Below are 56,569 nucleotides of genomic sequence, written 5' to 3'. Positions count from 1 at the left end.
GAAGATGATCTAGATCAAAATGGAGAGCCATGTAAAAGGGCTTATGAAAAGCTTAGAAAGGATCAAGAAGAGTTTTATAAATCTCGAACTCCTGAAGAAAAAGTGGAGTCACATATGGAGGAAGAGAAAGCATGGGAGAAAAAACTAGAGGAAGCATATAAAGCAGGTTGGGCAGATATGTTACAGTAGTTTTCAGGTAATTGAGGTATAGAAATATCGTAGTTAAGGACATGACATTGCCTTGTCCTTAAGGAAATTATCTAAGGAGCCGATACTTAAATCCAATCGCTAGTAGCACTCTATCTCTAAAATCTAAAACTGGTTCCTAAGAATGCCTTGAGCCTCACTCCATCTACGTTCTAGTTATTAAGTATGACTCTTGTATCCAATTTTGCCGTGTTAGGTCAAGTGTGTTTTACTTCCGGTCTTAGGACGAGTCTTACCTCTACCTCTGTCTTAAAGCTAGACTATTAGGGCTGATGTGTTTGCCAAGATGTTTGATGCACCGTTGCCTGAAAATGGCACCCCACTTCTAAAAGCTAGAGACTCCAATAAAAATTAATTTTGTATCCTGACCTAGCCGTACCAGTTTAGATTTCTAGATTGGGAAATAAGGTGTATATCACTTCTTCTGTTTGCGATAATCACTGGCTTTGACGCTGGCTCCGGGCAACTGCCACACTCCCGGCTTAGTTTTAGGCGCTGGCTCCTAGCTTTTAACATTCCTTCAAGGAGCATCAAAATCAGCGATTTTCCTGTTTCATAAACGCAACGTTTTTCGGTATTCTAATTGGTGTAGTGATGCAATGGATAAGTTAAAATATATGTAGTGACATGGTGAGCCAATTCAATTAAAAAGCTATTAACTCATGGAAGACAATAAGATTTCTCAATTCATTCAAGCGCTTAAATTCTTCGAGCTAGAACTAGAAGAAATGACCGGAAAACCCGGTTATGAAGATAGAAGAGGCAAAGTGATTGCCGTAAGGAAAAAAGGCGATAAGTCACGGATACTGTGCGCTTATTCTAGCTATGACGAGCTGCTTGATTGGGCAAAACAACAATTTCAGAACCCTAGTTAACGCTTTGGTTGAGGATAATTTCACAGTCGTTTATCACCCTTGGAAAGCCGCCACACTTCCTGCTATTGCGATCGCTCTACACAACCTTGGTGTATACCAAACATTGGCGTAAATCAGCTCTTATCTTGCTTGCGATAATGCCAAGGTCTTTCACCACCATTGGGAAGCCGCCACACTCCCCGCCGTGTTGAGCGCCCCATCTCCTCTGCAATATCGAACACATCAGCATTGTGACAGTTGGCACTGAATTGCTTGTAGTGGTACGCCATACCCGCTTTGAGCATTTCCTCTTGCACCGATTGTTCGCCTGACGGAGACTCTAGCAACACTTCAGCGACACTGCGACCGTACTTGTCCCGATCCATCTCAATAACTATAACCTGACCTTTTGCTTGGGCAACTAGGGAACGCAGGTAATTCCGAGACTCAATACCCAGGGGTTGCATTACTTCCGGCGCGTCTATGCCGCACAGCCGAATCTTTTGTTCCTGATTGTCACACTTAACTCGAAAAGTATCGCCGTCGTAAATCGAGTTTTTTACTACCTCGCAGCGTAGAGATTGTGTCTCGCTCGGTGGCTTTGCTAGTTTGGGAGTAGGGTTATCGCTGTTGGGTTGGTGGAAGTGGAACCACATCAAAGCTGCGATGGCTAACAGGGGTAGGGCGTTGAGGAACTTCTGCATTTATTGATTCCCCAACGCTTTTTCTATTGCCAAATGTGCCAATTGTCGGTCAATCCACTTCTGGCAATCTTCAAAAGATTTGGCATCTTTAATCAATACCTTAGCGCCCGATGGAAATTGAATTAAGAAGCCTAAGTCTTGCGGAGTAATGGTACAGTCCCGATAGCTTTTACTTAACATCAATTACCACCTCTAAGTTAATCTGCCTGTCCTTTTGACCCAGGTTTTTGATGCGGCGAACTTGGCCAGCAACGGGAGACTTAATCTGAGTAATTTCTCGCAGTTTCGATTCTATTTGTTGTTTCTGAGCTACCAAACTAGCTACTTGGTACTGCTGCCTCTGCATCTCGGATTGTTGGCGAATCAGGTTGAGTGAATGTTGGTATTGCTGGTGCTGGTGGTCGCTTTGCGCTTTATCTAAGGCAGCAATAGCTTGATTCAATTCGAGCGCTAATTTTGCTTTTGTTTCACTCATCTTAGCTCGCTCCGAGGCTTCAGTTCTGATACCCTCCGCCACTTTATTCATCTTTTCGGGTTCTAGGAGGTTCCTTAAGTTTTCATCCTTAAACCTGAAAAAGGGTGCTGGTGTTGCAGGTAGCGAAGGTTTGCCATCCATCAATTCAATTTCGCTTTTGATGCGGGCAATCGCTGCTTCCTGCACTGCAAAATTAGGGGGAGGGAGTTCGGCTACTTGGCTCATAGAAGCGGATAACTGCTTGATGCTGATGTCTATTTGATTGCGCTGCGCTTCCAAACTTTCGCGCTCTTCGGTGCGATCGCTGATGATTTGTCCGGCTGCTACTTCCGATCCTTCAGCAATCTTTAAATCGTTGAGGGAGATTACCTGCACTTGAATGCGGTGTCTTTTTCCTGGTTTTGTTGATTGCTGTAGCTGAATAACGGGCTGCTTTTGTAAACGGGGTATGGGTGCGGGTGCGGGTGTTGGTGTTAGTGTATTAGGCTGCGGGTTAAGGTTGAGGAAAGGCAAGAATCCGACAAGTCCTGCTCCCAATACAGTTGCTATATATTCTTTCATAGGCTACCTCATAAGTCTGGTGTAGGGCTAAATATCTTGGCTTCTAGGGAACCTGTGATGTATTGTCCGCTCAGTAGTTTGATGGCTGTTTCTAGGGGACAGTAGTTAAAAGTTATTTTATCACCGATTAGTTTCGCTATCTCTAATTGTTTGGGATTAGCGATAATCCTAATTGAATCAGGTTCATCTACCGTTAGCGTACCCGTAACAAAGATGAGAGTATCGGGAATGGGAGCTATGGCAAACTCTGCTTCGTCAAATTCTAGAGTTTGAACCGATGCTGCTGCGGGTTTACCAACTTCGGCGGTCAATCGGCTAGTGATGACATTGGTTCCGGTTTTGAAAATTCCCTGTTTATTAATGACAACAAACTCGTTGCCCTCATTAGCAATCACAAAATACTTGCCGTCGGCTGCTGCTGAATCTGCTGCAAATGTTCCTGTTACATTGGCGTAAATATGATTGCTGGCACTACTTTGCTGATAGGTTTCAATTGCGTTCGATCGCAAGCCTAATGAAGTTCCAACTAAAGCAGTTGGTCCTCCTGTACCGCTTAAATTAATTGCTGCAATTAATACAGCAGCAGCAATTGCTAAAACCCAATATTCACCAGTTCCACCAGTTTGGAGCCTCCGATTAGGATTGCTCACTGATATACACCAAGCTGGATGCGGCCAGAAAAGCTGCACTCCCTGTTTGGTGAATACGTCGGAGAAGCAACTGATCAGATGTCCTAGTGGCAAGCACAACCAGGTTTTCCAATCAATATAAAAATATAGCGGGCTAGCAAGAATTGCGATCGCGACAGTTGCAATCAAACTGTGAGTAATTGATCTGTGAGGATATCGATTCTCAATCCAATTAGAAATCGGAAATATAATTTGACCGATCGTACTGGTACTCGTGTCGAGATCCGGTAGTTGGCTGCCTGCAATCGCCAGTGCTAGATGTATCGGATCGTTGGTGGTGAGTATTAATGAAATTCCTGCAGTTGAAATAATTGCATGAGTTAAAGCCATCATTTCAAAGCTTCTCCAACAGGCATAACTTTTGCTTCATCTATTAGCTCTAAATCGTATTCTGACGAATTTTCTAAATCTACTAAATCTTTTACTTGACAGCAATCATAAAATTCAGCATCGCCTGTTAGTGTGAGTTCATAGATATTTACCCATTGTTCTGGTAGAAGCCTGTTCGCTTCTGTTGCAGGAATAACTTTAATCATTGACCCAACCTCTTCTTAGCTCCTTCGACCCGTCCTAACTGTTTGGCTGCCATTGCCAAAGTTAAGGCAATGCCACCAAATATTTGCCAATTCTTGTTTCCCGTACCCATACCTACATAGCGAACAATGGCGAAGGAAAACAATGCTGACAGAATGATCGGCATCATTACCAAATACTGGCGGTGCTCAACTGGTTGATTGATGCCGAGTTTCTCTTGCTGCACTACTTTCCTCGCCAACATCGGATTCCTCCCCGCTAGCGGTTGCAGTTGGGAAAGCCGAGCTGCTGTGAGATTCAAACCCAACTTTGCAGCTTCATCTTCCATCGCAGATCTAATAGCGCGATCGCTCGGCAATTCTAATTCAGCTTCGATCATCTTGATGAAGATATCGCGGCTGGGGTTCGCCACCGCAAAGCAACAAACCCGACAACCAGCTTCGATTAGATCCTCCAACCAGAATCTAATCCCCGTGGTGAGGCGCTTGGCTTCGGGCAACAGCAATAACGCATCAGTGGGAATATTGAGCGCGATTTCTTCTTTGAGTTGGTCTAAGGTCAATTGTTTCACTTTGCCTTTCTCATCCTCCACTTCGGTAGGAATGTCCAGTTGTTCTGCCAATTGTTGAAAGAACTTCTTGCCGCTTCCCTTGTAGATAGTCGTAGCAATGGAGAACTCCCCCGCCAATTCCAAAGCAACGCCCGCCGCTACATCTTCCAATCCCGTGCCTAATTCCCCGGTGACGATGCAGCAATGACCGCTGCGGAGGATTTCGCAGACTTTGGTTACTTCGTTTCTTGATTTATCTGTTGATTCTTGCCTTGGTTCTGACGGTGCCGCTGCAACAGTTGCTGAGCTTGTGCTGCTGCGGCATTCGGCTTTGGGTTGGCTGCATTCCTGATGGCTTGGAGTTTTGCTCTTTGCTCGTCAAACAGATCCTCCTCGGTCATCTGAGCCGCCAGGTGCAACTTAAGGAGGTCTACCGCAGCTTCTTGTTGGACTTTGAGTTCGCCTGCTTCCCAAATTAATCGGTTTCGCCCCTCCTCATCTTCGTCACTGCCCGGTATCTCCGGCTGTACGGGAATATCTAATTCCGATGCCAAACCAGAACTTTCCGAGATCGCTAGCTGACCGCCACCACCGAATCCCTGCATCTTCCCCGTTGCTTTGATGTGCTCGCTCAAATCCTCCATCAGTTTCATTTGCTCGGCATTGAGATACGGGCCATCGGCATCTTTGCTTGCCTCAATTCCCAGGTGCTTTAATCTGTTGTAATACGTAGACGATCCGATACTTAGCTCTTCACAAACTTGTTCGGGTCGCCATTTGCTGGAAAGTTCTGTTGTCATTGGATTTTTGGTAGTTTTTTAATATCTGATTTACATAATATGTACTATACACCGCACAAAATCCATACATCAACCGGACTATGGAACTGGAATCTACCCTGAGTTTATCTCAGTTATTCCACTGTCAGTAAAGCAGTAATTTTAGTGTATTTTGTTACTTAGCAGCATCAAACAAATCCAATAGGAACAAGAGACAATGCAAACTGACATGGGCAACAGCCAGAGTAGAGCGTGGAACATGGGAACGTTAGCGAAAAGGCGCAAGAATCCCAAAAGCGGGGAAAGCAGGGATATCCTAACTGGTGTGGATTGGAATGAGGGTATTATTTGCAACAACCCCAGCGGAGTTTCGAGTATCTCTGAAAGCATTGGGGGAGACGACATCACCGACTGGGCGAGGTTTCGATTGAAGGTTCCCGTGCAAGTGAATCTAGTAGTGGACAATGCCATCGCCGCCATTGTCAACTCTAATCGCAGCGTAGTTGTGGATTCGAGCGACGGGTATTCGAGCAACTTGACAGTTACTTTGGAGCCGGGAGTCTACTTTCTCCAATTCAGCACCGAGTCTTCAATTGGGTCTTTGTTTACCTCCAAGTTGACCCTAACGGAGGTTTAGCTAATCGGTGCAGATAATGGCATTGGGGCAGTGTTGTTCAATCAGGGAACGGACAACGCTCCACTCACCCCGCCCCCCAGACCATCCAAGTTTGTAGGGCAGGAAAGGAGTTAGTTCCAACTCCAAGGATTTACCGTGGAGTTTGGACAAACAAAGCGCCAAAGCATCGTAATCGGTATAGCGTTTCTTGCTGCCATGTAAGTTTTGACCCGCCATACTGCACACCCAAAGTTCTGGAGTGGAGCTAACCCGAATCATTTGGATCTTGCCTGGAACAAAGCGCTCTCCACCTGCATCGGGGCCACAGAAGCGTTGATACTCCGATTCCACCAACGGCCACTTGGATGCAATTGCTTTGCCCAAACCCGTATGCAGCACACCAGTACAACAAACTTGGTGAGCGATGATGCCCGTTTCGATATCGGGAATGAGTTTGAGTTTAATTTCTAATACCATGTGCTCTATGATACTCGGCTCCAAACAAATCCAAGTTTGCTGAAGTAATGATTTTGTAACAAACTGTAATAACCTGGATTAAAGATTAATTTGGTGCAGCATCAAAGTAACGTTAGAGAGAGCAAATCTTGATTGGCAAGTACACCGAAACACAACCGATAGTTGGGTGTACCAGAAGACCGAAACACAGCGACTATCTCATGCAAGTACACCGAAACACAACGAATATCTTAATATGCGAGTGCACCGAAACAAGCCAATAGCAGGAGTGTACCCCAGCATCAAAACACGACCAATGGCTTAGCGTGCCTGAACTCAAGGGATAGCTAGATATGCGGGAGTACCGAAACACAGCGAATAGTGAGAGTGTACCCAAGCACCGAAACACAGCGAATAATTAGGTGTACCAAAGCATTGAAATAGCGAGGAATATAGGGCAACGGGAGAAGCGAGTAGAATGCAACCGCTGCCCCAACTCTAGTGATTACCAGCGTCCACAGGCTTGATAGTAATCTGATTCCATTTCGTGTTGGAGTTCTAGTTGAGCTAAATAAGGTTCGATGGATTGATCTGGGTCTATGTATTGTGCTAATTCTTGTTGTAAGAACACGGCGATGAATTGCACTAAGCTAATTAAGAGCATGGGAACTAGGGGTGCTTTTTGTAGTTTTACACACCCTGCGATAGCCCTTTTATTGAATTTTTATTGATAATGATGTAGCGTTAATATGTGGTTTTTATTATCCCCAGCAATCCCAAGATTTATGTAACCATGCACATCATATAATTTAGGATTGCTGGGTCATCGATTTCTGTGGATGCACCCAAACACTCAGCGCACTAACTCTGGCTACGCACCGGATGCAGGATTAGATGCAGGGGTTGGATGAGTTGCCCCCACGTCCAGTTCTCATGGAGCCTAGGAGGGTACTTACCACGGTGCAGCGTTCTGCATTTTCTTTCGTTAGATGAATGCGACCCAAGCGTCCGTTACTCACACCGAGCCAGTTGTACTGCATTCGATAGGCTCCATCTTTTTTGTCGTAATAGAAAGTGGCAGTTTTAATAACCACTTTTGGGTCTATGCCCGCATTTTGCCACTGGGGAGGTTCATCAACTCGATTCACTGAATATTCGATGCCCTGGGGAGTTTGTCGAATTAGACACTCCATGATTAATCTTTCCCGTCGAGCTTCCGATTTCGCTTTTTGGAAGCACCAATAAATCCGATCGTTTGCTACACTAACTTGTTGAGAATTCCTGAAGCCAATCCATCCCGGTACTGCGATAGCACAAAGGATGTTGAGGACTACTATGAGAATTAGTTTTTCTGTTAGTGTGAATCCAGAATCGGTAGAATAGCGCATGACAGTTGCCTCATATTGTTTTCATCCATGCGGTAGCTGTTTTCTGAGGTTTTCCTGTTTTATTGACAGCTACAATCGTTGAATAAAAAAAAGCGATCGCACTCGCTTGTAAGTACGACCGCTTGTAAGTTGAGAGTGCGCTTACTCTCGGTCAGCTTCACTAACTCGGCGTTTGGATTGTTTTACGCTCTTGATTCCGAGTTCGGCATCGATGTCGGGTTCCATGCCTAATAAATGGACGTTGCGCTCCATCCATTCGCTAACTTCATCTAGGGTGGCAGCGCGCCGTTTCAAGGGTCTTGGCTGCGGTTGTTGGGGCTTTGGATGCTGGGCTTTGATGCGATTGGCTTGGTTCCGAGCTTCCTCAAACTCTTGCGGGTCAGCATTCTCGGCTGCGTCTATCGCTTCATTGATCCGGCGGGTTGCCTGCTTTTCGGGTGCTTCAACTTGGCGTTGGATGAGCTTGTTCTCGTTGATTTCGAGGAGCCTCGCCTTCACTTGTTGGAGATTGCGCTTGCGGGCTTGGGCTGATTCCAAACCTAGGAAGAAATCAGGTGCTGCGATAAATTCCTTGATGCCGCTATTTACCTTGGCTGCTAGTTCGAGCATTTCACCTAGGAGTTTGGCTGACTTGGATGTGAGCGCCGTGACTCCAGCGGTATCGAAGTAAATCCTTCCCTGCCAGCAAGTATCGCCCCGCATTTGCTCGATCAATACATCTGGGATATTCGAGAAATTGGGTGCAGAAAGAGCGATCGTCCGCTTGTTGGGATTTCGGAAATCAGCTTCAATTCGGATGCCGCCCTGAAGGTCGGTCGTGTAGCGGGGTACTGAATCCAGGGATTCTAAGGATTCATCTTCAATGCGTTCGAGGATGCGGTTTCCCCATTCATCTAGGGCCGCTGAGAGCAATTCTTCGGTGACGGCTAACAAATCCTTGAGTTTGGTCAATTCTTGGATGCGTTCTAACCCAAAGGTATCCTCGAAGTGGGCGCAGAAACGCTCCCAGAGGTATTTATTGAGCGGTTGGTGATCCAATTCATCTTTGGAATAGGAACCATCATCTTGGCGGCAACCTGGTGCGATGATAAATTGCTCTAATTCTCCCTTGGATTTAGCATCCATGAAGCTGGCTCGTTTATCTCGATGCTGCCAAGCGACTTGTCTCAATCCGTAGTAGAGTTTCTTGTATGTAGCGATGGCATCCTTGATAATGGTTTGGGCTTCGGCACCGATTGCCGCTTTTTCTGAAGCCTTGGGTGCGTAGATTCCGAGTTGAGATTTGTTGATGAAGCTCACGGTCTTTGTCTCCTGAGTGGATTTGTGTTTACACCGAGTGCGAAAGCAGTTTTATTTACTTTCTTTTTTCCCTTTTCTCTTCTTGTCTCTGAGCCTTTTTATGCCTTGCTCAGGGCAAGTTTCTAAGGACGATAGCGCACGATTCTTAGAGCCAAGTTGTATTGATTGGCTAGATTAATCATGTGCTGGGTTCCCCGTGACGAGCCATCCCAGAAAACAATGCAGTGAGTGGCATATTGCGCCATTTCCTCATTGCGTCGATAACCCGCTGATTTACCGTATCGATTCCAATCTGCGGGCATTTCCTTGAGTGCCATTCCCCGCGATTGGGCGTAGCGTTTACCGAGGCGATCGGCACCACGCGCTCCTCCAGATACTATTTCTATCTGGTCGGTCGAGTAACGCTGGAGGTACATATCTACCAGGCTTTCGAGTAATTGGTAATCGTTGAAATCTCTGGAACCCGCGATGATTACTTTGAGCATTGTCTTTTCCTCTTGTTGTTAGTACAAAAAAAAGGTAGAGATTTTACTCTCTACCTCATCCCCAATCTCGTTAACTCAGTTGTTGTTTATACTCGCTCCGCATTTTCCAAAAGGTGATGCTGAAACGTTCTTGGCTGTGCCACAATATTGCATGGGGTGATTTGCAGTTAAATTCATAGATATCTCCATCCTGCAAATTAATTACTTCCCGATTGTTGGGTAAACCAATCCCAAACTTGGCTTGTCCGAGGTTTACTCCTCGTGTAATTGGTGTTGCATAGTTGTGATCTCGATGCCAATCAATTTTCCCGTTATAAGTCAACAATGCAATATCGCATCCTGGGAAAACTCGTTGAGCAAATTTCTGGATTCGATTATCCGTATACGCTGGATAAACTCTGGCATTGGTTCGCAAATCACATTCGGCAAATATCCACATTCTCATTCTGCCTGGAGCATAACGGGATACATCTTGGCTCATGTCCTGGATGCGTTCTCTGCACCAATTCCTCAAATCCTCGATTGAATTCGGCTCTACTTTGTTGATGAACTTAATGGTCATTGTCTTTTCCTCCGTTAATTAGTTAATACAAAAGCGAGGTCTTTCGACCCCGCCCGAAAACCCTTACAGGTCATTCTTATTCATCCATTCCAAACAATTGACAATCACATCTCCGTGACACAACTCCGAATCTTTACACCAACAAGTCAACTCCAGAGAATCAAAATCCCATTTGTTCATCAGTTTTTTGGCACTGGTTTGTAAATACTTCAACTCATTCCACGCTGCATTGGGTTTCCCCGCCATACCTTCTTTTACTTGTTCCCAAAGCCATTGTCGATAGAGCGCAACTACCTGCTCGCGAGAACCGTGTTTGCCAATTACAAATGGATTGGCTAGAGGGCTTGGCTTTAATTGATAGGCTTTGTTTCCCCGTCCGATGTAGACTCGATGTAGGGCATTGAATCCGAATACACCATCTTTTCCAGATGTTCGTTCAAACATTTGTCTTTTCCTCAGTCACTACACTTTTAGGAGACAGGGGTGCGAGGAAAAGTTAGATTTTGTTAGGCTTGCGCGAGCGTCAACTACTTCTTAGCTAATCCGGTAGTTGCGACCGTTTTGTTGGCTTCTCGCCCTGTGTTTAGTAGCAGTTGGCGAGTCTTCGAGCCTTACTGCTACTTGATACGGGGCGAGAAGCTTACAAAACTGCCAGCTACCCGATTAGCTTAGAAGTTGTCCGCGAACCAAGTCTTACAAAATCTTGCTTAGGTCAAGGCTTAGAGTTTGCTCTTGAGAAGAGGTTAGAATTGGCAAGATTTCAGACGCCGACAACACGCCAAAATAAATAGAATAATTCGTTGTCGGCGTTTGAAATCTTAGCCAATTGTTAGCGAGTCGAAAGATTGCAAACTGTTACTTGCTCTCGGACGCTTACGGAGACTTAGCAAATACGGTTCGCTTACAAACTGCAAATTTTCACGGACTCACTTGGCGAATACGGTTTGGTTAGTGTCAGTTAGCGAGTCTTCGAGCTTACTGACACTTAGTAAACCCTATTCGATTAGTGAGACAGTGAAAATTCCTTGCAGTTTGTTAGCGAAGCCTATTTGGTTAGTCGGAGTTAGCGTGCGTGAGGCCTTGCACATTTTTCCGACCGCCTCTGTATACTGCCCAATGTAGTGACGGCCCAGCGGCCTGAGCGGCCCCAAATAAATAAAAGCGAAGCAACTGCTTTTGCGAGGAAGTTCGGGGGAGCAATTTCGCATTCATGCAAGAAATCCTCCCCCGAACTTCCGAGGAGTGTCTCCCCCCGAGGGGGCAGGGGGGGGCAACGAAACCAACGCGCAGCAACCTTTTGAACTTCAAGTGCAATCGATAATGCGGGTAGTGAAGTGTTCCCCGAATGTTTGGATTGGAGCGGGCGATCGTGTAGGACAATCGCTTCGTAGTCAAAAGTGCGCTTCATCCCAAAACCATGATGGCAATAACACCACGGGCGATCGTTGATGCAGGCACACTCTTAAAGTAAGGCGCGGACACAGGCAATATTCACCGCTGCTTTGGCTATAATTGTCCTAAAATAACGCCATTTTCCTGCAAATAGTGAACTTCTAGGAACTAAATAAAGGACAATCTACACTTTACAAAACGCTTATTGTGATTGAAAACGAGCTTTTTTCTTCTGTGTTCAAAACTTTCGATAACTACCACATAGGAAATAACATCGGTGAGGTTTAGTTTTGACGGTTAGCAGCAAGTAGTGGGCGAGCAGGGGAGCATCAATACACTTAGTTTTGACGGTTTGCAGCAAGTAGTGGGCGAGTAGGGGAGCATCAATGAAGTTGGTTTTCACGGTTTGCAGCAACTTGTAGAGCGGGTTAGCAAAGGAAGAGCAAACGAACAATGTTACATCCAAAGCCAGAATCACTTTCGAGCGATCGTACTGAAGCGGGGAAGTTACAAAGGAAGCTGCTGCGGGCGGGGGGTTTGGTATTCCCTGCCGATGATTGGGATGTACCCATGCTGATGCCCGAATGGCAAGCAACGGGTCTGGAACTTCCCCTGGACGCTTGGGGTAGCAAAGCTAAGAAGCGGGGAACTACGGGAACGTTCCACTTTTACCAGGATGATTACAAATTTACGCAACTGCTCTCCAATCCGATGGCATTACCGGTTCTTTATCCCAAGGCAGCCTGCGAGTTGAATTTCAGCACCGACTTGAATACGCCCCTGGCTTACCTGATGGGATTGATTTATGCTAAGCGGTGGACGAGTCGGGTTTGGCAATCAGAAGCAGCGATTCGGATTTGGGTGGATGTTAACTTTGCTGCTGAACAAGCTCCTTGGCAACTATTGGGAGTACCCAAAGGATGGAGGGCTTACTCGACTAGGGGATGCGGCGATAACTTCCAGTACAACCTAGACCAGTGGGAAATGGCGTGTGAACGGGCCGAGACGAAGGAAATCGTGTTCTTGGTAGTGGGAGGCGGCAAGAAAATCAAGGAACAGTGTACCAAGCGCCATTGGATATGGGCTCCCAGCTTTTGGGAAAGGGCAACGGGTAAATTTGAGGGAGAAGGGCAAGGGGGAAGTAAGGATGGGCGGCAGGAGTAGCGGGGGATGGGGCAATAAATTTGAGGAAGCGCTTCAGAGGTTAGCGATGTTGGAAGATAACCCGAATACTAAGGGAAAGTACGGCATCAAGCAAGTTAGACCAGGGCGGTGGTCTGTCCTTCCTATTAGTTGGCGGGGGGTGACAAATCCATTTGCGCCATAGAAAAGTGAGCCATGAAACCTGGTTTAGGAGCCACTGTAACTTTAGTCGCGGTGGGTGCCGGTTCTTTAAGAACTTGGTGGATGTAATCAATTCGGGAGGTAAGGAAATCCAATTGTTCTCGGCGCTGCAATGCTTTAGCTGCTTCCTTGAATTCGGGAGACTCAAGCGTTCCCAGATGCACTACAAAGCTCTTGCCCTTTTTACCCGGCAAATCTCGATTGGGAGAGCGCAATCGGTAATAAGTTTGATTGCTGTTGCTGGGTGAATAATCCTCAATGTAAGCACCTTGGGGCAGTAAGGTTTTACACTCCAATCGATAGCGCTGTTTCTTATAATTGACGAGCAAGCGCTGAAGTTCGGAAGGTGGAGTATTGTAAGCTGTGAGAACTTTTGATGGAACCTTGGGGATAGCCCAAATGCAGTTTTCTAGACGCACTAAATCGCATCCCAATATTGCTTGCAGGTAAGCTTTTCCCGAAGTGGCACAGTAGTGTTTTTCAAAGGTACTCCACTTGGTGATGATGCCGTCGTTGAAGCGATATGCCGACTCTTTAGCCTTACCCGACAGCAATCCCACGATGAGATATTTCTGAGCTAAGTTCCAGGCAGCAACCAACACTTGTTCGCGTTCTGCTGGGTCTTCGATTACCGAAAGTACGAAGTTGAGCATTACTGCATCAGCGGGCAATGGGCTCGAATCGGGGAAATAGTACGGGTCGTAACGGCTGATTACGGGATATCCCATAGCGCTCAACCGTTCTGCATCTTGCCCGTAACCGCAACCGTAATCGGTGATGGTAGTTTCTGGGGTGATGAATCCAAAGTCAATTGCCCTTTGGCAAGGTCGGCTTAATTTATGGCGGTTGATAGCTGCTTTGTGGCGGTGTAGCATTTTGTTTGGCGTTGGGTGCGCTGGTTCAACTAATAAGATTGTACCTCCCAGGACTAGCCTGGGAGTGCGATTCAATTATTCAATTAGAAGGGAATATCGTCGGTTGCCCAAGTATCTGTTACCCGGTTGCTAACATCCCAAGAGCTAACATTTCTGAGAGTTGTGGGTGTTTTCGCCGGGGCGGGGACTACCGATACCTTGATTTCAACATTCCGCCTTTCCCAAGAACGGCGGTTGTATGCTTTGAGTTGTTCCAAGTCCATGCCCCACTTTTGCTGAGCGTAACTCACCAGTTGTTCCAGAGTAAAGCGCTTATCCTGGAGCGTTCCGAATACTTCTGCAAACTTAGCTTTGTAGGCATCCCAGGAGAACGTATCGCCTTGAGCTAATTTAGATTTCCTGAGCGCTTTTCCTTGCAGTTCTCGGATGGCATAGTAGGCGCTTGCCCATTCTTTTTCGGAGTAGTCCTTGACGGTAAAGCCATCGCCGAAGGCAGCATCAAAGTTAGGGAGTTGGGGTTGTTTGGCAGTTGTGCGAGCCATAGTGTACCTCTGATTCGTTGTTTTCAACCGTTGCGATAGCCGTTTTGTTGTGGTTTCTTCTGTGCTTTTAAATTGTTTGAGTTCTGGGGAATCGAAGTTACTCAATTCCCCAGACGTGAATTAGCTTTCAGATAAGGCTAAGGGTGGAGATGATGAAAATTGGAGTGCGGGGATGGTCAAAGGGCGTTCTGGTTCCAAGGCTTCCCAAGTCCATTGTTTGGTGGATTGGTCATAACCTAGGAAGTGCTGCTTCCAAGTTTCTAGGGTAGGCTTTGTATGCGAGCTAACGTAACAGCAGGGTGATTTCTTTTTCTCTCCAACTAACTGGCGCTCTACCTCGAACTCGAATACGCACAAGCTCTTGAAAGCAGCATTCTTGGGTTTGGCGGCAATGCCGTTTTCGATGGCATGGCACGCTGTAATCTCGGTGCAGAATTGCTGCCAATGTTGACTGAAACTCGCTTGATTCGCTCCTTTGGCTTTGTAGCTCAAAGGAATTGAATGCAGGGGTTGATTGTCCGAATTGACCAAGAATACCTGGAACAACTGGATGTTGCTAATGCGCTCGTTTTCCTTTGCCGCGCGATCGTACAAGCCCAGGATTACCGTTTGCTGTAGTTTTTCACTTTCATCTCGGTCAAAGGCAAGCACCGGTGTTTTTGGACAAACAATCATCCGGGGTTTGCGGAGAAGGATTCCTTGCTCGGTTTCTCCTGAATTAAAGGTGTACTCGATTAGTTGGGATTCATCGAAATTTAGCCAACCGGCTTGTGCCATCTGATCGGCAGTTACGAAGTAGCCACAGTGTTCTAAATTCGATTCTCCCCGCACTGCTTGAATGCGCGGTAGACGAGCTTCGGGGTCTACGAAATCGGGACTGGCAAACTCGTCACGTTCGATGGTAGCTTCTACCATTTCGGGAGCGGGCATTACTTCGGATTGGATAGCTGCATCGAATTGAACATTTGTATCGGATTTCTTAGCCATGATAAAGCCTCCTATTTTTCACCCCAGCGAAAGCCTTTTACTTTCACTTTCATTGATTGTTAGTTATTGATACTTGATGTTAAAGAACCCCAAATAAACTTAATTACTTGGGGCTGTTCTCTCCCTCTATCTCTGGCTATTGCAGGTGTACTGGATTCACCACAAGCGCTCCATATTCTTCGCCTTCTGGGATGAAGTCTTCAACTAAAGCGCCGTTTACTTTAACTGTGGCTACAGCTTTGTGATTGCTTGTAACTTTGTGATACTCGGAACGCACAGCTTCTCTTGCTTTGTCTTGTAAAATTTCGATGCAGCAATCTTCATCTTCTTCGGGGTCTATTTGCGCCCATAACGAACAGGATAAGTCAACTGAATTAAATCCACCCAAGTTAAATTTACGGGTGTAGCCTACGGCAATGGTTCTGATGTTCATGGGTTTATTTTTCCTAGTGTTGCACCCCAAGCGTTAGCAATTACTTGGGAGTTTTGTTGATTATTAATGCTGTTAGAAATGGTTTGATTCAAAATCATAAGCTTGGGGATTTGGGGTGATCTCGTCCTCGGTCAGCCACTTAGTTTCTCCTTGTCCCATCAAAGCTTTGACTCCGTAGTACCAAACGGGTTGAGCCATCAAAGAGCCGTGCTGCCACCTGGGGGCGTAGAGTTCGATGCCAAAGATGCGCTTTTCTTCCCAATCATCAATGGGTAAATCTGGGGTAATCAGCCACACTTTTTGACCGATGGAGTATGCCGGTGTCGGGACAAGCCACTCATCGGAATCGGCTGCAACTTCGAGACAACACCGCAACTCGATGGTTTGAGTAGTTAATGGAATGCGGTAAGGCTTGGGTAATTGAATGGATTTATTGGGTTGAATTAACATGAGAATTATTGGCTAGTTTTACCCCAAGCGATAGCCATTACTTTTAGGTTTTATGATTTATTTAAATTAGGTCTGATCAATAACTTAATTCACTTCAATAAAAGAGCTAACGCTTTGGTTGCAAACAAGATTAATCAAAGCCATGAACCCGAATCAACCCGGTTGTTATTTGATACACTGGCAACCCGCAATCGGTAATTTAACTAATCCCAGAGCCACGGCATCCCATTATTTAGGCAGCACCAATAAACCCGTGGGCGATCGCTTGAGGGAACACCAAACTAAAGTGGGAGCCAGAATCACCAAAGCTGCGGTGGAACAGGGGCGGGAGTTGGTGTTGGTGAGGACTTGGCGCGGGGGGTGGCATCGGGAACGGGAACTTAAGAAGCTTCACAACAACCGATTGCTCTGTCCTATCTGCAATCCCCGCTGCGATCGCAAACACCCTAAATCGAGAACGCACAAGAGCTGTGGAGTAGCAGGGAAAGACTAGCGATCGCGCAAGCGCGTATTAGATGAAGGAACTACGCTGCGTTTCTGAATCTAATACTCCTTACTCTTTAAAATAAACTGAGTTGACCCTCGCTTACAGGGCATTTGCGAGGGCGCCTTGGGAGTCCGCTACGCCACCCCAGATAGGTTTTTGCTGGCCATCCCGTGCTAATGAAATGGGGAATCTTGGCAACTTCTTGGAGCCAGGTTCTGTAGGGAGTGTATTTCCTGAATCCGAAGGGAAAACGCTCTCTGGATACCCATTTCTTCGCTGCTTTTCCTTCTATTGCTTCTCCCATTAACAAGCATTGAGCTTCGTACTCTAGAAGAGCATCGGCAATGCTATCAATTGCTTTATCTCTCCAAGTCACTCGCTTCATTGCCTAACTCCCCTTTCGCTACACTATGGATGTTTTATACCCACGCCGAGGCTGTAATATTGATAATTCCTCGGCATCGATAATTTAATTGCTCTCTAATTGCTGTTGGTGTTCCTTAGCTTCTGAGATTCTACGCTTCAGGGTGTCTAATGCCATTATTGCTGTCCAATTACCCCGGTTAGCTAGTTGGATATATTGCTGTATCAATTCTTCAGTGATTTGTTGGTCTAGCCACTGCACTAACTCTGCGGTTTGTTGGCGCGCTTGGGGATTGGTGCTGCCGAACATCTCGAACATTCCCAACTTCTGCATTTGCTCTAAGGTCATATTCTTTACCGCTTTTACGGCTTCTTCAAACTCTTGCTCTGAGAAGGTTGGTGACTCTTTGGGATGCTGGTGTAACAGGAAGTAATCGATTTCTTTGTACGCGCCGACATACATTTTATGGCTAACTGTGTCACATAAAATAGCGTGTTCGGGCATTTCATCATCGGAGCCTAAATTGTAAGGATCTAAGTGAATAGCTAAGGCTATGTGTTCGACCAGGGGTGCATACGCTGCGTAGTAACTGAATGTAGCCATTGCTCTGCCGTTACTCCACGTGGCTTTGCTTCCTTGGTAGTAAAGAGCAAAGTATTGACTGTTGCTGACTCCCACCATTTCAGGTAACATGGGTGGCATGGATACGGGTAATTCGATAAAGTGCGTTCCTATCATTGTTTTGGCTCCTGGTTTAGTTCAATAGAAAGAAAACAGCCTTCAGCTTTATGGGGTAAGGCTTTAACCCCATTCATACCTTGGGTTTTCAAAACTTGATCTGCTTCATCTAACAACTCAAACGAGTTAAAGTAAACTTGGATTAGGGCTGCATTTTTATGATGCTTTAAGGTGTAGCCCCGTTCGTGGTGGCAAGGGTTACGACATTTCACAAAACAAGCTTTTCTGAGTAAATTGTGAATTTTTCTGGTCATTTTCCTGTGTTCTGTTATTCAAAGAGAATGAGAGCGCTGCTTTCTTGGCTTTTCCCGTACTCCGGGTCTACCTGCTTTCTCAAATACTCAAACTCATCAAATAAGTCACTGCGGACGTACTTGGTGTTGTTTCTAGAGCTTAGTTTGTAATAGGCGTGTTGCCACTCTGTAAACGCATTCAAGGAGGCAGTGTGGTACAATAACCAATCGCAGTTGTTGAGGTGCTTAAATCCCCATTGTTCATTTGTCCATTCGGTATTCACATCCCTGCTATGCCAACAAAGATACACCGCTCCTGGTAATCCTTTGAGCAGCACTATGTCGTATAAACTCCAGGCTTTTGTGTATTCATGACATAGTTCTTCATTGATGCACTCTCCGCATTCATCCAAGCCCATTTGAGCGCAATCTAACCCTAAGTTGCAGTGCATGATGTACCTCTAACTTACTATATTTTCTACACTAGCGATAGCCATTTTATTAAAGTTACTTTCTCTTTTTATTTTAACATTTAGCCTGAAACCCTCACTTTTATTCATGATTGTTTCAGGCTTGCTGGGAATCTAGCGAACTCTCAAATGAGTTTCACGTTCTCCGAATTGTGCAACTCGTTGAGCTTCGATATCTCCCGCTTCTAAGGCTTGTCGGATAGCTCCATTATCGGGTGATACTTCAATGCGCTGAAATTGGGGAGGAAGTTCTGCTACTTCACAAGAGAGTTTGAGGGGCAAGACTCCACCGTTGTTGCTGATAGTTAAATTGAATCGGTGTAGACTTAGCTTCTTGACACCTTGAGCTTCGAGACACTTCTTGAGTTGTGCTTTCATCCAATCAACTCGTTGGCTGTCGCTAGCTGCTAGTTTACTCAGGCGTTCTGCTTCAGCTTTGCGTTGTTTGCTCAGAGCATGGCGGTTGGTAATGGCAGCGCAGTAATTGTCTATTTTGATGAGCCATTGGTCGTAGGTGTCACCCCGTTGTTCGAGTAGTTGTTGTACCGCTGCTTCTATTTCGGGTGTGATTTCTTCACCTTCGATGCTGTCGATTAGTTCATCCAAATCTTCCAATTGAACAGTGAGTTGGTGCAATGATTTACCGCGCACTCGTTCTTTTTCTCGGTGCGCTTCACAACGACTGGAGATAAGAGCGCGTTGGTCTGGATTCATGTGCTGCCACGCTTGCTGCACGATGGAGTCGGATTCAGGAGTAGCGGGAGTGTCGTGCTGTGCGACTAATTGAGCTTTGAGGGTGCTTAGTGCTTCCATTCCCTGCTCGGATGCTGCTAGTAATTGAGGGACAATGCCATCCAACAAGGAAGTATTGGGCATAGATTCAATCAATGCAGGGGAGATAGAAGATTCTAGGGATACGGTTGATTGTGTCTTCTTTCTGGGCATGATGTGTTTCCTATTGTTCTAATTGTTTTCACAAGAAAGCGAGAGCCATTTTGTTTTCCTTTTGTTACCTATTCTTTATGGGTGATTGGGTAACTTTTAAATGGTGGAGTTGCCCCAAGTAAAAGAACTTGAGGCAGCCTTGGTTAGGCAAAAACTACCACAGTCAGATTAGCGGCGACTAATTGAAACTGAGCTTCGGTTAACCCTATGGTTTCACCCGCTTCTGTAGATGCAGCAGCAATTACTTGACCGCGTAGCGCAATACTTTGGGAGGTAATGCAGGTTAAGGGCAATTGTTTGTCTAAGAATTCCTCGTCGCAGATTAAGTCGATGTTGGGGTCAGGAAATTGATGGCGCACGTATTCTATGTACGCATCCTCACCTTCAACGCCTACTCGGTTTTGCAGGTCGGCAAGTTCCCACTTCTCTGCTACTTCTAGTCTGTGGATTCCTGTGTTGTTAATCAAAGCGTAGAGCATAGGTAATTCCCTATTATTTACACCCTAGCGCTAGCCATTTTATTGAAATTATTTGTATATCTGTATTAATATTAATTAGATGCTCCCATGACACAAACAAACTTGGAAAATGTCATAATACCCAGACACAAAGCTGCTCTCAAGCGCCATGAATTGAGCTTACCGATGGCTGCTGCTGTTGATGGGGGAATTCTGTTACCCCATCACACGCACTTAGATTATGGATGCGGTCGCGGGGATGATGTGCGCTTCCTTCAAGCAATGGGTTTTCGTTCCCGTGGTTACGACCCTTACTACTTTCCCCGTACTCTCAAAAGAGCGGTTGATGTTGTTACCCTGCTTTATGTTCTGAGCACTATTGAAGTTCCAGCACTTCGGTGTGAAGTGCTCTATCACGCTTACCAACTCGCTCGTCAAACTCTGGTGGTTAGCGCTATTACCGGGCGATCGACTAATCATGCGGGTGTTGCTTACAACGATGGCGTAATTACGAGATGGGGTACGTTTGAGAAGTGCTATTCGCACATCGAACTCAAACACTTAATTGAAGATACCCTGGGTGTACCTGCCCGCTACCTGGCTCACAATACCTACACTGTTTCTCACAACTCTCGCGCTCTTCCCCTGATTATCCACAGTAGCGATCGCACTTACTTGGAAAAGTGCCGCTTTCTACTTCATTGCCAGCAGCAGGAATTAGGAAGTGCTTGGATTCCTCCCGCTGATGCTATCATTGAAAAGCATTCCTCCCTTCAGAAGGGTAAGCGCTATTACTATTTCCGGTTGAAGTCTCGTTCTCGGTCTCTCCCCAACGGTAAGCTAACCATGCACTTAGGAACTGCTCAAAGTGAATGCTACCTGAATGCTGTAGGAGCGATGGAACGCAGGGACTTACTTTGCATCAGCGAACGAAGGTTGATTCGGATTGAAGCTATACTTAGTGGGATGAGCGAATGAGTGGAGGATGCAGTCGTGACTAAAGTTATTTCGATGAAAGATTGGGTTCCCAGTCGGGTCAGGGATTCTTACACAACCAACGAAGAAATTGACGCATTAAATGAGGAATACGAACAATATCAATCTTTGGCTAGGGCTTCTTACCTGACTGCCGAAGAAATTGATGCCTTGAATCAGGAATACGAGCAATCTACATCTCGCTGTTTAAATACTACGAGTGCTTCCGTTAACCACAATACTTTAGCTCCTAACAACGAGAAACTTATCACGCCTGGGTAGTCATGCACAGTAAGGATATCGTTTTCTTCTGGATAAATTATAGTGATGTACAAAGTTACAAATTGCCACTACGCGGAAATTTATGTTGAGTTAATATTAAACCATTACTGTGCATCACTACCAAAGCATTTAACTACTGGCGGGACGTATTAGTAGAGCAAGGATTCCTCGCTCTACTAACAGCCTTAAAGCAGAGTAATTGCAGTGGATGCCGGAGTGCCAATCGAACCTGAACCAAAGCCCAAATTCACCACCCCACCAGTCAAGCCGGGTAGATTGTTAATCGTCAGACTAACGCTAGTTTGACCCGCATTAAAGTTCACCGTGCCGGAGGAAGGATTTACAGCAAATGGACTAATGGTGTAGTCTAGGTTGTTCACGGGTTGACCATTACCAGGGGCAACAATCAAATAGTCCACCGAAGCCGAAACCGAAGTATCGCCAGTCCGATTAATCGTAACAACTGCCGAACCACCATCAATAATAGGATCGGGAGATGAACCGTAATAGAAGAAAGTCGGAGGCACAGCAGTAGTATCAACATTAGAAATCCCTTGATATTCAAGGTTCCGCACTAGGTAGTCGGAGCCATCGTTTTTGAAGGAGGTGGCGGCGTAGGCAGCGGTGGGGCTATCGTAGGCTTTGGTGGAGAACCGCAGTTCGTCAAAAGTAGCGCCGCCCGAAGAGTCTCCTACTATCTGGAATTTGAAACTACCATCGGTGCGATCGCCAATGAAAGTCACTCCCTCTGAAGACACACTAATGGGTTGGGGAGCGATCGGAGCGTTGAGGCGAGTGATCGTAAAATTGGTGGCCGGTACCCGAACCCCATTATTAAAGATTTGCAGGAAACCCACTTCATTGCCTTGATCGCCCACTCCAGGAGCTGTTTTGGGACTCAATGCACTGAGGTCGATCGTTGTGCTAGTAATGTCTTGGTTATCTGCCCATTTCACCTTCAGGGTCTGAGATTGATTGGTGTTCGGGTTATGGTTGATTTCCGCCCGAATTTTCTTAGCGTCGGTGAACCAACCATCATAAGAGGATGGAACACCAATACCACCAGGACTGCCGTAGCTCAACCAGCTTTTAGGGTTTTCGTTTGTTGCTAAGGTGAGGTTGCTGATGACACTAGGGTTAAGGTAGTTCGTTTCAAACCCATCAAAAGCTATCCCAGAGAGTTGGATGCCTTGATTCTGGGCAGCAGTAGGCCATTGTGTAATTAGGTCATTGACACCGCTGTAATTATTGATTTGACCCAAAGAACCCATAAGAAGAGTCGGCGTAACTGTAGGGTTAAATTCATAAGCGCCAATATCAACGATCGCATTTCCGTTATTATCACCATCTTGAGGGCGACTCACACCGCGCTGATCAGTAGCCGGCGCGCCCACACCAGTACCAGTATCAATTGCCGGACTTCCTACTAGCAGTGGCAGCACGAAAGCGCCGTTAATATTTTGCAAAGGGCCGAGTAAGGGGTCTGCGATCGTCACATTCGCCGTAACATTACTATCATTAGGATCTCCGGTCGTCAGTTTAGCGGGAAATTGAAGGTTGTTGCCCCCATCGATGAGCTCCCGTCCAGTGTGCTGCCTAGTTTTAAAAGAGTTACTTGCCGTATTCCTATCAAAAATCGAATTCTTGACAGTAATTGGCGATTTCACAGGGTCGTTAAAAGTAGCAATACCTCCCGAAAATTCAGCGGTATTCTTAGCAAAAGTCGAATTGACGATGTTCGTCGAAAAGGAATCTCTGTTAGCGACAACCATTCCTCCGCCCTGCTTAGCAGCGCTGTTGCCGGAAAAGGTACTGTTGACAACGCTGATATTTCCATTCCCTCCTGCCCACAAACCGCCCCCATTATCTTCAGCTTGGTTATTAGCAAAAGTGGAGTTTGTGACAGTAAGATCCACATTTCCGTGACGAATTGCGCCTCCGGAACCTCCAACTCCGGCTAGATCCTTAACAGCTTTATTGTTAACAAAAGTGCTATTTTCCAACACTATCTTATCTTGAAGATAGCCAAATAAAAATCCCGCTCCTCCTTCTCTCGCTCCGATATTGCCATCAAAAACGCTGTTGCGGATAGCAATAGTTCCGGCAACGGGGCCGGGGGTTGCATTCAGCCCGGAAGCATTAGCGCCATCGACGTAAACTGCGCCACCAACGCCTTTCTCTGTGCGGTTGCCGATGAATTTAGAGTTTTCGATCGTCATGCTGCCCAACAGGTTATTAACAGCTCCGCCGTAGCTGCCTTTGTTGTTGGTAAATTCGCTATCTCTGATAGTCAGAACACCGCCGCTTTTAGTTGCAATCGCACCGCCACCACGTTCGGTATTATCCGCTAGTGAACCATCATTGCCGCTAAACTTGGTGTTAATTACAGTCGTCGTGCTGCGGAAACCCGTGTAAATGCCGCCACCAAAACCAGCAACATTATTATTGACTTGGCTATTTTCTAAAGTTAAAGTGCTGCTACTTCCTGTTTGAATGCCACCACCAGCGCTAGTTGCCTCATTATTCTGATCGGTTCCAGAAACTTTGCCGTTGGCAATAATTAGGTTTTTTAGAGTCACATTGGTCGAACTTCCAGTGCGGATTACCCGCGAAGCATTGTTGCCACTGATAGTTACACCGGGTGCTGCTGCACCGTCAATGGTAATGTTTCTGCCAACGGGAATATCGAGTTGACCACTGGTGAGGGTAATGGTTTGGGCGGCTAAACCTGGAGCGAAGGTAATGATATCCCCTGCAACAGCGCTGGCGATAGCATTTCTCAATGAACCCGGCCCGCTATCGCTATTGTTAGTAACGGTAATCGTCGCTAAAGTCCCTTGGTAATCCGCCATTGCTTCTGGAGCCAAGGCTAAGGGAGATTCAATTTGACCCCTAGCAAATTCTAAATTCCAGTCACCACCACTACCGGTTTTGTTGGTGGATGCCGCAACGTCAGCCCCGGTTAATTGACTAAATCGATCGACGAAATTAGCACCTGTACCGCCTGCTACATCACAGCCGTAGAGCATGATGTCTGCTTGTGGGGCTAGTGAATTTTGCCACTTTTCCAACTCGTTTTCGTATTGCTCTATGTTATCTGAACCCAGTGCGGTGTTGCCTAATTGTAGGCTGCCAGAACTGCCGTGAGAAATAATGTGAACCGAGTCTATCGCTCCGTTAGTAGAGGCGAAGTGTTCGATTTCAGAGCTGATTTGTTCGATGCCGTTTTTGGTGCGATCGAGTATTACTACCTGCTGTTTCGGCAGAACTCCCGCTGCCATTGACTCGTAATCTTTCACGCCGGAGTCAATGAAGACTAAGGAGCGCAGCGGTCGTTTTTCAAAAGCAGATTGTGAGTTAACTTGAGCGAATTTAGAACTCATATTGAATACTCCACTAAGGGCATTATTGGTAGATACGCCCCGGAGCAATCTCATCAAAATTCTTTGATAACTATGCGATTTTAGCAGTTAGCTTTTGTATGAATCGAGGTAATCTGAACTGAGGATAACAGAGCCTAATTGCAGTTAGTCCGAGCGACTGTCAGAAGTTGTGCGAACTTTGTCCCTCTCTCTACGGATAGAGGCATATTTTTGAAGGATCGAAGTAATTTTCTCGATGCAGTCAGATTCCCCAGATAATTATGGAAACCAAATATTCACCATCATTGATGCTAGAGTCCTTGAGTAAAAAGCTTTTGGATGGGGCGCTAGTCGTTTCCTTAAAGAAGCCCCATCTTGCGTCCTCCAAGAGTGAGTTTAGGGGTAGATACAGCCTTGGATTCAAAGCTTCGGAAACTGTCAGCGACCTTGTTTATTTTGCTCATTTTATTTAACCTATCTATCAGTTTCCCCTATTTCAGCAGCACTGCCATCCGCAATCGCACGGAATTTACAGCACTTTTCTATGTGATGAGGCACATTAGCAGCCCTTTGGTTTGGCAAACTAATGAGAGAGTTACTATCAGTTTTAATTTGAGCGCTATGGTATACACCAAGGCTTTTGAGAAAGTTTGGTGTATACTGCTTGTTTGCTAAGTAACAAAAGAGTTGCTATCACTTTCATTTTTCATAACACGGCACATACCCAGCATTCCTGCTGCCATCCATTCAAGACGAGTCATTCACGCTTCAATATTGCCCTTGCCTTGAAAGTAGCCATTTTGGAATCCTGTTAAGCCACCACACGTCCTTCCGTTCTCCTGGTCACTCCAGCACATCCTCCCAGCTTCACTATCCACAGACTCATGATTAGCCGATCAAGCTAGAACAAGGGGCTAAACCCCTCATTGCACCCTGATCGTTATGGGATTTCTATGCTCTGTATGGGTTTGAGCAGAAACCATATCAGCAATCAAGGTGATCAGGGCAAAGTAGAGGGTCTTACCCCTTATTGTGCCTTGATCGCCTTCCGATTCCCTTGTGGTATAGGAGTTTGGGTAAAAGCGATCAAGGTGATCAGGGCGATCGGCAACTCCTTACCTTTTTTATTAAGGGGTGTTTTTGTTGTTGCCAGGAAATAGCCCCCCCTCTCTATTTTTAAGAAGTAGTACCCTGATCACCCTGATCACCCTGATCACTTTCTTTAAACCTTTGATATTGCGTTGTATTTCTAGTGATCAGGGCAGAATGAGGGGTAAGACCCTCTACTTTGCCTTGATCACCCTTATACGGCTCAAAGTATTGATATTGCGTAATGTGTTAGATGATCAGGGTAAAACAAGGGGTGAGACCCCCCATTATGCCCTGATCACTCAGTCAATAAAAATGAGGGGTAAGACCCCTGATTAGTTTGTGAGAGATGGGATGCAGGAATGGACTCTACATCAACGATGGAGTGAAGCGGATGGATAGTCAATGAGTTGTAGAGCCATCAAAAAACTAAGAGAGTCCAAAGAAAGGGCTACCGCATTGTTTGAAAAAGAGAGGGCAATCAATTACAAGTTTCTCTTCAATACTTCAACCACTATCGCAGCTACACTCAACTTATTAGCAATAGCTTCTTTTACTTTAGGAAGTTTACCAACCGGAATATAGACACTCTTTACCTGCCACTTGCCGTTGTTTTTAACTTTGTAACGGTAGTGATTGACTATGCTTTCACCCTTCCAAAAGCTGTACACCAACCCGCTACCTCCCTGAATTACAGGCGTTTGGTGTATACTATCTGTTTCTGAAGTAATGGGAGAGGTGCTGTCAGTTGTGCTGGCAGAGTTATCACATAAACTAAACTTGAATAATTGAGCTTGGTGTATACTCTGGTCTGACAAAGTAATGGCAGCATTGCTACTAGCTTCAATTGTAGAGTCAGAGTATACACCAAGAGGTTTGGGAGTCTGGGTTGATGCTACTTGCTCCAATGGCACAAATTCAAACCGAATCACCCACACTTTTTGGTTGGTGTCGCCTTTAAAGTAGCGTGTGATGAACTCTGGGACTGAGGAACACATTCCCCCCTCAGCCTGCAAATCAGCATCGGGCATGGCTCCAAGTTGCTCTTTGTAGGGAGCGCCAAGCAAGCGACACCAAGCGATTTGTTTACCTCCATAGCGGATATCTTTATCGAGGGCTTTGATTAGTTTATTCTGCTCAAAAGCATGGATAAACTTCTGGGCGTGGCTGTCTTTCCAAGCACGGCGTGTCACCGTTTTGTGGGTAAGATACGGCAACGTTTTACCGAAACTAATACCCAAACCCGATAATGCAAACTCTGGGTTATCCTCAATCGATGATTCCGAAAGCTTGAGCAAGATGCTGCACTCGTTTGAGGGCAATGTAAGCAAGTCCTGGCATGACTGTTTTGGCAAAGAGATATCTGGCTCTGATTCTACCTTTAGTTCTGCTCTTGACTCCAAAGTGGGAGAGAGTGATGCTTTGGTAGCAAGGCAATCCATCCAGCCCAGGGGGAACCCGAATATCAACTCCATCCCCGTCGCGGATAAATAATGCGATGGGGAAATGATGCCGAGCTTCCTGAGCGATTGTTGGCACTTCGTCAGCCCCGCTGGTTTGGAATTGGTGCTCGTATTGCTGCTGTGCAAAGTCCTGAAGGAAAGCGACGATAAAGACTCGGTTTCGTTGATGGCTCGCTCCGATTTCCTTTGCCGATACGAGGAGCGGGTCTTCGATACAATATCCTGCCATTCGTAAAGAGGCAACGACTTCTCTACCGCCTCGGACGAGCAAGCCTTCTGGATTCTCGACAACCACAAAGCTGGGTCTAGCTTCGAGGATAACTCGGAGCATTTGCCACCACAAACTGGATTCTGGATGAGCCAATCCTCCCCGCTTTCCGGCATTACTCGTCCCGGTGCAGGGGAATCCTCCCCAGATGCAATCATATTGTCCTGTTGTCGCGCTAAAAGTTCGGATGTCGCTGTGAATTGGGATGTGGGGATAGTGCTGTCGGAGTACATATTGAGCATTCTCATCGATTTCTACCAACTGTTCGACTGTGAAACAATTTAGGGCGGTGGCTGCTAACTCAAAACCGCCTATGCCGCTGAAAAGTGAAAGCGTTCGCATCATCCTTGCTCCTCCTTTTTCGGAATCACAACAGGGTTGATTAAAGGGGTGACTCAATGGGTGCTACTAATCCCTTAGCATCCCTAATTCCGGCTTCTAAAGCTAATCCTGGTGTATCAAATTCACCCTTTAAATCACCGAATAGCGAAGCACTATAAGCCAACCGATAAGCGAACTTCTGGTGATTGGTTAACGAGCGCCATACTTCGACATAGTGCCAGCCTTTCAATGGTGTGCTGAGCCAGAACTTATCTCGAAGAATTGGAGCTAAAACTTGCTTTGCTTGCCATCGGTGGTTGCAGTTGTCGCAACATATCTCTAAACTCTGGGGATGGCGGCGGTAAATATCAGGAGAAGCGCAATTCGGGCATTGTTTATTCATAATTAAAACCAATCCTCCGATTGTGGTGAAAATCTGCTTTGATGCTCGGAAGGCGGTTGAGCATCTGGTAATAAATTGAGTTGCTTGGGTTCAGAATTGGTGATTTCTAGCTCGGTATTTGTTACTTCCAAATCCACCACAACCTCAGATTTCTCACTACCTAATTCCAGGGCTTGGGCGTACACCGATGCTCCTAAGTCAAATAATCCAGATTTATTGATTCTTTCCACCCAGTCACCGATACCCAACAAACACTGGCTCCACAAGTCAAATTGTTGCCATTGATGGTTCAGTGCATCTGCATCCAACACCGACCAAGTTTTTATGGCATTCCTCCACTTCTCAACATCTTGAGGAATCCGCCTCTCGAACTCTTCCCTCAATCCTTTGAGCCGGTCTTTTACCGAGGGTGTCAGTGCAGCAAAGATTTCAGGGCGCTGGTGATTCGGTACGCCCAATCCCTTCACCACTTCATAGGTTGTTCCATCTCTGTTGGCTACTTCAGAGAGCTTGGCTACCCATTCATCTATGCTGAGTGAACGAGTGGCGTAGATCGAGGTAGATGGCAACTCCTCATCTATTTGCTGAGGGGGGGTGTCTGGTTGATTCGGAACCTCGCCCACCCTTTCATTTGTTAGGGAAGTAGTACCCTGATCACCCTGATCACCCTGATCACCCTGATCACCCTGATCACCCTGATCACCCTGATCACTTCCTTCAAACCCTTGAGTTTGCGTGATGTTTTTGCTGATCAAGGTAGACTGTGTGGTGACATCCCCCTTTATGCCCTGATCACCTTGTTGATTCAAATCAGGTGCAAGGCTCCCCATCTTTTGTTGTTCGTTCCATTCTTCAAAAGCCAGCAACCCACCTTCAGAACAACGGAATTTGGCACACCGCCATTCAGGTTCGGGATGTGGTTGGTTTGGTTTACCTTGATAGCCGTTAGAAGCATCCTCAGCGAGTGAAACATCGACCATGACACCCGGTAATAGAGTCATGTGAGTCCAGTGAGCGGGTTGTAACTCGCCATCTTGGCGGTGTCGGGGTATGTGGTGTTGGGGGATTACTGTTTTCAAGTGAGCGATGAACTTGCTCATCCCCCGGTTATCCGAGTAGCCGTGTGCCTTGCAGTAAGCGATAAACCAACTGTGGAGTTCGTGGTTTTGGATTGGTGAGGCACTTTCAGTCGGTCGGAAGCAAAGGTCTATGAAGCTGCGTACTGGGTCGCCGTAGGTAGCGGCATCGAGTTTAGCAAGGCGGATGCGGTTGTTCTTGGAAGGTTGCAGCAGTATGGCATCGCGTTCACTTCGGGGCATTGCCAACGCCCAAGATACGATATCCGCCTTCACGGCAGAGAGTTTATGGCGCAAATAGGGATCTTCCAATCCTTCTCGCCCTTTTGAGAGTAGTGGCAAACACCGCCTATCCCAGCCATCACCAGCATTCTCAATTTGCAGGTGGTCAACAGAAGCTGCAACAAAGCGGCAATTCCATTCTTTCGTGTACCCGCAGGATGAATAAAGACTCCGACCCGAAAGTTGGCCGTTGTCCACCAATTCATAAAAAGGTCGAACCCCCGTGATGTAGCCCCCGGTGTCGGGAATGGTGTACAAAGATTTACCGGTTAAGTGTTGATGCCGAGATTCTGGATTGCTCAATTCTGTGAAGTCTCCAGAATGGGAATCCTCCAACCCGAAGATTTCACCCCAGAGCCTGAGTAGAGTTCCCTTACCCGAACCCGAAGGCCCGATGATGTGCACGAACTTGCCATAGGGTGCAGTCGGGTCAATCAGCATTGAAGTGTAAGCTCTCACCGCATCTAGTTGGTCTTCACCAAAAGCGGAGATGATGAAGTCGAGGAAAACTTGGGGGCAGGGGCGATCTCGCACGTAATCCGCTTCAATGACCGAAGTGAGATAGTGAGCGGGGTCGTGGGGCAAGAGTTCTCCCGTTCTCATATCCACGGTGCCGTTCTGGAATGCTCTAAAGTGTCGATTGGGGGGAGGTTCTAAGTACAGGCGCTTCATAGCGTACTTGAGTGCAGATTTAGCGCAGGTGTCACTAGAAAAGGGAAACGTTTCCTCCCATTCCCACTTGCTTACTTGATGGAGTTTGAACACCTTCTCGCTGCACACCGCAATCATGTGTTCGCACCGCTTCTCATCCTGGCGCTGCCACCACCCCGCCCCGGTGTACTGATACATGGCGCTGTTGATGGCTTTGTAATGCGTTCCGAAGAGCTTCCTCACCGCAAAGTCATCAAAGGTTCGCCCCCTAGTGTAGTAATTAAAGTCCAGACCCAATTTGTCGCAGAGATTTCGATAAAACGCATCTCGCTTGCGGTCGGGACATTTGGTAACTTCCTTGCTTGCTGAATTATCCTGATTGCCCGCACCCAATTCTTTACCAAACTCCAGCAACCAAGGTGGTGGTGAATTTCCCAGAGTTTCACCAATGGTCGGCCAATAGAAGATGTTGAGCGCTGCTGCATCCTTAATATTAGTGGCCCATTTGGTTGCTTCTAAGAGCACTGCTTGCTTATCCGCATCGGTGTTGCCCTTAAAGCGAGCTATTTGTTGCGCTTTCCACCTCAACCCGTGCTGAGCTTTTTCTAAGTGGGTATGTTGCAACCAAGCATCGATGCCGTTGCGGATAATGAACTTATCCGGGTCGCCATCGCCATCTTCACCCACCGGCAATCGGGGAGCTACATAAGGAACGATGCCTGCCAACAACAAAGATTTGATGCAGCTTTCAATTCCCTTATCCCCCGCGCTATCGGGGTCGAGGCAAATAATCACTCTCTCAATCCCAGAACGCCGTAGGGATTGCACCTGTTCTCCTGACAAGCTAGCAGCGACACAAGCTACAACGCGGGTATCTCCTAGTGCTTGAGCCACCGCTGCATCGGTAACGCCTTCGACTACCACTACTTCTTTGTGACCCGCCGCCAAAGCCCTGTCGAAGTAAAGCGGCGATTCCTTCGTTGTCAGCCATGCCCCCTCCTCATCCTTGGGATTCCAGCAAGCGTATTTCTTCGGGATGGTCGGTTCGAGCCAAGGTTGCTCTGCCTTCTGAGCTTCCGAAAGTTTCCCCCAACCCCGATAAGCTGCATCTCTCTCGCCCTTCCACCCCCGGTGATGCTTTTTGAGTGGCAAAGGTTTTGTCGGACAGTGACCGTACACCGTGAGCGGTTGACCCAATGCCGTGTGCCAAGGAAAAGTAACGTATCCTTCCCACTTGCGGGTCAACACGCCCACTTCTTCCGCAATCTCTAAGCTGTAATCTTGTGCTTTGAGCGCTGCTGCAACTTCATCTTTGCTCAGGTAGTAGCCCAATCCCAACTGAGCGATCGCTTCCCGGCTCATGCCCCTCTCTGCAATCAAGTGGTTGAGAGCACCGCTTCCTACTTCGCTCCACAGCCAATCCCGGCACTGAGCATACACCGCAGCCAATATCCCCCGGCGCGCTTCCCACTTCGCCGCTACTTCAATTTCCCTGGGAGTGTGTTCGCGTTCGGGCAGCGTGACTCCCACCCTGGATGCTGCTTCTCGCAGCGCTTCTACCCAATCAAGACCCTTGGGATGCTGCCAGCGATTCACCTTAATGCTGTGGATGTAAGCAATGGGGTCGCCTGCAAACTCACACCCGGCATCATAGAAGCGGAGAGAGTCGGGCCACACGGCAAACGAAGTTCCAGATTTACTTTTGCGAAACGGACTACCTCCCCGCCACTTCTGGGCGCTGCGCTGGAATTGATGCGATGGATGGTCGTACACCAAGTCGGCAGTGAGTCGAGGCAGCACCTCCTGTTCCCAAAACCTCAACAAACTGACATCTTTAGCCGGGGGGTTGCAGTTTTCTGAAAAATCTGTCATGATAAAAATCCTTATTAATAATTTTTGAGCCCTCTTCCTTTCAAAGAGGGTTTATTTTTTTGGCGAGTGTTTTTTTCTGCTCTACCGATGTGTTAACTTTGAGTTATCTTACGAGTCAATCGATTCGCCAATCATTGACCAATTATCCCCTCTGTCACCCATAAGCGACAGATATGTAATAAATATTTACAATGACTGAACCCGTATCACCTTTATTGAGGTGGCTTTGTGAAGAACAGGCGGACATTCACGGCACAGAATTAGCTGAACTAAGCGGTATTGCGCGGCAGACTTGGAGCAAAGTGCGGCAGGGAAAGCAAGATCTCAGCAGCGACTTGCTGTGGCGGTGTATGGAGGTGATTGCCCGGTTGCGCCCGCGCAGCGAGTGCGCTCAGGTGGTTCGTATTGTCACCTCTCAAAATGACTTGGAGAGGAAGAAAAGGGAGAGAGAAGAGCACCCGCTCTTGAGGATTGAACGCGCCTTGTCCGAACTCAAAGACGAGACTGAAGAAAACCAAGCCATGCTATTAATGGCAAGGCGCTTGAGGGAATCGCAAAATAAGGTTACTTTGATTAATTTTTAGGAAAGTCAACTTTAAGCGATGCGTTGCGACACCGAAAATGGTGACGCTGGGTGAGTATCGCCACCTTGATGAAGCGGTTATTTTCATCAGGCGCTTCCTACCTTCTTGCTGCCACCAATTCAATAAGCGAAGGTGGTTCCTGATTGCCCTGCTCGGCGGTACACCAAGAATCCAGCATCCGCCCGTACAGCACGCTAGTCTCGTAAGCAATGCGGCTGTACTCTTTTCCCTGTGCTGAATCTTCATCACATTGCGGGATGAGGTCAATGCCCATTGCTAAATGTTCTTGGTCGATTTCCCGGTGCACCGTCCAATAGCGATTCGTTTTGAGTCCCAGGCGCGTGAACACGGGGATGACCGCTGAAAAGAAATCGTAGCTCACGCCCTCAGAAATGAGATTCATGGCAATGACTTGATGCTCGTAGGATTCTCGTAACACGGAGCGGAAACAATAGGCGCTCACCAACTGCGTTTCTAGGGTGGCGGTGATGGAAGTTGGGTTTTCTTCAGGGTGCAGGAACTCGTGCTTGTGCATCCAATCAAGCAGCATTGATGCGTGGTCTACCTCTTCGGTAGCGTGGTGGGCGAAGCATTCTTGATACCGAAAGTTTCGGCACATAGAGTAGCGCATGGCGAGTGCGGCAGTAAAATCACTCGATTGATAGTAGAGTTGCCTGACCCAACCCCGAACATCATCGAAATGCTGGGCAGCAGCTAAGTGCTTATAAAAAGACCCAGCCAGTAGATCCTGGCGGTACTTGGCTCCCAAATCCAATAACCACTTCATTTTGGTATCCCCTCTTTACAAATTATGACAATAAATATGTGTGTTCTATAGTACACCAGTATTATAATATGAGTCAATCAGTATTTTTGCGGTACACCCCTATCAAAGGTGTGATAGAATGCGCTAAGCTAATTCAAAAGGTAGACTCCTGGATTTCTAACAATGGGGAGCGAAAAAAGTAAAGATTTGTGAGTTGAGAATTTCTGATGCTGTCAATTTCAGATCGACTACATAATCAAGAGAATGCGGGTATATTAATTGTCAACCACCACCGCCAAATGGTAGGAGTCACGCCCAACTTATTGAGGATTTGGCAACTACCCGAACTCATTGTGCGGTCATTATCCGACCAACTCGCATTAGAGTTTGTATCCGAGCAGTTTGATAATCCGCAATTGTTCCTCAAGGATATGACAGAAATCTACGAACAAACGCACCTAGAGATTAGGGAAAAAGTGCAGCTCAGGGACGGTCGCATCATCGAGCGCCATTCCCACCCCTTATGGTTTACTGGAGTTTATGTCGGTAGATTGTGGATGTTTCAAGTAAATTAGTGTAATAGATAACAGAGAATTCTTAGCGCCACTCTGTCTTTTAGTAGTGGCTTTCACTGGGTAAAGTATGAATCAATAATATGAGAAAGAATTATGCCAACTTGTATGACAGACCCGGTTTTACCGTTTATTGTTGTAGATACTGCTTCGCCCGTCACCATTGGCGCTCAAATCACCGAACAAATTAAGTTATTGATTGCGCGCGGTAATCTCAAACCGAATCAACCTTTGCCGTCGATTATCCAGTTAGCTAAACACTTAGGAGTGAATCACACCACTGTGGCGCAGGTGTACAACGAACTGATTGCTTTGGGATATTTCGTAGGCAACCGAGGTAAAAGAACGGTGGTTGCCGATTCTTCTTTCATCAGACAGATGGTTGCTCGCAAAAGCTTCTACGACTTGCTCAGTCAAGCTTTTCATTCAGCATCTCAATACGGGTTAACCGCATCCGAGTTTTCAGCAGCAGCTTACGCTCAAGCAGTCATGGTCGAGCGCCATCAAATAAATGTAGCTTTCGTGAACTTCTACCCGGATAGTATCGATATCAGTGCGCGTTTAGAAGCAGCAACAGGATTAGCTTTCGTATCGATACCTTGGACGCATTTACACACAAAAGAACCGGGCGCGTTGGAACAATTATTGTCGGCAGATTTAATCGTCACTACCATCAAAAACCTGTGGGATGTAGCTCAGATAGCTGACCCCAATAAGGAAGTAATCGGAATTGAAGTGCAACCTGATATGCCGTTATTGAGCCATATCTCATCGCTACCCCGCAATGCCAAGGTGTTGTTTGTGTGTCAAGAACAAAGCAGCAGCGAAGCAATGAAGCAAATTATCGACTATAACGTGCATCACGTAGAATCCCAAGCCGTTACCTTAGAATTTGTACAAAATAATGTGGCAGAACTCCCAGGATTTGATTTAGTGGTATGTTCGAGCCAAGTTGAGAATCAATTGAACAGGTACATTCCCCCAACTGGGAAATTAATGACCTTCAGCATCGGCATCGACCCGGTGAATTTGCTCGTACTCCAAGCTCGTTTAATTGCGGTAGAGATGGAAAAAGTAATGTAACATTGGTTGCATTAACTATCCTCTTTATCACAACATTAATCCTCAACAATCCTTTGAATTCGTGCCACACCAACTAGAACTTTTTCCTGAATTTCAACCAAAATATTCTGTTAAATTGCCTCAATTAACGATGAGTTCCGAGAGGCTGCATTCTTGGAAACAGCGCATCCTCGAACATCAACAATTTGCTGCTTCCGAACAACCGCAACAAGGAACATTGTTCGAGCTCGCACCCAGTGCCTGTGACTCCAACAGCATTGACCCGTTTATTTTGGAACTGCACAATCTCTCCTTTTGTGAGAAACCCGATTGGGGCGATCGCACTTGCCTCTACTTCGTTATCGACAACGCGCTTCCATTGTTGCTGTATGTAGGAGAAACAGAGCGCACTCCCAAGCAAAGATGGATAAGCCACGATTGCCACAGCTACATTGCCAACTACATCGAACTGCATCGTCGCTACTCCCTGAATGTGAGTGTAGCCATAGCTTTTTGGTATGGAGCGCCGAGCAACCGAAAACAACGGCTCCAGTTAGAATTGGAGCTTATCTATAAGTGGAAGTCGCCATTTAACAAAGAATGCTGGCAGTGGTGGGGACAACCGTTTGGTAAGTGAATTGCTCAAATTCCCCCGCAGTAAGAAAAAGTGAAAGCGATCGATAGCTTACTTGAGAACCTGCTGACAAAATTGCTGTTTTAACCTTTGTTGTCCATTATTGAATTTTATTATGAACTAAAACCACATTCGGAGCTAGCTTTCTCATAAAAATAGCTTTGAATCTGTTAAGAAATAAAACAATATAAAATAGAGTATTGTAGTTTGGGTTACAAATATAAGGGATAACATCTAACCTACTTTCATTTCTCTCTTCATTCAGAGGTCTTGCTATGGCGATTGAACTGTCAAATCTAACATTTACCAATCGGGCGGATATTGTCCCCGCGTCGGGGGTCGAGGAAATACTCAATACAGGTGTTGCTAATCCTCTTGGTGGCAACGACATAATTACTGGTACGGGGAAAATTGTTACCGGAGTCTACAGCAACAATTTTTTCTTTGTTAATATTAGCGGATTCTATAACAACGGCACACTTAATACCGCCCACGGTAACGACATAATCACGGGCACCGTCAATGGCGATGACGTATTCCTTTACGATTCCCATGCTGGTATTTTAAACAACTATGGGATTATTCATACCGATGATGGTAACGACATAATCACAGGAATTCTCCAAACTCCCGGCTCCTATAACTCTCCTACTGCTGGTATTTATAACCACTATGCTACCATAAATACCGGGGATGGTAATGACATAATTACTGGCACTGTTGAGGGAATAATCACTGGTATTAGCCAGGTCGGTGTGGGAATTCAAAGCGACTATGGCACTATCTATACTGGTGATGGTAATGACACAATTACGGGTACTGGTAGCCAGGATTTAGGTATATTTATTAATTACGGTGGCACCCTCGATACTGGAAAAGGGAATGATGTAATCACGGGTATTGGCAGGAGTGGCATCAACAACTTTATGGCCACCTTTAATACTGGGGACGGTAACGATATAATAACTGGCACTACCAACGAATTATATGGCTGGGGGATCCGCAACTCTGGATCTATGGATACTGGCAATGGCAATGACGTAATCACTGGCACTAACATTATCGGTGGTGGTGTCGGTATTTGGAACGAGGAAGGCGGCAACATCGATACTGGTGATGGTAACGACATAATCACTGCCATTAGCCAGGCAGGTCTTTACAACTTTGGTAGCATTAATACTGGTAATGGTACCGACTCCATCATTCTTGAGGGATATAATCAGATTGGTAGCGTATTTTTAGGAGATGGTAAAGACTATTTTAAGGGCTTTGGTAGTGGTGTTTTAAATGGTGGAAACGGTAAGGACATACTGGAATTAACGTCGGGGTCGAGAAGTTATACCGTCGGTATATCGGGAACAACGGTGAAGTTCACTCAGCTTAATGACGTTGGGATAAATGACATTTTGATAACTTCCGAGTTTGAAGAACTCATAGCTGGTAGCACAAAGTATGACTTCAGCCGTCTAACCAACGGTCAAACAATTAATGTGGTTTAGCAGTCTGTTTGAGAATTAGGGAACAGCTAGTTAACAGAAAAGTTGGGCTGTCCTAAAAGGTCTTTAATTCTTTATTGATAACGCTTTTCGGCAATTTCCTAAAAGAATGGGAGTTTTGGTTGTGGGGATGGGTTCTGGTTGTTGGTTTATACTTGAGAGCTAACTTACCTCCGTTCCCCTTTCCCGTTTATTGAAATCCACGTCACCCTTGAAAAATTAGTCAGTTAATCAACTCTAAACCAGACCTGATGTGTAAGCGGTCAATGCTTTCAGAAAGCCCCAGCAAACTACCGGAGCTTAACACACAATTACTTCAGCTTCAAAGCCCTTGATTGCACCTGAATGAGTAACCTTTCAGCAGTCTGTTGAATCGCATCATCAGGTGCATATCCTGAATACCAATCAGTCGGATAGGGGTATCTTGCACTATGCCTACAAATACTGCAACGTTAAGCAGGCAACCCTAACCCCTTCAGAATCATGGGTAATAACTTGGTACACGCCTCTACAATGCTGGCAGTCTGGGGCAAACTGCTCAATGTTGCCTCAAACATCTTCCTCGCTTTCCGTGTCAGCCCTTGTTTTTTAGCAGGTTCCTCTGTTTGCTTAGCTTCTGCTAAAGCTTGCACCTGCTCTAATAAATCCACTTTGTCGGGGTCGGATAGATCGGAATCACTTTCGATGGCTTGTTGGAGTTGTGCCAGGAGTTCTTTGATGTTGGGTTCCGAAGGTTCCGAGGAATCGGGCAACTGATTGAGAGTGTTGGTCACGCTGCCGCTAATCGTGCCCAAATTAACGACTCCATCACCGCCAACTAACCCGCTGATGTCGCCAATGCTGCCACCCCCTGAATGAATGTTGATTCCTTTGTTTTGAGTCATTACTAATTCTCCTTTAATGATTTGAATTGTTTCTGCGTGAATCTTAGATTGATGCGTACCTGTTTCGATAAACTGCTCAATCGTATCCTTAAGTGTACGAATTTCACCATCTTGTTCGGCCAGTTTTAGCTGAACGGCAAGCGGCAATTCTTTCTTGATTCGAGCGTAATCTCTAAAATACTGATGGCTTAACTCTGATTTGTCGGCTCCTGGCGCAGTTGTAAACCTGAGATTCAAGCCATTGTTGCCCCGCCGTTCGATAGCCACAAACCGCAGCTCTTGCTCTGGATGGTTGGTGGATAAGTTTTTAAGTGCAATGGAGATAGCGCGGGGGTCAATATCCTGACTGTGGTACAAATCTAGAGTATCCACGTAAGGCTTGATGAAATCAGCAAACTCACCCTGAGCAAAAGTTTCCCCCCAGTTATCCGGTTTCCGCAATCGGTTGGGATTATCTTTGGTTTCCAGGCGCATGAATACATAGTCGCATTGCACGTCCTCTAGCTTGGTGCTACCTGTAATCCCCCAATCTTCGATACAAGCTCCCGTGAGAATTGCTCCCGTCATATTTGTACCATCGAGTTGTGCTTGCTTCAGGATGGCTCTGGACAAATTAGCATTCCGCAAATTAGCGTTGTTGAGGTTTGTTCCAATAAAACTGGCATCTTGTAGATTTGCACCTTGTAGGTTCACTCCTTCCAAATTCAAACCATCAAAGTTTTGAGCCTGTCCGTTAAGTGTGACGACCAGTTGCCGAATTTGCGGATTGGCAAGGTAGGTATTGTCTAGACGAGCATAATTAAGTGCTTTAACTTCATAGAAACGAGTACAAGTAAGACTAGCCTCTCGGAAGTCGCAAAACTTAAGCGTTGCACCAGTAAAGTCTACATCAGTTAAGTTGGCTCCCTTAAAGGAATTTCCTCCTCTTGTCACTATTGCTATTACTGCTTGCAGCCTCCATAATCCACCCAAACTGCAAGTGAGTGCTTTCTGGCTAAGATGCCAGGAAATTGCAATAGTTACAATTACGATCGGCATTACTTTGGTTAGGGGTACACTTATAATAGTTACTGCAAGCATTGGGATAAATGTACTTACAGTAGCTATCACAATAGAGCCTAGTGAAACTCTCAATAAAATTAGCGATAAAGTGGCTAGTTCTATACTTATTGAAACTAACACTATGGCTCCAGATCCTAAAAAAAAAGGAACACTTACGTCAAGGCTATTCGTTGGGGAAGGCAGAGTGATCGATAATAATAGAAGTGGCAGTAAGGCTCCTATACCTATAATAGTTCCCAGAACAAAGTTTTTTCGTATACTACTAAATAATGTGATACTTAAAGAAAGTAAAACTGAAACCCCATAAGGGAATGAAGATTTTGTCAATAATCCCGTTGCTAGTAAGCTTCCTGCTCCTAGGAAACAACCAGCTAAGCTAGCTAACAGTAGTGTTGCAAAAAGCAGGAAAACTTGCCAGCTCCATTTAATTCCAAAATTAACATTATGGAACTTTGATTTTTCAAGGTTTACCTTAGTAAAATCTATTCCTTGTAAAACAGCAAAATCAAAACAGGTTTCTGCCCACCCTACATCATGCGGTCGTTGCATTTCTTAAATAATGATAAGCTACTGAATTATCAGCCTACTTCACTACACCTTTTGTCACAGTCAGCATGACCGTTTCTCCAGCAATTAACTAGGCATACTAATTGAGGAATAGCGTCAGGGGGGCGGTCTGGTATATCAAATACTCCTGGTGGAATAATTCTTTTAATATTAATTCCTTCCGACGTACTTGAAGAGTCTACCACCTCAAACTGAAAATTTTTGATGGCATTATCTATTGGATTTAAGGAGTTATCTGAAGACTCGTCGAAAAGAGAATCAGATAATTGAACCGTAGTTATTCTGAAGCTGATGAGTGACTTAATCCATTCTGTTGCAAGCTCTTTTTGCTCCTTAGAGAGATTGTCCCATCCCGGACATAAAATCTTTGCTGTCATACTGCTAGCTCCCCTAATTTTTAGGTTAAAGAATAATAGGAGTAAATCAGATGCTTTATCAGCCCTGAAGTTACTGCACTCGCAACTGGTGAACGAACTGACGACTTCCACTTTCTTTGAGGCTATCCGCCGTTCGCACTACCTCGTCAAACGCCACCTGAGCCATCGCATCATCGTGCTTCGACAAGTCTGGTAAAACTCCAGCATACATCCAAGCTTGACCAATTCTACTCACTTACTAGAGCCTGGTTGCCACATCAGGACGGTTTTAGAATTGCTGGGAGACCAAAACCTACAGACAGCGATGGTTTACACTTGTGGAAGATTATCCAGCCAGCGTTGATGGATGCGTTTGCCCCAATTCTTCATCCCTAAAGGTTCTAACTTGCCTTATTTTTAGCTAACTAACAGCCACTATGACCGACTCGATCGCCACCCAACTCAAACAAGCTTCCGAGGGCTTACTCTTCGGAAGCGAAACCGATGCCCCTTTTGAGGTCATTCATTGGCCGGCACAGGGAGAACTCACTCCAGCGAAGTTGCTGCAATTGACGAACCATCCACCCGATGCTCCCGTAAAATTAGTGAGCGTTGATAAGTTCTTTGCGATCTCCACTCAAGAAGAAGATTGGCACGATGAAGAGGAAGAGGAAACGGCGAAGCGCTTTCAGAACTTAGTGAGCGTGTTGAAGCAAAACCTATCGCAATTGCAAGTTTACCGAGTTGGCAGCATTGAGATTGATGTCTACATCGTCGGGGAGACGGACGGTGGCGGATTGGCGGGGCTGTCTACGAAATTGGTCGAGACTTGATTGCAACAGACAGGATGAACTATGATTGTTTGTTAATCATTGAGTTACATAGCAACCATAATTAGAGTCAGGAAGAGAAGTTGTAATATGAACAAACCCGGCAAAGTATTTAGTTGGCTTGCTTCTCTTTACAGTTTTGGTATGCTAGGGATTTTATTATTCCTCTCTTACACAGAGAACAAGCCATACCAGATGGGTATTATAGCTTCCTTTCTTATGCTGCTAATTGTTTTTCCTCCCCTCTGGTCGTTCCTTGATCGAGAATATAATGTCAGAATTTACTGGCTAATCAAGTTTATTTTATGGATTGGTTGTTACGGATTCGTAATGGCAAATATTAATGCAGTTGGTTAAAATTATCAAGCAAAAAAGTATACTTGATAAAAGTTGTATCCCTTCTTTACTGACTGTCCACTTTGCTTTCAATCACCTGCTGAACCTGGGGAGACACATTCGATAAGAAGTTCAGCCCTGTTTCCTTCTCAACTTTTGCCACGGAAACTCGAAAGCTTTTCCATCCCGAACCTTTGACGCTGGCATCGTTGGGCATCATCACAGCGATCGTCCTAGTGTCGGCTCTAATTCCCTGCATCCCTAATCCTTGTCTATCCATCACCACGATAACTTTCCAATTCCTTGCCGGCACCGCAATCTTTTCTTTTTTGCCAATGCTGCCTTTTCTCCCCACTGGCCCTGCAATGATGTAAAGTTCCTTGCCCTGCTGCACGAGTGAGCGGCAATACTCTTCCAAATCACCCCAAACACCTCGGTTGAGTTCTGGCACTTGGGGCATCATATTGGTCATCAGGAAAGTAGCGCTGTTGTCTGCTTCATTGCGGGTACGGTCGGCACTGGGTGTAATGTGTCCCCGGTCGTAGCCGCTTCCGGTGTAATCTGTTGGTCGCACTTTGTACCAAGTATCCGGGAGTGCATCATCAGGCCGGAAGTTGTCTTGGCGATCGGCTGTTCCCATCCAAGAGCGGTTCAGTTGCCACGAAACCCAATTGGCGGTTTTAGTTTTGCTGTTGTAGGAAAGCACAAACTGCGGCTTCACCATCAGGTAGTTGTCGATGTTGGCAACACTCGAAGCTGCATTGCTGGGATTGCCCAGGAGTAAGTTGCGGTTGTTGATGGCTGAGCTGATGGGTTCTCTGGTTCCTGGTTTGGGCGTTGGACGTTGAACGCTTGGTTTTTCGCGACCAATTTGAGGAAGTCGAGAGGGTGGTGATGGCTCAGTCAGGTTGCAGCCGCTAAGAATCCCTACCAACATCAGAGCAATCGCCCATCCTTGATAACCTTGCCTCATTGCCACTACTCCTGCACTTGCTTGTTTCCCCTACTCTGCAAGCTTACAGCGTCATGACACTGGTGCTTCTGGCTCATTACTCATTACCATTCCTACTTTATCTATTCAGTATCTCAGTAATGCAGTAATGAATGCAGTAAGTAGTTAATGTGTGAAGCTAGCAGGTTGTAGAAGTGCGTTAACAGCAGAACTACCCAGAAGAGTCAGATTGGTTCCCATAGCTCAGTAACCTTGTTTTGATAGCAAATGCCAATACAAGTGCTAAACTACTGTAGCAAGTATTTCAGTAATGCAGTAAATAATGCAGTAAATGATGCAAAAAGGAATTATGGCAGCAATTGTAGCTTTCGTAAATCAGAAAGGTGGATGCGCCAAAAGCACGACAGCCGTACATTACGCCCATTGGCTTGTACAGCAGGGCAAGAGCGTGTTGGTAGTGGATGCCGATGCTCAGCGGTCTAGTTCTCAGTGGTGTAGCAAGATGGATTCACCAATTCCGTGTCAAGTAATCCAAAGTCCCGATGACTTGTTGGAGCAATTGGGTGAGTTAGCAGCAACGGTGGATTATGTAGTAGTGGATGGCCCTGCTGGGTTGAGTGAAGCGACCAGGGCAATCTTGATGAGAGCTGACTTAGCGGTGGTTCCAGTGCAACCGAGCGGTATCGACGTACAATCAGCCGCCGATGCGGTGAGACTCATCAAACAAGCTCAATCAGTGAGGCAAGGCCCGCCCAAAGCGGTCATGTTTCTCAGCCGTGCGGTGAAGGGAACGAAGCTCAAAACCGAAGCAATGGAGTTGTTAGGGAAACTTGCACCCACCATCAAAGTGCTCAAATCAGTGATTCACCAAAAACAAGTGATTGCTGATTCTTCGGGTCAAGCAGCTACGGTGTGGGATTTGGGCGGTCAACCTGCTAAAGATTCCGGGAAAGAGTACGGTCGATTGTTCAAGGAAATCATGGGAGTGTTGAAATGAGTACCAAGAAACGTAAACCCTTGGACAGCGCTCTCGAAGCGTTTGTCTTCGGCAGTCAAGAAGCTGCATCAACACCAACATCACCAGAAGCTGCACCGCCCGCACTAACACCCGCAGCATCACTAATAAGGGAAACACCGCCAACACTCGAAGCTGCATTGCCCGCTCTAACACCACCGAAGCCAGAAGCATCAGCAGCAGAATCAGTCCCCGCTCAATCAAAGGAGAGCAGTCTGACTCACCGACTCCAAGTACCCGATAAAGAAGCGACGGTCAGGTTTACTGTGGATATGTCGGAATCCCTGCACCGTAAACTGTCGATGCTGGCCGCCAGGACGGGGCGCAAGAAAGTGGATATTGTGCGGATGCTGCTGGAGGATGGATTGAAAGAAGTGGAGGGATAAAAGCGATTGTTCTAGCTCACATCAAGGTGCTCAAGAACTTCTTCCAACCATCAAATCTTGTAGCGGGCTGGTGACATAGTAGCCGGCCTACTAACCATCCGGCCAATCAGGGATTGAACCCTCCACACCAGGGCAAGCAGAATTTGTTAGTTTGTGTGGAAGGGTGTTCGTCCCTATCCAGCTCGCGATCGCATGGATGCGCCTTCAATCTATTAATACTGCGGACTGTTTCTGGAACGATACTACAAGCTTTACAGAGCAAGGATTGTAAAAAACTCGAATTAAATGCCGCGTCAGGGGGGGAGCTAACGTTGATTTAATGTTTCACAGTGGCTCAAAGTCCCAGAGAGTAAGCCATTGGGCTATATAGCAACTGTCCTGACTTTTGGGTAAGTTAGGTGGACAATTATCGGTGAGGCTCTCTGAAAAAAATATTTAGCAAACAATCTGGTGAATCATCCGGGCCAACAAAATGAGGAATGTATCTCTTGACTAATGTAGATATTGCTCAGCTCAGGAGAACTAACAGTGAAAACCAAGACACAATCCCAGAAACAAGTCACGACCCAGCTACAGGTACATCTACCTATTGTCGCTTTGACTGAAAAAGATATGTCTTCTGTCAACGGCGGCGCACAAATTAATGCGATTTAGAGGTTGAGAAACCTCTAAGGTTGCTCGTAAGACGGGCTAAGGAAATGAAGCATTAAACTCTAGTCCTGAAAGAATTAGTTTTTTAATACTTCCCTTCCGTTTCAATTGGTTAAAAGTTACTCAAACACCGAGGATTCTACAATGCACAATAAAAAGCTAAGTCAAAAACAAGCCAAAACATTGCCTTTGACACAACTACCTATTGTTACCCTGACTGACAAAGATATGTCTTCCGTCAATGGTGGTGGGCAACTTAATACGATTTAGAGGTTGAGCAACCTCTAAGGTTATTGGCTGATAGGAAGGGCTAAAGTAACGAGGACGTTAATCCGAGTTCTAAAAATAAGGAGAAACCAACGGATTCTTTCCCTTCCAACTTGTTACACTTCATTTTAATTTGGAGGATTCTACAATGGACAATCAAAAGCAATCTCAGAAACAACCCAAAACATTACCTTTGGCAAAATTGCCAATTGTTACCCTGACCGAAAAAGATATGTCTTCGGTCAACGGAGGGCGGATCGGTATGCCCGGTGGCGACTAGAAAAAGTGTGTGACCGAAAAAGATATGTCTCCTGTCAGTGGCAGTAGACAAATCAACCCAATTTAGAGGAAAGGAACCTCTAAGTTGGTTAGTCTGAGGGCTAAGGTAACGAATAATTTAATCCGAGTTCGGAAAACAATTACTTTCTTGATACTTATCTTTCCCTCCAATTTCTTACAATTCACTCAAACGCCGAGGATTCTACAATGGACACTAAAAAGCAATCTCAGAAACAAGCCAAAACATTACCTACGACACAACTGCCAATCGTCACCCTGACCGAAAAAGATATGTCTTCCGTCAACGGCGGCAGCGGTTACGCATGGACAAGTTAATCAACCTCTAAGGCAACTTTAGGAGGGAGTAAGGTAACGAGGGTTTAAACCCTCGTTATGAAAAGAAGGAGTAAAAAACCACTTTTTTTACCCTCCACTTTGTTACAATTCACTCAAGAACCGAGGATTTTATAATGAACACGAAAAAGCAATCCCAGAAACAAGGCAAAACCTTACCTTTGACAAATTTGCCAATTGTTACCCTGACAGAAAAAGATATGTCTTCCGTTAACGGCGGAGGTTACAATTCATGGGCTGGTTAATCAACCTCTAAGGTGAGTGGTAGAAGGGGCTAAGTAAACGAGGGATTCACCCCAAGTTCTGAAAAGTAGGGAAGTAGTGAAAACTACTAATCTTCCCCTCCAATTTGTTAAAGTTAACTAAAAAATGGAGGATTCTAGAATGGACAATAAGAAGCAATCCCATAAATTAGGCAAAACCTTACCTTTGACCAATTTGCCAATAGTGACCCTGACCGACAAAGATATGTCTTCCGTTAACGGCGGAACTCAAAGAGTATGGAGCGGTTGATGGATAGCAACTGATCAAGTAAAGATTGGCGCTACCTAGTAGCTGTTCAAAAGTCTAAAAAGTTAACCCGGAGAGGATTGCTCTAGTAACAAAAGAGCAATATTTCTATTTCCTCTCTGGGTTATTTGTTTATTAGCCAGCATCCTGGTGCTCTACCCTTGTAAGTATGTTTAGTGATTCCAACCCAGACCTGCTCCGCCCAGCCAAAAGCGATGAATTTCTGCCTTCCATAAGTCTTTGGACAACCCTAGGCGGTATATTGCTGATGGGAAGCGTTGGTGCAGCGCTCACCCTCACCGCCGTTACGAAATACAGCATCACCGTCAAAGCTACCGCCACCGTTCGGCCTGTTGGAGAAGTTCAGATAGTACAAGCAGCCACAGAAGGCAGGGTCGAAAGTATTCCGGTGAAAGAGAACATGGCGGTAAAACAGGGAGAGATGATCGCAGTTATCGACTCGTCCCAATCTTTGACTAAAAAAAGTCAATTACAAGGAAATATCCAGCAAAATCAACTGCAACTGCGTCAAATTTCGGCTCAAGTTACCGCTACAGAGGAGCGAATCGCAGCAGAAAATTGGGGGATGGAACGCGCAATTGCTTCCGCCGAAGCCGATTTAAGCCGCAACCAACAGGAATATCGAGAACGAAAACTGACCACAGTTGCCGAAGTTGAAGCAGCCGCAGCTAATTTTCAATTAGCCCAACTGGAAAGGCAAAAAGCCCAAGAAGAATTGCAAAAAGAACAGGCTTATTTACTGAAAATAGCGGCGAATTTAAAAGCAGCAGAGGCAAGTTTTAAAGCAGCCGTTTCTAAGCAAAATCGCTATCAACCGTTGCGAGAATCTGGAGCAATTTCCCTCGACTTACTAGAAGAAACCCAACGAGTTGTTGAACAGCAAGAACAAGCCGTTGCTGGGGAACAAGCAGCGGTGGCAACGCAACGACAAGCCATTGAAAGCCAAAGAAGAACCGTTGAGAAACAACAGCAAGCCGTTGAAGTAGCTGCCGCTAAATTAAAAGTCGTTCAAGCTGCCCTTAATCCTAGCGCCGCACCTGTAGCAATCGCTTCTGAACGAATTGCCCAAGAAAAATCTAAGGGCGAAGCAGGTTTGGCGATGTTAAAAAAAGAACGAGAAGCGCTAATTCAAAGCCGCCATGAAATCCAAAATCGAATCAACCGGGATCTGCAAGAACTCCAACAAATTGGTATCGAACTCAAAAAAACGGTAATTACCGCCCCCGCCGACGGTACTATCCTCAAACTGGAACTGCGAAATTCGGGTCAGGTGGTACGCCCTGGAGAATCCATTGCCCGCATTGCTCCAAGTAATGCCTCCCTTGTCATTAAAGCTCGTGTGGCAGTTCAAGATATTGGCCACGTTCGAGTCTGCAAAGAAGAAAAAGTCTCAGACTGTACGCAGGGCAAAGCTCAATTGCAAGTTTCTGCTTATCCTTATCCCGATTATGGCACACTCAAAGGTGCGGTAAGGGCGATCGCTCCCGATGCAATTACACCTGATAGCCAGGATGCGGGTGCAGCTACTCCCTACTACGAAGTGACCCTTCAACCTGAAAAACTTTATCTAGAGAAGAGCGGCCATCGCTATCCCATCCAATCGGGAATGGAAGTTACATCAGATATTATCTCCACAGAAGAGACGGTACTTACGTTTATTCTCACCAAAGCAAGACTGCTGACAAATTTATAATTAAAAAGCCTAACTAATCCTCAAATTAATGGAGTTTTGTTGCTTGTTCTAAAATATAATTTGCGTACCAACATTCACAACTTTATCTACTGTAGTTTAGACTAACCAAAGATGAGAACGGTGGCAAAAGTAGAACTTGAGCCACCGCGCCGGGAGAGAATGAGGGTGAAAAACAAAACCTATCCACTCCCTCAATGAACAATGAACGATTAAAAGACTTTCCTGGGAGCAGCATACGAATTATTGGTGCAAGCCAAGGATGCCACTTTCGAGCTCATGGATGCAGTGATGACCACTCCGAATGCGTCGTGTTTAGCGGAATTTTCACTCAATCCATTATTCAAGCGTCAATGGGCAAGCATCTATGAAGCATTACAAGACACAAGGCCAGACCGGAAAAAACTGATGGAGTTGTATCTCGAGCAATTACAGAAAGAAGCACCCCCAACCGAACACATATTAGTAGCAATCGACCACACTGCATGGGGGAGACGAGATGCCAAAACATTAAAAGACAGAACCCATGAATATCAGAGAGGCTCCATTGTGGGTCAGGGATACAGTACCATTGCGTGGATACCTGAAGCTCTGCGTAAGTTGGGCATTACCCCTGCTCCATGAAAGAATTAGTAGTGGGTCTTCACCCATACTTCAAGCAGCTTCCCAACTCAAACTTGTCTGTGAACAGAGCGTCAACCCAGTTTTAGCAGTTTTGGATCGAGAATATGGGAATGCTTGTTGGGTACTGGCGCTAACGCAAGCTTCCATCCCTGCTGATTGTTTAATGAGAGTCCGAAAAAATGCCTGCTTGTGGTCAGCACCACCAGCATATAGTGGTCGCGGTAGACCGCGAAAACACGGGCAAAAAATGAGGCTGAATGACCCAACCACATGGCTTCAAGAGGATACTTCGATTGAAATTGACGAACATCCAGATTTGGGAAAAGTCCGAGTCAGACAATGGCTTAACTTGCATTTTTATCGTGCGGCCGAACATCCAATCAATTTAATTCTGATCGAAAGAATGAAGCCCATGTCAAATGGTCAGCCATTTCCACCCTTATGGTTGGCTTGGGTTGGAGAACGAACTCTACCATTAGAAACTGTTTGGTTTAAATATTTACGACGCTTTGGAGTCGATCATTGGTAACGGGAAAGCTAAGCAAAGATTGCATTGGACATTGCCTAATTTGAGAACTCCCGAACAATCCGAGCGTTGGAGTGATTTAATGCCATTGATGAGTTGGCAACTCTGGGACGGCTAGGGATTTAGTGGTTGAGAATGTATTACTGCAGGCAATCTGAAGCGTATCAGTTTAACTCCTGGACGTGTTGCCCAATCAATGTTTTCGCTTTTAGTTGACATTGGGACTCCTACAAAAATGCCTAAACAGAGGGGAAAATCCCCCGGCTGGGAAAAAGGAAGGGTACGGACGGTAGCACCGCGATATCCCACTGTGAAAAAACGGGTCTCTCGACGTAAAAAGTCTTCAAAATTAGTTATTTAATCTGATACCTCTTGAGTTTTTGAGTAACAGCTTGCCGGATATTCAAAGGCGGCTACTTTTGGCTGCAATCATTTTTTAGTCTAAACTACAGTTATCTAAGCCGCTGACATTATCTCAGTCCCTATTTTAGCAGTTGATTGAAGCCGATGCTTGTGACAAGAAACTAAGTGTCACTAACTTCATCCAAAAGTTATAAAGACATAATGAAAATAATGAATCAATGTTGGCATATTCTGTTGGATCTGAAATAAGAATGCTTAGACTGGCTAAATATCCTTGTGTTTTACAGCTTGCTGAATCTGACTGTGGGGCAGCTTGCTTCGCTACCGTTGCTAAACATTACGGGCGTACCTTAGCAATCAGCCATATTCGGGAACTGGTAGGCACGGGGCAGCAGGGAACCACGCTGCTAGGGCTGAAGCGGGGGGCGGAGGAGCTAGGTTTCAATGCTCAAGGAGTCAAAGCCTCACCAGAGATTATTGACCAAATCGACGCTCTCCCCCTGCCGGCAATTATTCACTGGCTGGGATACCACTGGGTAGTTTTGTACGGGCGACAGGGCAAGAAATACGTCATCGCTGACCCGGCTGTCGGTATCCGTTATTTATCCCGCCATCAGCTAACCGAAGGCTGGCAAAATTACATCATGCTCTTGCTCGAAGCAGACCCAACTCGCTTTGCGGAGCAACCAAACGATCGAATTAACATTCTGGGACAATTTTGGCAGCGCATCTGGCCTTACCGAGCCATTTTATCGGAAGCATTGCTGCTCAATCTTTTCTTGGGTTTGATTACTCTGGCTTTCCCGTTCTTGATCCAAATTCTCACTGATGATGTGCTGGTGCGGGGAGATACCAAGCTGCTCAACGGTGTCATTATTGCCACTCTAGTCATGAGTTTAATCGGTAGCGGACTGAGATTGGTGCAATCAAATTTGATCGCCCATTTTGCTCAACGGCTGGAGTTGGGGCTGATTCTCGAATTTATTCGAGCAATCCTGCGTTTGCCTCTCACTTATTATGAAACTCATCGCAGCGGTGAAATCATTAGTCGATTGCGAGATATTCAACGCATTAGAAGTATAATTTCTCAGCTTTTAGTTACTTTACCCAGCGAGTTTTTTATTGCTGCGGCTTCTTTGGGTTTCTTATGGTTTTATAGCTGGAAACTAATGCTGCTTGCCACCTCAATTGCAGCAGTGATGACGCTATCAACGCTGGTGTTTCTGCCAACTCTCCGGCAAAAAACGCGAACAGTATTAGCCGAAGACGGTGAAAACCAAGCAATTCTGGTAGAAACCTTTAAAGGAGGACTCACGCTCAAAACAACCTCTGCCGCACCTCAACTGTGGGAACAACTTCAGAGTCGCTCTGGCAAGGTAGCCAATCTGACATTTCGCACTATCCAGATTATGGTTGTTAACCGCACCTTTTCGGATGTAGTCTCTAATCTCGGTAGTGTGGGTATGCTTTGGTTCGGCAGCCAACTGGTGATTGCTAAGGAAATCAGCATCGGTCAACTCGTGGCTTCCTATACCCTGGCGCAAAATGTAATTCGCTTAATGGCTGATTTGATTGTCATCATCAATGAATCTATCTGGATTAGAACCGCTGTGGAACGCCTGACCGAGGTTACTGATGCCCAACCAGAAATGCAACCGGGTGATGTCAAAAAGCCTTTTGTAAAACTTTCTGAAAACGCTGATATTGTTTGCACCAACCTTAACTTTAACTATCCCGGTCAAGTGGATTTAGTCGAGGATTTTTCTGTGACGGTTCCCGGCGGTAAAGTCGTTGCTTTAATTGGAGAATCTGGTTGCGGTAAAAGTACCTTAGTCAAGCTAATTGCGGGCTTGTATCCCTTGCAATCGGGTAATATTCGCCTGGGAATTTATAACAGTCAAGACCTAGCTCTTGATTGTCTGCGCCAACAGATTATTCTAATTCCTCAAGAACCTCACTTTTGGAGTCGATCGATTCTCGCCAACTTTCGTTTGGGTTCCCCTCACGCTACTTTTGAGGAAATCGTTACCGCCTGTCAGCTAGCCAAGATTGATGAATTTATCAGCAAACTACCTGATAAATATCAAACTGTTTTAGGTGAGTTTGGGGCCAATATTTCTGGAGGACAGCGACAGCGGCTCGCCATAGCCCGAGCAATTGTTACCAACCCACCAATCCTGATTTTAGATGAATCAACAGCGAACCTCGATCCAGTGAGTGAAGCCCAAGTCCTAGATGGGCTCTTGTCTCACCGCCAAGGTAAAACTACGATTTTGATTAGTCACCGCCCTAGAGTCATCATGCGGGCTGATTGGATTGTGTTACTGGAACAGGGTAGAGTAAAACGGCAAGGTTCTTTTGATGAATTGCAAAAGCAGGCTGGCAACCATTTAGACTTCTTAACTCCTTGAAAACTATGGAGCCTATGGCTAATTAGGACTTGCTGAATAAGTGATAAACGGTAACGGGTGATGGTGATTCGATGGCGCGAGCAACACAAGTGTGCAGGATAAATAGGAGGTAAAAAAGGTAAACGAAGATTTGGTCTAAATCGGGTCACGGTCAAACTTGACAATACCTCACAAACAGCCGTTGCGATTTTTCTGCTAGTTGTAAATTTCTGGGTGGCAGGGGATATTTCGTTACAGTGCTTGGCATCGTGTCCTGTGCAAGTCCGTATTCCGGCTTTATACTTACAATGGGGGTAGCCGCGAATTTCTGGTGCTGTTGGGTAAGTTCTGGTTGCCTGGGGTGTGCCAGAATACGGAAGTTAATAATAGTCCTTTCTTTTTGGCATGATGAGCGTCAACTATGACCCTAAAGACCACAAGAACGTAGAAGCCTCGTTCCGAAAAGCTGTGGAGGTTAATCCCAACGAACCAGAAGCTTACATTAACTTGGGAATTGTTCTCTACGATTGTGGCAAGCTAGAAGAGGCGATCGCTCAGTACCAACAAGCCATTCAACTCGACCCCAATCGCTCTAACGCTCACTATCATTTGGGAATAGTTTTTGCCGAACAAGGTAATTTAGAGTCGGCAATGACTTGTTACGAACAAGCAATTCGGATTAATCCTGACGATGCACAGCCTTATGTTGGCATAGCCGCAGTTTTCAGCCAACAAAGCGATCGTTCTGCAGCTATTACCAAACTTCAAGAAGCCATTCGCCTTAACCCTAACCTCGTCCATACTCATACAAACTCCATACTAGCTCTCAAAACACCAGACCAATTAGAATCTGAAATTTCCCAACTTCAGAAAACTATCAGCCTTCATCCTAACGATGTGGAGGCTCATCTGAATTTAGGGAACGCACTAGGACAACTTGGGTTGACCAAAGAAGCGATCACAGCTTATCGGCAAGTAATTCGGTTTGATGAGAATAATGCGATAGCTTACTGTAAATTAAGTACAGTATTGATTAAGCAACGCCAGTTTAAGGAAGCGTTCACCGCCTGTCGCCGAGCCATTCAACTGGATGCCACACTCGCGATTGCCCATAATAATTTGGGAATTATCCTCGATCTCCAACGAAAAACCAACGAGGCGATCGCAGCCTACACCGAAGCCCTACAGCTCGATCCGAATTTAGCGCCAGCTCACCATAATATTGGAGCTATCTTACTCCAGCAGCGCCAACTAGATCTCGCTAGTATTAAGTTCAGGCAAGCAATTCGATTTGCTCCAAATCTTGTCTTTGCTCACTATAGCTTAGGATGCGTTTTTTTTCAACAAGCCAAAAACGCTCAAGCTCAAGCTAAATTTCAGCAAGCACTTTGCTTTCATCCTAATCTAAAAATCGCTAAACAGGGTTTGTGGCTAGCGCAGTTGCAGCAAAACAAAATAGCCAACGCTGTTTTTATCGGAGTAGGAATTATTGCTTTAAGTGTGTTGATTGGGTCACTACCGGGGGTTATTTCTCCATACGATGCCAATATTGCTCGTTTTGTTCTTTCGTTTAATCCTAATGATGCTAACCTTCATGTTTACTTAGGATTGACTTTGCAGGAGAAAGGTAAGCTAGAAGAGGCAATGGTTCACTACCAAGAAGCTATTCGGCTCAATCCTAACGCTCCCTTGGCTCACTTCCACTTGGGGTTGGCTTTACACAATCAAGGTCAATCTCAGCAAGCTATTTTCCACTATAAAGAGGCAATTCGTATTAATCCTCAGTTTATAGAAGCTTATAATAATTTAGGAAATATTTTATATAAACAAGGTCAAGTCGAAGAATTGATCGCCCTACTTAAGGTAGTAGTTTCGCTCAATCCTCGCGATGCAGTTATCCGCAAAAATTTAGCAGTTCTTTCCTATAACGCAGGCATTGATTTACAGAAGCAAGGAAAGGCGCAGGATGCTATTGCTGCATATCGTGAAGCGATTCGTCTGACTCCTAACTATACACCCCCCTACAATACTTTGGCGTTAATTCTCGCATCTCAGGGTAAAAGCGATGAGGCAATTTTACTATATAAACAGGCAGTTAAAATTAACCCTGACCTGTGGGGGACTCAAATTAACTTAGGAAATACTCTCTGGCGTCAAGGTCAATTAGACGAAGCGATCGATCACTATCGAGAAGCTATTCGCAGCAATCCCGACTATGTTAAGGCTTACTATGGCTTAAGCTATGTTCTGTCTCAAAAAGGTCAACAAGCAGAAGCGAAGGCCCTTAAACAAAAAGCACGAGATTTGGAGAAAAAGACTCAAAACGTTCCCAATAATCCACCATATTGAAAGACAGAATTCAATCTATGGGTTCAACGAATATAGGGTAAAAAGTAGCTAAGTTGGTAGTATTATTTGTCTAATTATATTTCTTCAAGCGGCTGTATAACATTTGCAGCACTTCTAATTTGTGGGATTATACCAATTTAATATGAAGTTGTATAGAATAGGGCTTCAAGAATAAACTTGTAAGATGACAAGGAACTAATTTGTGAGCGGGGTGATTTTTCCAAGAACTTGTTTCAATCGCTCTCGCAATTGCTCCAGTGTTGTAAAAACTTCTCCAACAAGTTGCTGTTTGATATATTCCCAGACCCTTTCAATTGGATTAAGTTCTGGATTCTGTGAGGGTTGACCGACAGGAATTAAATTTTCTGGCCAGGAAAGTTCATTAGAGTTGGTTTAGCAACCGCAAAGATCTGGAATATATTAGGTATTGTTTGAAAATAGCCCGTCAGGACATTCGTGTTAATGTTTTAGAGGCAATTGTCTGTCATGAGGGAACAGAAATCAGAAATTGCTAATGTCAATTACGATGAAGTTGAGAAATTAAGCCATTCTTGCATCCAAGTTTGGTGTGAAAAACACAATGCAAAATGGGAAGAGGTCGAACGGATTTGTACACTAAGCCAGAAAAAGCAGGAGATAGTTTGGCAGATTTATTGATTTGACTTTCCAGTTCCCCGCTAAGAATTCCCAGTTGCCTTTCTTGGCATCAAATTTTACAGGCTTTAAGCTGTGCCATCCATTCCCCAAATCCCACACGGCGAAAGCGAGTAGGCTCCGTCTTAGTAGGTTCCAGGACTTGCCAAGAGTGCCAGGGAAAATGACCGATTGGAAGAACACTGCTATTGGAAGCGGACTGTTTAGTGGTTAAATCCTTAAATTTGAGCCAGGTTCCGTTTTGCTTCCATCCCACAACTTCTCCAAACTTCGTGTAATCTCGATTCACTTGAGGACTTTCCCAAATTTGGCGCTGGATACCGAACCCAAAACGTGAGCCGCTTGCTTGTCGCCAAAGTTGATCTAGAGTTTTGAGATGTTTACAGGGCATCGAGCGGATTTGTTCGGGTGTAATCTCGTCTACAGTTTGTTTAAGTGCCAAGGCATCCGTTGAAATCACCGCCTCTTTAAATAGATCGCTGATTGCCGAATCCATCCATCGCCAATCCCCAGCTTGTGCTGCTTTCTTCAAATCGTATGAAGGCCAAAAGCAACCCTGCTTAGAAATTGCGCCATTTGTCATGGTGGCGTTGCAAAGCCGTGTATCGCGAAAACTCGTAATACCCGTATCGGTCAAATCCGCTCGATCGAGATAAGCCGGATCATGTTTGAGTTCGCTGAAGTCAGCGCCTACCAGTTTTGCCCCAATCATAATCGCTCCCTGCAAATTGGCCTCTCTAAAACGCGCACCATTCAGGCTAGCGTTGCTTAAGTCTGCCTCTTGGAGGATGGCATTAGAGAAATTGGCTCTGGTAGCCTGAGTATAGGAGAGCAAAGCATTGGTTAAATTTGCTCCGCGCAAGTCGGTGTCAATCAGGCGGGTAGCGGCACCAGAGAAGTCTGTCCCTTGGAGGTTTGCCCGTCGTAGGTTCGCCTCTGATAAATCTGCCTCTCGGAAAACTTGCCGAGAAAAATCGGCACCGGCTAAGTTTTTACCGCTCCATTGCACGGCCCTCAATTCAAGAATCTTCTCATACCTACGCAGACGGTGCCAGTGGGAAAATTTGGCTAGGGCAAAGATAGCGATCGCACTTCCTCCCAATCCTCCCAAGATCCACCAAACACTCTTTTTGTGCCACATCCTGAATTACCCGCACTAAGAATTTTGCCAGCTTATTCTAAGCCAAAATTGAGAAAATTCTGTCGATCGGCTTTCAAATTTGCCGTTGGCTTGCATTATAAGTACCTTCGTGCAAATACCTGAGCAATATCAAATGCCAGCTTGTAAATTCATCTAGCCCATTTAGAAACATTCTTGGAATATCTGCCTCCGGTGCATTGGGTAGCCCCGTATTTAAAACTGTATTTCTCAGCGCTTCTAATTATTGTTTTTGGTGCTGGCGCATTGCGATGCCAAGGGCGGGGGAAGCTCCCACTCCCCGCGTTCCTCAGCACAAAAAGCCAGGTTTTACTGCAATCATGGCGTTGCTTAATCAGGGTATGAAAAAAATAACTTGAAAATCCCGAAGTTTTGTGGATACTGGTTTCTCTGACTTGCATATTGAGCCCTTCATACCCTAAATCAGCAACGCCCTTTACCTTTCGCTTCAAATCAATTCTACAGTTTCACGCTTGCATCGCCCACTACCTCGGTCTATACCTGTGCTGACATAACGCATCTCAAGAGCTAATCTCAAAGTTAGTTCTTTACCGCAATTGCTCATGGGTAGCCAATCTACAGCCAAAACTATCTTTCTGGTCGCCTCTATGGTGGGCTGGCTTATCGTTGGTGCATCTTTGATGTATCTTTTTCCGGTCGTCGCAGATTGGTTAATATCCTCCGATCTCACCCATCTATGGATGCAGACCCTCAGCCTTAGCGGTTACAATCCTATGCTGGCTTGGGTAGGAGGAGGCATCACTCTGGTTATTACCGTGTCGGGGTATATCATCTGGCATCAGAGGTTTGAAGGCAAGATTTAGAGCGATCGAGTTCTGAGTTCTTTGAAGTGTGCGAGGCTTTTGCGGTGAGGCGTAAAAAAAGCCTCCCAAGACGACTATCAGAATTTTAGATATTTATAAGTGCTGGTTTGATATACAGTGCTTACTTTTTGGAAAACAGCGAGTGCTATATTTCTGAAAGTTTGGGCTGCTGTAAAGCAAGATAGTATTAATGAATCTGAATTGACAACACTTAGTAAATTCTCAGTGATTTAGTCTTTAAGTTTCTGCTAGATTGCCTTTAGCTCTTAATAAGAGCATGGATAGTAGAGATTGAAAACTTAACTTTTATTTACAATATGCTTTCTATTTTATCTACTTTACGTCAAGTCTCTTCTCATTTGCTTCATAGCTTGATTCAAGCCCTCGCTGTGAATCCAGCCTACGAAACCACCGTAAATCATTTTGCCATCGGGATCGGCTAAAAAAATGTGGTCAACGCCGAGGGGGTTTTTCCAAGCCCTAAC

At 45.7% G+C, this 56,569-nt stretch carries 62 protein-coding genes (1 of these 62 cut by a window edge); 26 read left to right on the top strand and 36 right to left on the bottom strand.

Annotation, left to right across the window (positions count from 1 at the left end; translation table 11 throughout):
• Positions 1–189, top strand: partial view of a hypothetical protein gene (locus tag QUA90_RS18625; RefSeq protein ID WP_333326945.1) — the 3' end only. It extends 228 nt beyond the left edge of the window; 189 of the gene's 417 nt are visible here — the last part of the coding sequence; the start codon falls outside the window, past its left edge; the stop codon is at positions 187–189.
• Positions 190–869: 680 nt separating this feature from the next.
• Positions 870–1,082, top strand: a complete 213-nt coding sequence (locus QUA90_RS18620) for a hypothetical protein (protein ID WP_333326947.1) — start codon at positions 870–872, stop codon at positions 1,080–1,082.
• Positions 1,083–1,195: 113 nt separating this feature from the next.
• Here QUA90_RS18620 and QUA90_RS18615 read toward each other — a convergent pair whose 3' ends face one another.
• The 7 genes from QUA90_RS18615 to QUA90_RS18585 all read right to left on the bottom strand — a co-directional run bounded on the left by QUA90_RS18615 (position 1,196) and on the right by QUA90_RS18585 (position 5,374).
• Positions 1,196–1,765 carry a thermonuclease family protein gene (locus QUA90_RS18615; protein ID WP_333326949.1) on the bottom strand — a complete coding sequence of 190 codons (570 nt, stop codon included), beginning with the start codon at positions 1,763–1,765 and terminating at the stop codon, positions 1,196–1,198.
• Positions 1,766–1,945 carry a hypothetical protein gene (locus QUA90_RS18610; protein WP_333326951.1) on the bottom strand — a complete coding sequence of 60 codons (180 nt, stop codon included), beginning with the start codon at positions 1,943–1,945 and terminating at the stop codon, positions 1,766–1,768.
• Entirely contained in the window at positions 1,935–2,801 is an 867-nt protein-coding gene (locus tag QUA90_RS18605) for a hypothetical protein (RefSeq protein WP_333447017.1), read from the bottom strand. Before QUA90_RS18605 ends, QUA90_RS18610 begins: the two co-directional genes overlap by 11 nt.
• Positions 2,802–2,809: 8 nt before the next feature.
• Positions 2,810–3,823 carry a metal-dependent hydrolase gene (locus tag QUA90_RS18600; protein WP_333447015.1) on the bottom strand — a complete coding sequence of 338 codons (1,014 nt, stop codon included), beginning with the start codon at positions 3,821–3,823 and terminating at the stop codon, positions 2,810–2,812.
• Entirely contained in the window at positions 3,820–4,026 is a 207-nt protein-coding gene (locus QUA90_RS18595; protein ID WP_333326956.1) for a hypothetical protein, read from the bottom strand. Before QUA90_RS18595 ends, QUA90_RS18600 begins: the two co-directional genes overlap by 4 nt.
• Positions 4,023–4,745: a hypothetical protein gene (locus QUA90_RS18590; protein WP_333326959.1), complete on the bottom strand. Its 723-nt coding sequence runs from the start codon at positions 4,743–4,745 to the stop codon at positions 4,023–4,025. The genes QUA90_RS18595 and QUA90_RS18590 overlap by 4 nt, the downstream gene beginning before the upstream one ends.
• A gap of 65 nt (positions 4,746–4,810) precedes the next feature.
• Positions 4,811–5,374 carry a hypothetical protein gene (locus tag QUA90_RS18585; protein WP_333447013.1) on the bottom strand — a complete coding sequence of 188 codons (564 nt, stop codon included), beginning with the start codon at positions 5,372–5,374 and terminating at the stop codon, positions 4,811–4,813.
• 196 nt (positions 5,375–5,570) lie between these two features.
• Here QUA90_RS18585 and QUA90_RS18580 point away from each other — a divergent pair, with 196 nt between their 5' ends.
• Positions 5,571–5,990: a hypothetical protein gene (locus QUA90_RS18580; protein WP_333212397.1), complete on the top strand. Its 420-nt coding sequence runs from the start codon at positions 5,571–5,573 to the stop codon at positions 5,988–5,990.
• Here the strand turns inward: QUA90_RS18580 and QUA90_RS18575 are convergent, their stop codons facing one another.
• From QUA90_RS18575 to QUA90_RS18545, 7 genes are all read right to left on the bottom strand, one after another.
• Positions 5,991–6,446 (bottom strand): hypothetical protein, encoded by a 456-nt coding sequence (locus QUA90_RS18575; RefSeq protein WP_333212396.1) that lies wholly within the window; start codon positions 6,444–6,446, stop codon positions 5,991–5,993.
• A gap of 484 nt (positions 6,447–6,930) precedes the next feature.
• Entirely contained in the window at positions 6,931–7,089 is a 159-nt protein-coding gene (locus QUA90_RS18570; protein ID WP_333212394.1) for a hypothetical protein, read from the bottom strand.
• 226 nt (positions 7,090–7,315) lie between these two features.
• Positions 7,316–7,813, bottom strand: coding sequence for a hypothetical protein (locus QUA90_RS18565; RefSeq protein ID WP_333212393.1), 498 nt, complete (start codon positions 7,811–7,813; stop codon positions 7,316–7,318).
• Positions 7,814–7,954: 141 nt separating this feature from the next.
• A complete protein-coding gene (locus QUA90_RS18560) occupies positions 7,955–9,112 on the bottom strand; it encodes a hypothetical protein (protein WP_333447010.1) in 1,158 nt (385 codons plus the stop codon).
• Between the two features lie 122 nt (positions 9,113–9,234).
• A complete protein-coding gene (locus QUA90_RS18555; RefSeq protein WP_333447008.1) occupies positions 9,235–9,597 on the bottom strand; it encodes a DUF2493 domain-containing protein in 363 nt (120 codons plus the stop codon).
• A 70-nt stretch (positions 9,598–9,667) separates the two neighbouring features.
• Entirely contained in the window at positions 9,668–10,159 is a 492-nt protein-coding gene (locus QUA90_RS18550) for a hypothetical protein (RefSeq protein WP_333447007.1), read from the bottom strand.
• 63 nt (positions 10,160–10,222) lie between these two features.
• The gene (locus QUA90_RS18545) at positions 10,223–10,603 is read right to left on the bottom strand and encodes a DUF4326 domain-containing protein (RefSeq protein ID WP_333214238.1); all 381 of its coding nucleotides are present in this window, start codon (positions 10,601–10,603) and stop codon (positions 10,223–10,225) included.
• Positions 10,604–12,004: 1,401 nt separating this feature from the next.
• Here QUA90_RS18545 and QUA90_RS18540 point away from each other — a divergent pair.
• Positions 12,005–12,715 (top strand): DUF4417 domain-containing protein, encoded by a 711-nt coding sequence (locus tag QUA90_RS18540; RefSeq protein ID WP_333214244.1) that lies wholly within the window; start codon positions 12,005–12,007, stop codon positions 12,713–12,715.
• Positions 12,716–12,840: 125 nt separating this feature from the next.
• Here the strand turns inward: QUA90_RS18540 and QUA90_RS18535 are convergent, their stop codons facing one another.
• The 5 genes from QUA90_RS18535 to QUA90_RS18515 all read right to left on the bottom strand — a co-directional run bounded on the left by QUA90_RS18535 (position 12,841) and on the right by QUA90_RS18515 (position 16,182).
• Positions 12,841–13,845: a DNA phosphorothioation-associated putative methyltransferase gene (locus QUA90_RS18535; RefSeq protein ID WP_333447004.1), complete on the bottom strand. Its 1,005-nt coding sequence runs from the start codon at positions 13,843–13,845 to the stop codon at positions 12,841–12,843.
• A gap of 8 nt (positions 13,846–13,853) precedes the next feature.
• Entirely contained in the window at positions 13,854–14,312 is a 459-nt protein-coding gene (locus tag QUA90_RS18530; RefSeq protein ID WP_333447002.1) for a hypothetical protein, read from the bottom strand.
• A gap of 120 nt (positions 14,313–14,432) precedes the next feature.
• Positions 14,433–15,299, bottom strand: a complete 867-nt coding sequence (locus QUA90_RS18525) for a DUF5895 domain-containing protein (protein ID WP_333214249.1) — start codon at positions 15,297–15,299, stop codon at positions 14,433–14,435.
• A 136-nt stretch (positions 15,300–15,435) separates the two neighbouring features.
• Entirely contained in the window at positions 15,436–15,732 is a 297-nt protein-coding gene (locus tag QUA90_RS18520) for a hypothetical protein (RefSeq protein WP_333214251.1), read from the bottom strand.
• 72 nt (positions 15,733–15,804) lie between these two features.
• Positions 15,805–16,182, bottom strand: coding sequence for a hypothetical protein (locus QUA90_RS18515; RefSeq protein WP_333446999.1), 378 nt, complete (start codon positions 16,180–16,182; stop codon positions 15,805–15,807).
• 142 nt (positions 16,183–16,324) lie between these two features.
• Here QUA90_RS18515 and QUA90_RS18510 point away from each other — a divergent pair, with 142 nt between their 5' ends.
• Positions 16,325–16,675, top strand: coding sequence for a hypothetical protein (locus QUA90_RS18510; RefSeq protein WP_333326988.1), 351 nt, complete (start codon positions 16,325–16,327; stop codon positions 16,673–16,675).
• 67 nt (positions 16,676–16,742) lie between these two features.
• On the opposite strand, the gene QUA90_RS18505 is transcribed toward QUA90_RS18510, so the two are convergent.
• The 6 genes from QUA90_RS18505 to QUA90_RS18480 form a co-directional block, all read right to left on the bottom strand.
• Positions 16,743–17,054: a hypothetical protein gene (locus tag QUA90_RS18505; RefSeq protein ID WP_333326990.1), complete on the bottom strand. Its 312-nt coding sequence runs from the start codon at positions 17,052–17,054 to the stop codon at positions 16,743–16,745.
• Positions 17,055–17,138: 84 nt separating this feature from the next.
• Positions 17,139–17,771, bottom strand: coding sequence for a hypothetical protein (locus QUA90_RS18500; RefSeq protein ID WP_333446997.1), 633 nt, complete (start codon positions 17,769–17,771; stop codon positions 17,139–17,141).
• Positions 17,768–18,025, bottom strand: a complete 258-nt coding sequence (locus QUA90_RS18495) for a hypothetical protein (RefSeq protein ID WP_333446995.1) — start codon at positions 18,023–18,025, stop codon at positions 17,768–17,770. Before QUA90_RS18495 ends, QUA90_RS18500 begins: the two co-directional genes overlap by 4 nt.
• A gap of 14 nt (positions 18,026–18,039) precedes the next feature.
• Positions 18,040–18,456 carry a hypothetical protein gene (locus QUA90_RS18490; protein ID WP_333326995.1) on the bottom strand — a complete coding sequence of 139 codons (417 nt, stop codon included), beginning with the start codon at positions 18,454–18,456 and terminating at the stop codon, positions 18,040–18,042.
• Positions 18,457–18,588: 132 nt separating this feature from the next.
• Positions 18,589–19,419, bottom strand: coding sequence for a siphovirus Gp157 family protein (locus tag QUA90_RS18485; protein WP_333326997.1), 831 nt, complete (start codon positions 19,417–19,419; stop codon positions 18,589–18,591).
• 143 nt (positions 19,420–19,562) lie between these two features.
• On the bottom strand, positions 19,563–19,898 hold the full coding sequence (locus QUA90_RS18480) for a DUF3846 domain-containing protein (protein WP_333326999.1): 336 nt from the start codon (positions 19,896–19,898) through the stop codon (positions 19,563–19,565).
• An 87-nt stretch (positions 19,899–19,985) separates the two neighbouring features.
• Between QUA90_RS18480 and QUA90_RS18475 the strand changes: the two genes are divergently transcribed.
• The gene (locus QUA90_RS18475) at positions 19,986–20,855 is read left to right on the top strand and encodes a DNA phosphorothioation-associated putative methyltransferase (RefSeq protein WP_333327001.1); all 870 of its coding nucleotides are present in this window, start codon (positions 19,986–19,988) and stop codon (positions 20,853–20,855) included.
• Between the two features lie 15 nt (positions 20,856–20,870).
• The gene (locus QUA90_RS18470; protein WP_333446992.1) at positions 20,871–21,134 is read left to right on the top strand and encodes a hypothetical protein; all 264 of its coding nucleotides are present in this window, start codon (positions 20,871–20,873) and stop codon (positions 21,132–21,134) included.
• A 185-nt stretch (positions 21,135–21,319) separates the two neighbouring features.
• On the opposite strand, the gene QUA90_RS18465 is transcribed toward QUA90_RS18470, so the two are convergent.
• The 5 genes from QUA90_RS18465 to QUA90_RS18445 all read right to left on the bottom strand — a co-directional run bounded on the left by QUA90_RS18465 (position 21,320) and on the right by QUA90_RS18445 (position 31,921).
• Positions 21,320–24,517: a DUF4347 domain-containing protein gene (locus QUA90_RS18465; protein WP_333446991.1), complete on the bottom strand. Its 3,198-nt coding sequence runs from the start codon at positions 24,515–24,517 to the stop codon at positions 21,320–21,322.
• 1,553 nt (positions 24,518–26,070) lie between these two features.
• Positions 26,071–26,883, bottom strand: a complete 813-nt coding sequence (locus tag QUA90_RS18460) for a hypothetical protein (RefSeq protein ID WP_333446989.1) — start codon at positions 26,881–26,883, stop codon at positions 26,071–26,073.
• On the bottom strand, positions 26,855–27,661 hold the full coding sequence (locus QUA90_RS18455; RefSeq protein ID WP_333326804.1) for a DNA cytosine methyltransferase: 807 nt from the start codon (positions 27,659–27,661) through the stop codon (positions 26,855–26,857). The genes QUA90_RS18460 and QUA90_RS18455 overlap by 29 nt, the downstream gene beginning before the upstream one ends.
• Positions 27,662–27,698: 37 nt before the next feature.
• Positions 27,699–28,040 carry a hypothetical protein gene (locus tag QUA90_RS18450; protein WP_333326806.1) on the bottom strand — a complete coding sequence of 114 codons (342 nt, stop codon included), beginning with the start codon at positions 28,038–28,040 and terminating at the stop codon, positions 27,699–27,701.
• Between the two features lie 2 nt (positions 28,041–28,042).
• Positions 28,043–31,921: a toprim domain-containing protein gene (locus tag QUA90_RS18445; protein WP_333446986.1), complete on the bottom strand. Its 3,879-nt coding sequence runs from the start codon at positions 31,919–31,921 to the stop codon at positions 28,043–28,045.
• Positions 31,922–32,112: 191 nt separating this feature from the next.
• On the opposite strand from QUA90_RS18445, the gene QUA90_RS18440 reads away from it, so the two are divergent.
• The gene (locus QUA90_RS18440) at positions 32,113–32,505 is read left to right on the top strand and encodes a hypothetical protein (RefSeq protein WP_333326810.1); all 393 of its coding nucleotides are present in this window, start codon (positions 32,113–32,115) and stop codon (positions 32,503–32,505) included.
• Between the two features lie 97 nt (positions 32,506–32,602).
• Here the strand turns inward: QUA90_RS18440 and QUA90_RS18435 are convergent, their stop codons facing one another.
• The gene (locus QUA90_RS18435; RefSeq protein ID WP_333326812.1) at positions 32,603–33,292 is read right to left on the bottom strand and encodes an iron-containing redox enzyme family protein; all 690 of its coding nucleotides are present in this window, start codon (positions 33,290–33,292) and stop codon (positions 32,603–32,605) included.
• 206 nt (positions 33,293–33,498) lie between these two features.
• Here QUA90_RS18435 and QUA90_RS18430 point away from each other — a divergent pair, with 206 nt between their 5' ends.
• The 4 genes from QUA90_RS18430 to QUA90_RS18415 all read left to right on the top strand — a co-directional run bounded on the left by QUA90_RS18430 (position 33,499) and on the right by QUA90_RS18415 (position 37,038).
• Positions 33,499–33,846: a hypothetical protein gene (locus QUA90_RS18430; RefSeq protein WP_333326815.1), complete on the top strand. Its 348-nt coding sequence runs from the start codon at positions 33,499–33,501 to the stop codon at positions 33,844–33,846.
• A gap of 93 nt (positions 33,847–33,939) precedes the next feature.
• Positions 33,940–34,926 (top strand): GntR family transcriptional regulator, encoded by a 987-nt coding sequence (locus QUA90_RS18425; RefSeq protein WP_333326817.1) that lies wholly within the window; start codon positions 33,940–33,942, stop codon positions 34,924–34,926.
• Between the two features lie 61 nt (positions 34,927–34,987).
• Positions 34,988–35,542, top strand: a complete 555-nt coding sequence (locus QUA90_RS18420) for a hypothetical protein (RefSeq protein WP_333446983.1) — start codon at positions 34,988–34,990, stop codon at positions 35,540–35,542.
• Positions 35,543–35,814: 272 nt separating this feature from the next.
• Positions 35,815–37,038: a hypothetical protein gene (locus tag QUA90_RS18415; protein ID WP_333214290.1), complete on the top strand. Its 1,224-nt coding sequence runs from the start codon at positions 35,815–35,817 to the stop codon at positions 37,036–37,038.
• A 449-nt stretch (positions 37,039–37,487) separates the two neighbouring features.
• On the opposite strand, the gene QUA90_RS18410 is transcribed toward QUA90_RS18415, so the two are convergent.
• From QUA90_RS18410 to QUA90_RS18400, 3 genes are all read right to left on the bottom strand, one after another.
• Positions 37,488–38,999 carry a pentapeptide repeat-containing protein gene (locus QUA90_RS18410; protein WP_333214292.1) on the bottom strand — a complete coding sequence of 504 codons (1,512 nt, stop codon included), beginning with the start codon at positions 38,997–38,999 and terminating at the stop codon, positions 37,488–37,490.
• Between the two features lie 560 nt (positions 39,000–39,559).
• Entirely contained in the window at positions 39,560–39,925 is a 366-nt protein-coding gene (locus QUA90_RS18405; RefSeq protein WP_333214294.1) for a hypothetical protein, read from the bottom strand.
• Between the two features lie 70 nt (positions 39,926–39,995).
• Positions 39,996–40,160 carry a hypothetical protein gene (locus QUA90_RS18400; RefSeq protein WP_333214296.1) on the bottom strand — a complete coding sequence of 55 codons (165 nt, stop codon included), beginning with the start codon at positions 40,158–40,160 and terminating at the stop codon, positions 39,996–39,998.
• A gap of 181 nt (positions 40,161–40,341) precedes the next feature.
• Here QUA90_RS18400 and QUA90_RS18395 point away from each other — a divergent pair, with 181 nt between their 5' ends.
• Complete coding sequence (locus QUA90_RS18395) at positions 40,342–40,737, top strand: nuclease A inhibitor family protein (RefSeq protein ID WP_333446980.1); 396 nt, start codon at positions 40,342–40,344, stop codon at positions 40,735–40,737.
• Positions 40,738–41,137: 400 nt separating this feature from the next.
• Here the strand turns inward: QUA90_RS18395 and QUA90_RS18390 are convergent, their stop codons facing one another.
• Positions 41,138–42,043: a DNA/RNA non-specific endonuclease gene (locus tag QUA90_RS18390; protein WP_333446978.1), complete on the bottom strand. Its 906-nt coding sequence runs from the start codon at positions 42,041–42,043 to the stop codon at positions 41,138–41,140.
• A 328-nt stretch (positions 42,044–42,371) separates the two neighbouring features.
• Here QUA90_RS18390 and QUA90_RS18385 point away from each other — a divergent pair, with 328 nt between their 5' ends.
• The 12 genes from QUA90_RS18385 to QUA90_RS18335 all read left to right on the top strand — a co-directional run bounded on the left by QUA90_RS18385 (position 42,372) and on the right by QUA90_RS18335 (position 53,447).
• Positions 42,372–43,019 carry an AAA family ATPase gene (locus QUA90_RS18385; RefSeq protein WP_333446977.1) on the top strand — a complete coding sequence of 216 codons (648 nt, stop codon included), beginning with the start codon at positions 42,372–42,374 and terminating at the stop codon, positions 43,017–43,019.
• Positions 43,016–43,423: a hypothetical protein gene (locus tag QUA90_RS18380; RefSeq protein ID WP_333446975.1), complete on the top strand. Its 408-nt coding sequence runs from the start codon at positions 43,016–43,018 to the stop codon at positions 43,421–43,423. Before QUA90_RS18385 ends, QUA90_RS18380 begins: the two co-directional genes overlap by 4 nt.
• A 528-nt stretch (positions 43,424–43,951) precedes the next feature.
• Complete coding sequence (locus QUA90_RS18375; protein WP_333446973.1) at positions 43,952–44,077, top strand: hypothetical protein; 126 nt, start codon at positions 43,952–43,954, stop codon at positions 44,075–44,077.
• Positions 44,078–44,489: 412 nt separating this feature from the next.
• Positions 44,490–44,621 carry a hypothetical protein gene (locus QUA90_RS18370; RefSeq protein ID WP_333446971.1) on the top strand — a complete coding sequence of 44 codons (132 nt, stop codon included), beginning with the start codon at positions 44,490–44,492 and terminating at the stop codon, positions 44,619–44,621.
• 206 nt (positions 44,622–44,827) lie between these two features.
• Positions 44,828–44,956, top strand: coding sequence for a hypothetical protein (locus tag QUA90_RS18365; RefSeq protein WP_333446969.1), 129 nt, complete (start codon positions 44,828–44,830; stop codon positions 44,954–44,956).
• Between the two features lie 134 nt (positions 44,957–45,090).
• On the top strand, positions 45,091–45,219 hold the full coding sequence (locus QUA90_RS18360) for a hypothetical protein (protein ID WP_333446967.1): 129 nt from the start codon (positions 45,091–45,093) through the stop codon (positions 45,217–45,219).
• Positions 45,220–45,358: 139 nt separating this feature from the next.
• Positions 45,359–45,487, top strand: coding sequence for a hypothetical protein (locus QUA90_RS18355; RefSeq protein ID WP_333446965.1), 129 nt, complete (start codon positions 45,359–45,361; stop codon positions 45,485–45,487).
• A 166-nt stretch (positions 45,488–45,653) separates the two neighbouring features.
• On the top strand, positions 45,654–47,198 hold the full coding sequence (locus QUA90_RS18350; RefSeq protein WP_333446963.1) for an HlyD family efflux transporter periplasmic adaptor subunit: 1,545 nt from the start codon (positions 45,654–45,656) through the stop codon (positions 47,196–47,198).
• A 276-nt stretch (positions 47,199–47,474) separates the two neighbouring features.
• Positions 47,475–47,819, top strand: a complete 345-nt coding sequence (locus QUA90_RS30460) for a hypothetical protein (protein ID WP_445300120.1) — start codon at positions 47,475–47,477, stop codon at positions 47,817–47,819.
• Positions 47,722–48,348 carry a transposase gene (locus QUA90_RS18345; protein ID WP_333446962.1) on the top strand — a complete coding sequence of 209 codons (627 nt, stop codon included), beginning with the start codon at positions 47,722–47,724 and terminating at the stop codon, positions 48,346–48,348. Before QUA90_RS30460 ends, QUA90_RS18345 begins: the two co-directional genes overlap by 98 nt.
• Before the next feature lie 611 nt (positions 48,349–48,959).
• On the top strand, positions 48,960–51,119 hold the full coding sequence (locus QUA90_RS18340) for a peptidase domain-containing ABC transporter (protein ID WP_333446960.1): 2,160 nt from the start codon (positions 48,960–48,962) through the stop codon (positions 51,117–51,119).
• A gap of 384 nt (positions 51,120–51,503) precedes the next feature.
• On the top strand, positions 51,504–53,447 hold the full coding sequence (locus QUA90_RS18335; protein WP_333446957.1) for a tetratricopeptide repeat protein: 1,944 nt from the start codon (positions 51,504–51,506) through the stop codon (positions 53,445–53,447).
• A gap of 706 nt (positions 53,448–54,153) precedes the next feature.
• Here QUA90_RS18335 and QUA90_RS18330 read toward each other — a convergent pair.
• Complete coding sequence (locus tag QUA90_RS18330; protein WP_333446955.1) at positions 54,154–55,242, bottom strand: pentapeptide repeat-containing protein; 1,089 nt, start codon at positions 55,240–55,242, stop codon at positions 54,154–54,156.
• A gap of 581 nt (positions 55,243–55,823) precedes the next feature.
• Here QUA90_RS18330 and QUA90_RS18325 point away from each other — a divergent pair.
• Positions 55,824–56,084 carry a hypothetical protein gene (locus tag QUA90_RS18325; RefSeq protein ID WP_333326833.1) on the top strand — a complete coding sequence of 87 codons (261 nt, stop codon included), beginning with the start codon at positions 55,824–55,826 and terminating at the stop codon, positions 56,082–56,084.
• The last annotated feature ends 485 nt before the right edge of the window (positions 56,085–56,569 follow it).

The sequence above is a fragment of the Microcoleus sp. D3_18_C4 genome (assembly GCF_036702355.1).
In the GTDB taxonomy this organism is placed as follows: Bacteria; Cyanobacteriota; Cyanobacteriia; order Cyanobacteriales; family Microcoleaceae; genus Microcoleus.
This window is presented reverse-complemented; position numbering and strand designations above follow the sequence as displayed.

Coding starts and splice junctions, on each gene's coding strand:
- QUA90_RS18565 (WP_333212393.1), bottom strand. CDS start 7,813: ATGCGCTATTCTACCGATTCTGGATTCACACTAACAGAAAAACTAATT.
- QUA90_RS18580 (WP_333212397.1), top strand. CDS start 5,571: ATGCAAACTGACATGGGCAACAGCCAGAGTAGAGCGTGGAACATGGGA.
- QUA90_RS18585 (WP_333447013.1), bottom strand. CDS start 5,374: ATGACAACAGAACTTTCCAGCAAATGGCGACCCGAACAAGTTTGTGAA.
- QUA90_RS18525 (WP_333214249.1), bottom strand. CDS start 15,299: ATGGCTAAGAAATCCGATACAAATGTTCAATTCGATGCAGCTATCCAA.
- QUA90_RS18395 (WP_333446980.1), top strand. CDS start 40,342: ATGACCGACTCGATCGCCACCCAACTCAAACAAGCTTCCGAGGGCTTA.
- QUA90_RS18415 (WP_333214290.1), top strand. CDS start 35,815: ATGGCGATTGAACTGTCAAATCTAACATTTACCAATCGGGCGGATATT.
- QUA90_RS18405 (WP_333214294.1), bottom strand. CDS start 39,925: ATGACAGCAAAGATTTTATGTCCGGGATGGGACAATCTCTCTAAGGAG.
- QUA90_RS18495 (WP_333446995.1), bottom strand. CDS start 18,025: ATGACCAGAAAAATTCACAATTTACTCAGAAAAGCTTGTTTTGTGAAA.
- QUA90_RS18475 (WP_333327001.1), top strand. CDS start 19,986: ATGACACAAACAAACTTGGAAAATGTCATAATACCCAGACACAAAGCT.
- QUA90_RS18485 (WP_333326997.1), bottom strand. CDS start 19,419: ATGCCCAGAAAGAAGACACAATCAACCGTATCCCTAGAATCTTCTATC.
- QUA90_RS18425 (WP_333326817.1), top strand. CDS start 33,940: ATGCCAACTTGTATGACAGACCCGGTTTTACCGTTTATTGTTGTAGAT.
- QUA90_RS18570 (WP_333212394.1), bottom strand. CDS start 7,089: ATGCTCTTAATTAGCTTAGTGCAATTCATCGCCGTGTTCTTACAACAA.
- QUA90_RS18620 (WP_333326947.1), top strand. CDS start 870: ATGGAAGACAATAAGATTTCTCAATTCATTCAAGCGCTTAAATTCTTC.
- QUA90_RS18480 (WP_333326999.1), bottom strand. CDS start 19,898: ATGCTCTACGCTTTGATTAACAACACAGGAATCCACAGACTAGAAGTA.
- QUA90_RS18515 (WP_333446999.1), bottom strand. CDS start 16,182: ATGTTAATTCAACCCAATAAATCCATTCAATTACCCAAGCCTTACCGC.
- QUA90_RS18345 (WP_333446962.1), top strand. CDS start 47,722: ATGAATATCAGAGAGGCTCCATTGTGGGTCAGGGATACAGTACCATTG.
- QUA90_RS30460 (WP_445300120.1), top strand. CDS start 47,475: ATGGATGCAGTGATGACCACTCCGAATGCGTCGTGTTTAGCGGAATTT.
- QUA90_RS18505 (WP_333326990.1), bottom strand. CDS start 17,054: ATGAAGCGAGTGACTTGGAGAGATAAAGCAATTGATAGCATTGCCGAT.
- QUA90_RS18450 (WP_333326806.1), bottom strand. CDS start 28,040: ATGAATAAACAATGCCCGAATTGCGCTTCTCCTGATATTTACCGCCGC.
- QUA90_RS18605 (WP_333447017.1), bottom strand. CDS start 2,801: ATGAAAGAATATATAGCAACTGTATTGGGAGCAGGACTTGTCGGATTC.
- QUA90_RS18510 (WP_333326988.1), top strand. CDS start 16,325: ATGAACCCGAATCAACCCGGTTGTTATTTGATACACTGGCAACCCGCA.
- QUA90_RS18615 (WP_333326949.1), bottom strand. CDS start 1,765: ATGCAGAAGTTCCTCAACGCCCTACCCCTGTTAGCCATCGCAGCTTTG.
- QUA90_RS18410 (WP_333214292.1), bottom strand. CDS start 38,999: ATGCTTGCAGTAACTATTATAAGTGTACCCCTAACCAAAGTAATGCCG.
- QUA90_RS18575 (WP_333212396.1), bottom strand. CDS start 6,446: ATGGTATTAGAAATTAAACTCAAACTCATTCCCGATATCGAAACGGGC.
- QUA90_RS18390 (WP_333446978.1), bottom strand. CDS start 42,043: ATGAGGCAAGGTTATCAAGGATGGGCGATTGCTCTGATGTTGGTAGGG.
- QUA90_RS18550 (WP_333447007.1), bottom strand. CDS start 10,159: ATGACCATTAAGTTCATCAACAAAGTAGAGCCGAATTCAATCGAGGAT.
- QUA90_RS18445 (WP_333446986.1), bottom strand. CDS start 31,921: ATGACAGATTTTTCAGAAAACTGCAACCCCCCGGCTAAAGATGTCAGT.
- QUA90_RS18455 (WP_333326804.1), bottom strand. CDS start 27,661: ATGATGCGAACGCTTTCACTTTTCAGCGGCATAGGCGGTTTTGAGTTA.
- QUA90_RS18335 (WP_333446957.1), top strand. CDS start 51,504: ATGATGAGCGTCAACTATGACCCTAAAGACCACAAGAACGTAGAAGCC.
- QUA90_RS18340 (WP_333446960.1), top strand. CDS start 48,960: ATGCTTAGACTGGCTAAATATCCTTGTGTTTTACAGCTTGCTGAATCT.
- QUA90_RS18325 (WP_333326833.1), top strand. CDS start 55,824: ATGGGTAGCCAATCTACAGCCAAAACTATCTTTCTGGTCGCCTCTATG.
- QUA90_RS18360 (WP_333446967.1), top strand. CDS start 45,091: ATGAACACGAAAAAGCAATCCCAGAAACAAGGCAAAACCTTACCTTTG.
- QUA90_RS18490 (WP_333326995.1), bottom strand. CDS start 18,456: ATGCACTGCAACTTAGGGTTAGATTGCGCTCAAATGGGCTTGGATGAA.
- QUA90_RS18610 (WP_333326951.1), bottom strand. CDS start 1,945: ATGTTAAGTAAAAGCTATCGGGACTGTACCATTACTCCGCAAGACTTA.
- QUA90_RS18355 (WP_333446965.1), top strand. CDS start 45,359: ATGGACAATAAGAAGCAATCCCATAAATTAGGCAAAACCTTACCTTTG.
- QUA90_RS18365 (WP_333446969.1), top strand. CDS start 44,828: ATGGACACTAAAAAGCAATCTCAGAAACAAGCCAAAACATTACCTACG.
- QUA90_RS18540 (WP_333214244.1), top strand. CDS start 12,005: ATGTTACATCCAAAGCCAGAATCACTTTCGAGCGATCGTACTGAAGCG.
- QUA90_RS18385 (WP_333446977.1), top strand. CDS start 42,372: ATGGCAGCAATTGTAGCTTTCGTAAATCAGAAAGGTGGATGCGCCAAA.
- QUA90_RS18465 (WP_333446991.1), bottom strand. CDS start 24,517: ATGAGTTCTAAATTCGCTCAAGTTAACTCACAATCTGCTTTTGAAAAA.
- QUA90_RS18555 (WP_333447008.1), bottom strand. CDS start 9,597: ATGCTCAAAGTAATCATCGCGGGTTCCAGAGATTTCAACGATTACCAA.
- QUA90_RS18440 (WP_333326810.1), top strand. CDS start 32,113: ATGACTGAACCCGTATCACCTTTATTGAGGTGGCTTTGTGAAGAACAG.
- QUA90_RS18595 (WP_333326956.1), bottom strand. CDS start 4,026: ATGATTAAAGTTATTCCTGCAACAGAAGCGAACAGGCTTCTACCAGAA.
- QUA90_RS18500 (WP_333446997.1), bottom strand. CDS start 17,771: ATGATAGGAACGCACTTTATCGAATTACCCGTATCCATGCCACCCATG.
- QUA90_RS18545 (WP_333214238.1), bottom strand. CDS start 10,603: ATGTTTGAACGAACATCTGGAAAAGATGGTGTATTCGGATTCAATGCC.
- QUA90_RS18530 (WP_333447002.1), bottom strand. CDS start 14,312: ATGGCTCGCACAACTGCCAAACAACCCCAACTCCCTAACTTTGATGCT.
- QUA90_RS18330 (WP_333446955.1), bottom strand. CDS start 55,242: ATGTGGCACAAAAAGAGTGTTTGGTGGATCTTGGGAGGATTGGGAGGA.
- QUA90_RS18435 (WP_333326812.1), bottom strand. CDS start 33,292: ATGAAGTGGTTATTGGATTTGGGAGCCAAGTACCGCCAGGATCTACTG.
- QUA90_RS18370 (WP_333446971.1), top strand. CDS start 44,490: ATGGACAATCAAAAGCAATCTCAGAAACAACCCAAAACATTACCTTTG.
- QUA90_RS18430 (WP_333326815.1), top strand. CDS start 33,499: ATGCTGTCAATTTCAGATCGACTACATAATCAAGAGAATGCGGGTATA.
- QUA90_RS18520 (WP_333214251.1), bottom strand. CDS start 15,732: ATGAACATCAGAACCATTGCCGTAGGCTACACCCGTAAATTTAACTTG.
- QUA90_RS18380 (WP_333446975.1), top strand. CDS start 43,016: ATGAGTACCAAGAAACGTAAACCCTTGGACAGCGCTCTCGAAGCGTTT.
- QUA90_RS18350 (WP_333446963.1), top strand. CDS start 45,654: ATGTTTAGTGATTCCAACCCAGACCTGCTCCGCCCAGCCAAAAGCGAT.
- QUA90_RS18600 (WP_333447015.1), bottom strand. CDS start 3,823: ATGATGGCTTTAACTCATGCAATTATTTCAACTGCAGGAATTTCATTA.